The 57,381-nt window shown below is 73.0% G+C and carries 43 protein-coding genes (1 of these 43 cut by a window edge); 26 read left to right on the forward strand and 17 right to left on the reverse strand.

The annotated features are described in order from the left end of the window. Nucleotides 1-794: the 5' portion of a LysR family transcriptional regulator gene (locus ACZ5WG_RS28000; protein ID WP_468726722.1), read on the reverse strand. 163 nt of this gene lie to the left of the window's left edge; only the first 794 of its 957 coding nucleotides appear in the window; it begins with the start codon at nucleotides 792-794; its stop codon lies off the left edge, out of view. A 71-nt stretch (nucleotides 795-865) separates the two neighbouring features. Here ACZ5WG_RS28000 and ACZ5WG_RS28005 point away from each other — a divergent pair, with 71 nt between their 5' ends. The 3 genes from ACZ5WG_RS28005 (at nucleotide 866) to ACZ5WG_RS28015 (ending at nucleotide 3,968) form a co-directional block, all read left to right on the forward strand. After that, nucleotides 866-1,498 (forward strand): maleylpyruvate isomerase family mycothiol-dependent enzyme, encoded by a 633-nt coding sequence (locus ACZ5WG_RS28005; RefSeq protein ID WP_468726724.1) that lies wholly within the window; start codon nucleotides 866-868, stop codon nucleotides 1,496-1,498. Beyond that, complete coding sequence (gene miaB, locus ACZ5WG_RS28010) at nucleotides 1,495-3,021, forward strand: tRNA (N6-isopentenyl adenosine(37)-C2)-methylthiotransferase MiaB (protein WP_468726726.1); 1,527 nt, start codon at nucleotides 1,495-1,497, stop codon at nucleotides 3,019-3,021. The genes ACZ5WG_RS28005 and miaB overlap by 4 nt, the downstream gene beginning before the upstream one ends. A gap of 239 nt (nucleotides 3,022-3,260) precedes the next feature. After that, nucleotides 3,261-3,968, forward strand: coding sequence for a class III extradiol dioxygenase subunit B-like domain-containing protein (locus tag ACZ5WG_RS28015; protein ID WP_468726727.1), 708 nt, complete (start codon nucleotides 3,261-3,263; stop codon nucleotides 3,966-3,968). Nucleotides 3,969-4,031: 63 nt separating this feature from the next. Here ACZ5WG_RS28015 and ACZ5WG_RS28020 read toward each other — a convergent pair whose 3' ends face one another. Then, nucleotides 4,032-4,280: an antitoxin gene (locus tag ACZ5WG_RS28020; protein ID WP_468726729.1), complete on the reverse strand. Its 249-nt coding sequence runs from the start codon at nucleotides 4,278-4,280 to the stop codon at nucleotides 4,032-4,034. Nucleotides 4,281-4,303: 23 nt separating this feature from the next. After that, nucleotides 4,304-4,453 carry a gliding motility protein gene (locus ACZ5WG_RS28025; protein WP_323139547.1) on the reverse strand — a complete coding sequence of 50 codons (150 nt, stop codon included), beginning with the start codon at nucleotides 4,451-4,453 and terminating at the stop codon, nucleotides 4,304-4,306. Nucleotides 4,454-4,695: 242 nt separating this feature from the next. Between ACZ5WG_RS28025 and miaA the strand changes: the two genes are divergently transcribed. From miaA to hflX, 6 genes are all read left to right on the forward strand, one after another. Continuing rightward, a complete protein-coding gene (gene miaA / locus ACZ5WG_RS28030) occupies nucleotides 4,696-5,634 on the forward strand; it encodes a tRNA (adenosine(37)-N6)-dimethylallyltransferase MiaA (RefSeq protein ID WP_468726731.1) in 939 nt (312 codons plus the stop codon). A gap of 131 nt (nucleotides 5,635-5,765) precedes the next feature. Continuing rightward, complete coding sequence (locus ACZ5WG_RS28035; protein ID WP_468726733.1) at nucleotides 5,766-6,299, forward strand: hypothetical protein; 534 nt, start codon at nucleotides 5,766-5,768, stop codon at nucleotides 6,297-6,299. 69 nt (nucleotides 6,300-6,368) lie between these two features. Next, nucleotides 6,369-7,244 (forward strand): diaminopimelate epimerase, encoded by an 876-nt coding sequence (gene dapF, locus ACZ5WG_RS28040; RefSeq protein ID WP_468726735.1) that lies wholly within the window; start codon nucleotides 6,369-6,371, stop codon nucleotides 7,242-7,244. A gap of 140 nt (nucleotides 7,245-7,384) precedes the next feature. Beyond that, complete coding sequence (locus ACZ5WG_RS28045; RefSeq protein ID WP_468726737.1) at nucleotides 7,385-9,508, forward strand: RelA/SpoT family protein; 2,124 nt, start codon at nucleotides 7,385-7,387, stop codon at nucleotides 9,506-9,508. Between the two features lie 142 nt (nucleotides 9,509-9,650). After that, nucleotides 9,651-11,096, forward strand: a complete 1,446-nt coding sequence (locus tag ACZ5WG_RS28050; protein ID WP_468726739.1) for a M1 family metallopeptidase — start codon at nucleotides 9,651-9,653, stop codon at nucleotides 11,094-11,096. Between the two features lie 142 nt (nucleotides 11,097-11,238). After that, nucleotides 11,239-12,744, forward strand: a complete 1,506-nt coding sequence (hflX, locus tag ACZ5WG_RS28055; protein ID WP_468726740.1) for a GTPase HflX — start codon at nucleotides 11,239-11,241, stop codon at nucleotides 12,742-12,744. A gap of 72 nt (nucleotides 12,745-12,816) precedes the next feature. Here the strand turns inward: hflX and ACZ5WG_RS28060 are convergent, their stop codons facing one another. Further along, entirely contained in the window at nucleotides 12,817-13,992 is a 1,176-nt protein-coding gene (locus tag ACZ5WG_RS28060) for a trypsin-like serine peptidase (RefSeq protein WP_468726741.1), read from the reverse strand. 251 nt (nucleotides 13,993-14,243) lie between these two features. Between ACZ5WG_RS28060 and ACZ5WG_RS28065 the strand changes: the two genes are divergently transcribed. The 5 genes from ACZ5WG_RS28065 (at nucleotide 14,244) to ACZ5WG_RS28085 (ending at nucleotide 24,754) form a co-directional block, all read left to right on the forward strand. Continuing rightward, nucleotides 14,244-15,797: a diaminobutyrate--2-oxoglutarate transaminase family protein gene (locus tag ACZ5WG_RS28065; protein ID WP_468726743.1), complete on the forward strand. Its 1,554-nt coding sequence runs from the start codon at nucleotides 14,244-14,246 to the stop codon at nucleotides 15,795-15,797. A 2,119-nt stretch (nucleotides 15,798-17,916) separates the two neighbouring features. Next, nucleotides 17,917-19,950: an IucA/IucC family protein gene (locus ACZ5WG_RS28070; protein ID WP_468726906.1), complete on the forward strand. Its 2,034-nt coding sequence runs from the start codon at nucleotides 17,917-17,919 to the stop codon at nucleotides 19,948-19,950. A 6-nt stretch (nucleotides 19,951-19,956) separates the two neighbouring features. Next, nucleotides 19,957-20,670, forward strand: a complete 714-nt coding sequence (locus ACZ5WG_RS28075; RefSeq protein ID WP_468726745.1) for a GNAT family N-acetyltransferase — start codon at nucleotides 19,957-19,959, stop codon at nucleotides 20,668-20,670. Nucleotides 20,671-20,856: 186 nt separating this feature from the next. Continuing rightward, the gene (locus ACZ5WG_RS28080) at nucleotides 20,857-22,731 is read left to right on the forward strand and encodes an IucA/IucC family protein (protein WP_468726746.1); all 1,875 of its coding nucleotides are present in this window, start codon (nucleotides 20,857-20,859) and stop codon (nucleotides 22,729-22,731) included. A gap of 52 nt (nucleotides 22,732-22,783) precedes the next feature. Further along, nucleotides 22,784-24,754 (forward strand): ATP-dependent DNA helicase, encoded by a 1,971-nt coding sequence (locus tag ACZ5WG_RS28085; RefSeq protein ID WP_468726748.1) that lies wholly within the window; start codon nucleotides 22,784-22,786, stop codon nucleotides 24,752-24,754. Between the two features lie 71 nt (nucleotides 24,755-24,825). Here the strand turns inward: ACZ5WG_RS28085 and lexA are convergent, their stop codons facing one another. Continuing rightward, the gene (lexA, locus tag ACZ5WG_RS28090; RefSeq protein WP_030301390.1) at nucleotides 24,826-25,617 is read right to left on the reverse strand and encodes a transcriptional repressor LexA; all 792 of its coding nucleotides are present in this window, start codon (nucleotides 25,615-25,617) and stop codon (nucleotides 24,826-24,828) included. A 470-nt stretch (nucleotides 25,618-26,087) separates the two neighbouring features. Here lexA and nrdR point away from each other — a divergent pair, with 470 nt between their 5' ends. Both nrdR and ACZ5WG_RS28100 read left to right on the forward strand, forming a co-directional pair. Beyond that, nucleotides 26,088-26,600 (forward strand): transcriptional regulator NrdR, encoded by a 513-nt coding sequence (nrdR, locus tag ACZ5WG_RS28095; RefSeq protein ID WP_468726749.1) that lies wholly within the window; start codon nucleotides 26,088-26,090, stop codon nucleotides 26,598-26,600. Nucleotides 26,601-26,729: 129 nt separating this feature from the next. Continuing rightward, the gene (locus tag ACZ5WG_RS28100; RefSeq protein WP_468726750.1) at nucleotides 26,730-29,618 is read left to right on the forward strand and encodes a vitamin B12-dependent ribonucleotide reductase; all 2,889 of its coding nucleotides are present in this window, start codon (nucleotides 26,730-26,732) and stop codon (nucleotides 29,616-29,618) included. On the opposite strand, the gene ACZ5WG_RS28105 is transcribed toward ACZ5WG_RS28100, so the two are convergent. After that, nucleotides 29,576-29,785 carry a hypothetical protein gene (locus ACZ5WG_RS28105; protein WP_468726752.1) on the reverse strand — a complete coding sequence of 70 codons (210 nt, stop codon included), beginning with the start codon at nucleotides 29,783-29,785 and terminating at the stop codon, nucleotides 29,576-29,578. The two genes, ACZ5WG_RS28100 and ACZ5WG_RS28105, sit on opposite strands and share 43 nt — an antisense overlap. 65 nt (nucleotides 29,786-29,850) lie before the next feature. Between ACZ5WG_RS28105 and ACZ5WG_RS28110 the strand changes: the two genes are divergently transcribed. The 5 genes from ACZ5WG_RS28110 (at nucleotide 29,851) to ACZ5WG_RS28130 (ending at nucleotide 35,312) form a co-directional block, all read left to right on the forward strand. Beyond that, nucleotides 29,851-30,690, forward strand: a complete 840-nt coding sequence (locus ACZ5WG_RS28110; protein WP_468726753.1) for an arylamine N-acetyltransferase family protein — start codon at nucleotides 29,851-29,853, stop codon at nucleotides 30,688-30,690. Between the two features lie 32 nt (nucleotides 30,691-30,722). After that, nucleotides 30,723-31,328, forward strand: a complete 606-nt coding sequence (locus ACZ5WG_RS28115; protein WP_363179254.1) for a YdbC family protein — start codon at nucleotides 30,723-30,725, stop codon at nucleotides 31,326-31,328. 74 nt (nucleotides 31,329-31,402) lie between these two features. After that, entirely contained in the window at nucleotides 31,403-32,062 is a 660-nt protein-coding gene (locus ACZ5WG_RS28120) for a histidine phosphatase family protein (RefSeq protein WP_468726755.1), read from the forward strand. An 11-nt stretch (nucleotides 32,063-32,073) separates the two neighbouring features. After that, a complete protein-coding gene (locus ACZ5WG_RS28125) occupies nucleotides 32,074-32,991 on the forward strand; it encodes an ADP-ribosylglycohydrolase family protein (protein ID WP_468726757.1) in 918 nt (305 codons plus the stop codon). A gap of 437 nt (nucleotides 32,992-33,428) precedes the next feature. Continuing rightward, nucleotides 33,429-35,312, forward strand: coding sequence for a DUF4153 domain-containing protein (locus ACZ5WG_RS28130; protein WP_468726908.1), 1,884 nt, complete (start codon nucleotides 33,429-33,431; stop codon nucleotides 35,310-35,312). 78 nt (nucleotides 35,313-35,390) lie between these two features. On the opposite strand, the gene ACZ5WG_RS28135 is transcribed toward ACZ5WG_RS28130, so the two are convergent. Next, complete coding sequence (locus ACZ5WG_RS28135) at nucleotides 35,391-36,944, reverse strand: MFS transporter (protein ID WP_468726758.1); 1,554 nt, start codon at nucleotides 36,942-36,944, stop codon at nucleotides 35,391-35,393. Nucleotides 36,945-37,085: 141 nt separating this feature from the next. Here ACZ5WG_RS28135 and ACZ5WG_RS28140 point away from each other — a divergent pair, with 141 nt between their 5' ends. From ACZ5WG_RS28140 to ACZ5WG_RS28150, 3 genes are all read left to right on the forward strand, one after another. Next, entirely contained in the window at nucleotides 37,086-37,688 is a 603-nt protein-coding gene (locus ACZ5WG_RS28140; protein WP_468726909.1) for a TetR/AcrR family transcriptional regulator, read from the forward strand. 69 nt (nucleotides 37,689-37,757) lie between these two features. Then, nucleotides 37,758-38,468: a ribonuclease HII gene (locus tag ACZ5WG_RS28145; protein ID WP_468726759.1), complete on the forward strand. Its 711-nt coding sequence runs from the start codon at nucleotides 37,758-37,760 to the stop codon at nucleotides 38,466-38,468. A 59-nt stretch (nucleotides 38,469-38,527) separates the two neighbouring features. Continuing rightward, nucleotides 38,528-39,187: a hypothetical protein gene (locus ACZ5WG_RS28150; RefSeq protein ID WP_468726760.1), complete on the forward strand. Its 660-nt coding sequence runs from the start codon at nucleotides 38,528-38,530 to the stop codon at nucleotides 39,185-39,187. 159 nt (nucleotides 39,188-39,346) lie between these two features. Here ACZ5WG_RS28150 and ACZ5WG_RS28155 read toward each other — a convergent pair whose 3' ends face one another. Beyond that, nucleotides 39,347-39,976, reverse strand: a complete 630-nt coding sequence (locus ACZ5WG_RS28155) for a hypothetical protein (protein ID WP_468726762.1) — start codon at nucleotides 39,974-39,976, stop codon at nucleotides 39,347-39,349. Nucleotides 39,977-40,393: 417 nt separating this feature from the next. Between ACZ5WG_RS28155 and ACZ5WG_RS28160 the strand changes: the two genes are divergently transcribed. Further along, nucleotides 40,394-42,553, forward strand: coding sequence for a RecQ family ATP-dependent DNA helicase (locus ACZ5WG_RS28160; RefSeq protein WP_468726763.1), 2,160 nt, complete (start codon nucleotides 40,394-40,396; stop codon nucleotides 42,551-42,553). An 11-nt stretch (nucleotides 42,554-42,564) separates the two neighbouring features. Here ACZ5WG_RS28160 and ACZ5WG_RS28165 read toward each other — a convergent pair whose 3' ends face one another. The 9 genes from ACZ5WG_RS28165 to ACZ5WG_RS28205 all read right to left on the reverse strand — a co-directional run bounded on the left by ACZ5WG_RS28165 (nucleotide 42,565) and on the right by ACZ5WG_RS28205 (nucleotide 56,084). Then, complete coding sequence (locus tag ACZ5WG_RS28165) at nucleotides 42,565-47,670, reverse strand: hypothetical protein (protein WP_468726764.1); 5,106 nt, start codon at nucleotides 47,668-47,670, stop codon at nucleotides 42,565-42,567. Between the two features lie 15 nt (nucleotides 47,671-47,685). Next, complete coding sequence (locus ACZ5WG_RS28170; RefSeq protein ID WP_468726766.1) at nucleotides 47,686-49,065, reverse strand: NADase-type glycan-binding domain-containing protein; 1,380 nt, start codon at nucleotides 49,063-49,065, stop codon at nucleotides 47,686-47,688. Next, nucleotides 49,062-49,625, reverse strand: coding sequence for a phage tail protein (locus tag ACZ5WG_RS28175; protein ID WP_468726767.1), 564 nt, complete (start codon nucleotides 49,623-49,625; stop codon nucleotides 49,062-49,064). The genes ACZ5WG_RS28170 and ACZ5WG_RS28175 overlap by 4 nt, the downstream gene beginning before the upstream one ends. Then, on the reverse strand, nucleotides 49,622-51,580 hold the full coding sequence (locus ACZ5WG_RS28180; RefSeq protein WP_468726768.1) for a putative baseplate assembly protein: 1,959 nt from the start codon (nucleotides 51,578-51,580) through the stop codon (nucleotides 49,622-49,624). Before ACZ5WG_RS28180 ends, ACZ5WG_RS28175 begins: the two co-directional genes overlap by 4 nt. Continuing rightward, nucleotides 51,580-52,074: a GPW/gp25 family protein gene (locus ACZ5WG_RS28185; protein ID WP_468726769.1), complete on the reverse strand. Its 495-nt coding sequence runs from the start codon at nucleotides 52,072-52,074 to the stop codon at nucleotides 51,580-51,582. The genes ACZ5WG_RS28180 and ACZ5WG_RS28185 overlap by 1 nt, the downstream gene beginning before the upstream one ends. Before the next feature lie 91 nt (nucleotides 52,075-52,165). Then, the gene (locus ACZ5WG_RS28190; protein WP_468726771.1) at nucleotides 52,166-54,070 is read right to left on the reverse strand and encodes a VgrG-related protein; all 1,905 of its coding nucleotides are present in this window, start codon (nucleotides 54,068-54,070) and stop codon (nucleotides 52,166-52,168) included. Further along, the gene (locus ACZ5WG_RS28195) at nucleotides 54,070-54,801 is read right to left on the reverse strand and encodes a CIS tube protein (RefSeq protein WP_468726772.1); all 732 of its coding nucleotides are present in this window, start codon (nucleotides 54,799-54,801) and stop codon (nucleotides 54,070-54,072) included. The genes ACZ5WG_RS28190 and ACZ5WG_RS28195 overlap by 1 nt, the downstream gene beginning before the upstream one ends. Before the next feature lie 16 nt (nucleotides 54,802-54,817). After that, nucleotides 54,818-55,243, reverse strand: coding sequence for a phage tail protein (locus ACZ5WG_RS28200; protein ID WP_385584931.1), 426 nt, complete (start codon nucleotides 55,241-55,243; stop codon nucleotides 54,818-54,820). A 58-nt stretch (nucleotides 55,244-55,301) separates the two neighbouring features. Continuing rightward, nucleotides 55,302-56,084: a hypothetical protein gene (locus tag ACZ5WG_RS28205; RefSeq protein WP_468726773.1), complete on the reverse strand. Its 783-nt coding sequence runs from the start codon at nucleotides 56,082-56,084 to the stop codon at nucleotides 55,302-55,304. 361 nt (nucleotides 56,085-56,445) lie between these two features. On the opposite strand from ACZ5WG_RS28205, the gene ACZ5WG_RS28210 reads away from it, so the two are divergent. After that, nucleotides 56,446-56,808 carry a hypothetical protein gene (locus ACZ5WG_RS28210; RefSeq protein WP_468726774.1) on the forward strand — a complete coding sequence of 121 codons (363 nt, stop codon included), beginning with the start codon at nucleotides 56,446-56,448 and terminating at the stop codon, nucleotides 56,806-56,808. The last annotated feature ends 573 nt before the right edge of the window (nucleotides 56,809-57,381 follow it).

A 57,381-nucleotide genomic window follows, 5' to 3' on the forward strand; every position in this document is an offset into this window, starting at 1 on the left:
CGCAGCGCGACCAGCCCCTGCGCGACCCCCGACTCCGCCCCGGCGGGCACCACCGCCACCCCCAGCCCCCGCGCGGCGAGCCGCACCAGCACCCCGGGAGCCGCCGCCTCGAAGTCCACACGCGGCGCGAACCCGGCCTCCGCACAGGCCCGCTCCAGCACCCCGCGCAGCCCGGTCCCGCGCGGCAGGCTGATCAGTGCCCGCCCGCGCAGCGCCGCCAACGCGATCCCGCCGTCCGTGCTGTCCCGTACGAGCGGGTCGTCGGACCGCACCGCGGCCACCAGCGGTTCGTCGATCACCACCTGTACGGAGATCCCGGGAGGCGGCTCCCCGCCCAGCCCGACCACCGCCAGGTCCAGCCCGCCCTGCCGGAGCGCGGCCAGCATCCGCTCCGAGGTGTCCTCGGCCAGCGCGATCTCCACCTGCGGGTGTGCGTCGTGGAAGTCACCGAGCACCCCGACCACGTCGGAGCCGCCCACCACGGCTCCGGCCGCCCCCGGGATCAGCCCGATCGCCACCCGCCCCCGCAGCAGGCCACGGACCTCGTCCGCCGTCCGCCGGATGCCCTCCACCGCCGCCAGCGCGGCCCGCGCGTACGAGAGCACCGCCTCGCCCGCCTCCGTAGGGGTCACCCGCCGCCCCGACCGGTCCAGCAGCCGCAGCCCCAGCTCCCGCTCCAGCTGCCCGACCTGCGCGCTCACGCCCGGCTGCGACACGTGCAGGCGTGCCCCGGCCCGGGTGAACCCGCCCTCCTCGACCACCGCCACGAAATACCGCAGCTGACCCAGTTCCATAACCACGGATTCTAGATCCGAGAAGAACCCGCTCTTGGACTTATGGCCACCGGCCCGCCCACGCTGAACCCATGACCGACATCGCCGCGGCCACCGCCGCCGAACGCCGCGAACTGGCCGACGTACTCGACACCCTCACCCCCGATCAGTGGGACGCCCCCAGCCTCTGCGCGGGCTGGCGGGTGCGCGAGGTCGCCGCGCACATGTCGATGGGCTTCCGCTACTCGGTGCCCCGGTTCGCCGCCGAGTTCGCCAAGGCCCGCGGCAGCCTGCACCGCATGACCGACCGCACCGCCCGCCGCGACGCCGCCGCCTTCACCCCGCACGAACTGGCTGCCCTGCTGCGCGAGAACGCCGGCCACCCGTGGAAGCCCCCGGCGGGCGGGCCCACCGCCGCTCTCGCCCACGACGTGGTCCACGGCCTCGACATCACCGTCGCCCTCGGCCACCCGCGCCGCGTCCCCGAGGACCGGCTGCGCCCCCTGCTCAGCGCGATCACTCCGCGCGGCCTGAGGTTCTTCGGAGCCGACCTGACCGGCATCATGCTGCGCGCCGACGACCTCGACTGGTCCCACGGCACCGGAACCCCCGTGCACGGTGGCGCCCAGGACCTGCTGCTCGTCCTCTTCGGACGCCGCCTGCCCGCGGGCCGGCTGCACGGGGGGCCGGAGGGCTTCCGGGTACCGCCTACCCTTGTTGCATGACCAGCAGCAGCGACCGGAGCACGGCAGTGGACGTCAAGGGAACATACGAGGTGCGCACCTACGGGTGCCAGATGAACGTGCACGACTCCGAGCGACTGTCCGGTCTGCTGGAGGGCGCGGGCTACACGCGCGCGCCCGAGGGCTCCGACGGCGACGCCGACGTCGTGGTCTTCAACACCTGCGCCGTCCGCGAGAACGCCGACAACAAGCTGTACGGCAACCTCGGCCGGCTCGCCCCGATGAAGACCAAGCGCCCCGGCATGCAGATCGCCGTCGGCGGCTGCCTCGCGCAGAAGGACCGCGACACGATCGTCAAGCGGGCCCCCTGGGTCGACGTGGTCTTCGGTACGCACAACATCGGCAAGCTGCCCGTCCTGCTGGAGCGCGCGCGCATCCAGGAGGAGGCGCAGGTCGAGATCGCCGAGTCGCTGGAGGCGTTCCCCTCCACGCTGCCGACCCGCCGCGAGTCCGCGTACGCCGCCTGGGTCTCGATCTCCGTCGGCTGCAACAACACCTGCACCTTCTGCATCGTCCCGGCGCTGCGCGGCAAGGAAGAGGACCGCCGGCCCGGCGACATCCTCGCCGAGGTGGAGGCCCTGGTGGCCGAGGGCGTCTCCGAGATCACCCTGCTCGGCCAGAACGTCAACGCCTACGGATCGGACCTCGGCGACCGCGAGGCGTTCTCGAAGCTGCTGCGCGCCTGCGGGCAGATCGAGGGCCTGGAGCGGGTCCGGTTCACCTCGCCGCACCCGCGGGACTTCACGGACGACGTGATCGCGGCGATGGCCGAGACCCCGAACGTGATGCCGCAGCTGCACATGCCGCTGCAGTCCGGCTCGGACACCATCCTGCGCGCGATGCGCCGCTCGTACCGCCAGGAGCGCTTCCTCGGCATCATCGAGAAGGTCCGCGCCGCCATCCCGCACGCCGCGATCTCCACCGACATCATCGTGGGCTTCCCCGGTGAGACGGAGGAGGACTTCCAGCAGACGATGCACACGGTGCGCGAGGCCCGCTTCGCGAACGCGTTCACCTTCCAGTACTCCAAGCGCCCCGGGACCCCGGCGGCCGACATGGAGGGGCAGATCCCGAAGGAGGTCGTCCAGGAGCGCTACATGCGGCTGGTCGCCCTGCAGGAGGAGATCTCCTGGGAGGAGAACAAGAAGCAGGTCGGCCGCACGCTGGAGGTCATGGTCGCGGAGGGCGAGGGCCGCAAGGACGGCGCAACGCACCGCCTGTCCGGGCGGGCCCCCGACAACCGCCTGGTGCACTTCACGAAGCCGCAGGCGGAGGTCCGTCCCGGTGACGTGGTGACCGTCGACATCACGTATGCGGCTCCGCACCACCTCCTGGCGGAGGGCCCGACGGAGTCGGTGCGCCGGACGCGGGCGGGGGATGCCTGGGAGAAGCGCAATGCGGCGCCGGCGCAGCCCCAGGGCGTCATGCTCGGCATCCCCACCCTGGGCGTTCCGGCCCCCCTCCCGGTGGCCACCTCGGGCTGCGCCCTGCCGGCTTCTTCCTGACCGCGTCCCTCCCGCGCCCGGGGTGCACCCCGGGTCTCTCGGGTCCGGGGCGGAGCCCCGGGGAACGGGCGAAGGGCGGGTAGGGGGCCGGCCCCGCAGGGCCCGGCGCCCCGGCCCGGCACGTCCCGTCCCCGCTGAGCCGCCACGGGTGTCCACCCCGCTTCCCCGGGCCGGGCCCCGGGACGCGGAGTGGCCCGGCGGGGCCACAATGCGGGCCGTGCGGGGCTAGGCTGCGGATCATGCTCGTTGCCGCCGCCGTCTGCCCCGCCCCGCCGCTCCTCGTGCCCGAGGTCGCCGCGGGGGCCGCCGCCGAACTCGGCGACGCCCGTACCGCCTGCTCCGACGCTCTCGCAGTGCTCGCCGCCTCCCGCCCCGACCTGCTGGTCGTCGTCGGAGCCGCCGGCCAGGACCACCGCGGCCCCTACCCGCAGGGCGCCCGCGGCAGCTTCCGCGGATTCGGGGTCGAGGCCGACGTACGGCTCGGGGAGGGGGAGGAGGGGCCGCGTCTGCTGCCTGCGTCCCTCGCCGTCGGCGCCTGGCTGCTCGGCCGCGCCGGCTGGGGCTCCGCGCCCGTGGAGGGCCTCGGGGTCGGGGAACCGCTCGAGACCGCCCTGTGCCTGGAGGCCGGCCGGGGCCTCGCCGCGCGCGAAGAGCGCGTCGCGCTCCTCGTCATGGGCGACGGCAGCGCCTGCCGCACCCTGAAGGCCCCCGGTTACCTCGACGACCGCGCCGCCGCCTTCGACGCCGCCGCGGCCCGCGCCCTCGCCGCCGCCGACGTGGCCGCGCTCGCCGCCCTCGACGCCGAGCTCGCGTACGAGCTCAAGGCCGCCGGCCGGGCTCCCTGGCAGGTGCTGGCCGGCGCCGCGGAGGGCGCGGGCCTCGACGGGCGGCTGCTGTACGAGGACGCCCCGTACGGGGTCGGCTACTTCGTCGCCGCCTGGTCCTGACCGGCAGAAACGAGGAAGGGCGCAGGTTCCGCCGAACCCGCGCCCCGTCCTTGCGGGACCGCGTCAGGAAGCCGCCGCCGGCGGCGTCGGCCCGCCGGGGGCGTCCTTGTGCGCGATCTTGCCCAGGGCGTCCTTCGCCTTGCTCGTGCCGGTCTCGATCTTGCCGTGGTACTTGCCCTTGGTCTTGGAGTCCACGGCCCGCGCCATCTTGTCGAGGTTCTGGCCGATCCTGCCCTCGTGCTGCTGTGCGAGGTCGCCGACCTTGTCCTTCGCCGGAGCGAGCTTGGCCTTCAGAGTGTCCAGCAGGCCCATGGGTCACCTTCCAGTGGCGGTGTCTACGTACGGGCGCTCTCGCCGGCCTCGCTGTCCGCGGCGGCCTCCGCCGACTGCTGCTTCGGGATCTCCACGGCTTCGGCCGCAGGAGCCTCCGTCGCGGCCGGCTCGGCCTCGGTCTCGCCGACCGCAGCCTCGGACTCCGTCGTCACGTCCCCGGACGCGACCTCTGTGGTCGCATCTTGACCCTTACGATGAAAAAGCCGATCAAAAACGCCCATGTCTACTCCTATAACGGTACTCGTGCGGGTGAAGTTCCGCTTCGTGCGGCCCGGCCTCCGCCGGGCGTACGCCCGGCGGAACCTCGCCAGGGCAACGACTCCGCCGACAGCCCGTCACGTAACTCGATCGGGTACATGCCGGTGTCTTGACCGGGGGCTGCGAGACTGGGGCGGTGAGGAATGCAGCCCCCGCCCCGCGGGTCATCGCCGTCGTCGGTCCCACCGCGGCCGGAAAGTCCGATCTGGGCGTAGCCCTGGCCCGCCATTTCGACGGCGAAGTCGTCAACGCCGACTCCATGCAGCTGTACCGGGGGATGGACATCGGCACCGCCAAGCTGACGACACAGGAGCGCGGCGGCGTCCCGCACCACCTCCTCGACATCTGGGACGTCACCGAGACCGCGAGCGTCGCCGAGTACCAGCGCCTGGCCCGCGCCGAGATCGACAAGCTGCTCGCCCAGGGCCGTACGCCGGTCCTCGTCGGCGGATCGGGCCTGTACGTCCGCGGAGCCCTCGACGCCATGGAGTTCCCCGGCACCGACCCGGAGGTCCGGGCCCGGCTGGAGGCGGAGGCCGTGCTGCGCGGCCCCGGCGCCCTGCACGCCCGCCTCGCCGCCGCCGACCCGGCCGCCGCCCAGGCGATCCTGCCCAGCAACGGGCGCCGCATCGTCCGCGCCCTGGAGGTCATCGAGATCACCGGGAAGCCGTTCACCGCCAACCTGCCCGGCCACGAGTCGGTCTACGACACCGTGCAGATCGGCGTCGACGTGGCCCGGCCGGAGCTCGATGAGCGGATCGCCCTGCGCGTGGACCGGATGTGGGAGGCCGGGCTCGTGGACGAGGTGCGCACGCTGGAGGCCCGGGGCCTGCGCGACGGAGTCACCGCTTCCAGGGCGCTCGGCTACCAGCAGGTGCTGGCCGCACTCGCCGGCGAGTGCACCGAGGACGAGGCCCGGGCCGAGACCGTCCGCGCCACCAAGCGGTTCGCCCGGCGGCAGGACTCCTGGTTCCGCCGGGACCCCCGCGTGCACTGGCTCAGCGGCGCCGTCGCCGACCGGGGGGAACTCGTCGGACTCGCGCAGTCGTTGGTCGAACGAGCGGTTACAGCCTGATCACGTGATGGCATCGGGACGCCCCGCGCGCCCGTTCGGGGCCCTGAGCCGTGCCATCATCAAATTCCGCAGGTGCGGTCACCGGCGGTGAACGACGGCGTACGAAGTCCGAGTGGGGAGGGCGCGTGGCAATGGAGGCCGGCCCTCGCGACACCGGGCAGGACGGGACGAGACGGGAAGCGGACCCGACGCTTCTCGGGCACCTCCCAGCAGCGGCTGGGGAGTCTCCCGAGCCCGACGGCCTCGGGCTGCCCGCAGACCCGGCACGGCTGACCCCCGACGGCCCGGACGCACCGGACACCGCCGAGGCGGAGGCCGCCGCAGGTCCCGAGTTCGAGGTCGAGCTGCGCCCGCAGCGCCGACTGCGCATCTGGCAGATCGCCCCCATCGTGATGCTGGCCGCCGCCGGCTCCCTGATGTTCGCCTTCCCGCTCGCCTTCGAGTTCGGCGACGGCGGAGCCGTGGTCGCCATGCTCGGCTTCCTCATCAGCTCCTGCGCCGGAGGCTGGGGCATGATGGCCGCGCGCCGCGTCGGCTACACCTGGCCCGGGCTCCCGCCCCGGGGCAGCGGCCGCCGCCCCGACTGGCGCATGGCCGGGCTGTACGCCCTGGTCGCGCTGGCACTCGTGGCGCTGGCCGTGTACCGGGTCGCGCGGCTCCGGTAGCGGCTGTCCGGAAGGCGGGCCCAGGACGCCGCCGACCTGCCCGAAGGCGCCGCTCGCTACCATGGGCGGGTGACGCAGACGAGCCTCTCCTTCCTCAAGGGCCACGGCACCGAGAACGATTTCGTGATCGTCCCGGACCCGGACAACACCGTCGAGCTGCCCGCGACCGCCGTCGCGAAGCTGTGCGACCGGCGTGCCGGGATCGGCGCGGACGGCGTGCTGCACGTCGTCCGGTCCGCCGCGCACCCCGAGGCGGCGCACCTGGCCGACGAGGCCGAGTGGTTCATGGACTACCGCAACAGCGACGGCTCCGTCGCCGAGATGTGCGGAAACGGCGTCCGCGTCTTCGCCCGCTACCTCCAGTACGCCGGCCACGTCGAGCCCGGCGACCTCGCCGTCGCCACCCGCGGCGGCGTCAAGCGGGTGCACCTCGACAAGAGCGGCGACGTGACGGTCTCCATGGGCCGTGCCGTCCTCCCCGAGGAGCAGGTCACCGTGACGGTCGGCGAGCGCGCCTGGCCCGCCCGCAACGTCAACATGGGCAACCCGCACGCCGTCGCGTTCGTCGAGAGCCTGGACCACGCCGGAAAGCTGCTCGACCCGCCCCCGTTCAGCCCCGCCGAGGTCTACCCGACGGGTGTCAACGTGGAGTTCGTCGTCGACCGCGGCCCCCGGCACGTCGCCATGCGCGTCCACGAGCGCGGCTCCGGCGAGACCCGCTCCTGCGGCACCGGCGCCTGCGCCGTCGCCGTGGCCGCCATCCGCCGCGACGGCGCCGACCCGGCCGTCACCGGCCAGCCGGTCACGTACACCGTCGACCTCCCCGGCGGCACCCTCGTCATCACCGAACACCCCGACGGGCAGGTCGACATGACCGGACCGGCCGTGATCGTGGCCGCGGGCGAGTTCGACGCGGCCTGGCTCACCGAAACGGCTTTCGGCTGAAGCTTCCCTCTAATGGGTGATCCGTTTCACGCTGAGCGAGAGGCGGACTGCGCCACGTGGTGGGGTCGGTAGCATCAGGCACCGGCCCTGAGGGCTCACCCCATGCCCGCCACCGCCGGTCGAAGCCGCCGGAGGTGCCCATGAGTGCAGAGGCCACGAACCCCGAAGCACGACCCGAAGCGCGCCCCGAACTCCGCAGACGGGGCCGGACCCGCCTTGACCTGCGACGACTCGGGCGCGCTGCCCTTCTCGGGCCCACATCCCGAGACCGGCTCCCCGATGCCATCGGCCACGTCGCCGAGGCGCACCGCGCCCACCACCCGGACGCGGACCTGTCCATCCTGCGCCGCGCGTACGTGCTCGCGGAGTCCTCGCACCGCGGCCAGATGCGCAAAAGCGGTGAGCCGTACATCACACACCCGCTCGCCGTCACCCTGATCCTCGCCGAACTCGGCGCCGAGACCACCACCTTGACGGCCTCTCTGCTCCACGACACCGTCGAGGACACCGAGGTGACCCTCGATCAGGTCCGCGCCGAGTTCGGCGACGAGGTCTGCTTCATCGTCGACGGCGTCACCAAGGTGGAGAAGATCGACTACGGGGCCGCCGCCGAACCCGAGACCTTCCGCAAGATGCTCGTCGCCACCGGCAACGACGTCCGCGTCATGTCGATCAAACTCGCCGACCGGCTGCACAACATGCGCACCCTCGGCGTGATGCGCCCCGAGAAACAGGCGCGCATCGCCAAGGTCACCCGCGACGTCCTCATCCCGCTCGCCGAACGGCTCGGCGTCCAGGCCCTCAAGACCGAGCTGGAAGACCTCGTCTTCGCGATCCTGCACCCCGAGGAGTACGAGCACACGCGCGCACTCATCGCGGCCCATGCGGGGGAGCGGGACCCGCTGCCCGCCATCGCCGACTCCGTCAAGGCCGTCCTGCGCGACGCCGGCATCGCCGCCGAGGTACAGGTCCGGCCCCGGCACTTCGTCTCCGTACACCGGATCGCCCTCAAACGCGGCGAGCTGCGCGGCTCCGACTTCGGCCGCATCCTCGTGCTCGTCGGCGAGAACGCCGACTGCTACGCCGTGCTGGGCGAGCTGCACACCTGCTTCACCCCGGTCGTCTCGGAGTTCAAGGACTTCGTCGCCGCCCCGAAGTTCAACCTCTACCAGTCGCTGCACACCGCCGTCGCCACGCCCGAGGGGTACGTCGCCGAAGTCATCGTCCGTACCCGCCAGATGCACCGGGTCGCCGAGGCAGGCGTGGTCGCCCTCGGCAATCCCTACGCCCACACCGCGGCGGAGACCGCCCCACCCGCGGAGGCCGGCTCTGCGGCCGACGCCGCCGACTGCGACGAGGAGCGGGTCGACCCGACCCGGCCCGGCTGGCTGTCGCGCCTCCTCGACTGGCAGCAGTCCGCGCCCGACCCCGACACCTTCTGGAGCGTGCTGCGCGCCGAGCTGGCACAGGACCGGGAGATCACCGTGTTCCGCGCCGACGGCGGTGCCCCCGGCACGATCAGCCTGCCCGCCGGGGCCAGCTGTATCGACGCCGCCTACGCGCAGTACGGCGAGGCGGCCCACGGCTGTATCGGCGCCCGGGTCAACGGGCGCCTCACCTCCCTGGCCTCCCGGCTGTCCGACGGGGACACCGTCCAGCTGCTGCTCGCCCAGGACGCCTCCTCGGGGCCCGCCGCCGACTGGCTGGAGCACGCCAGGACCCCGGCCGCCCGGATCGCCATCAGCAGCTGGCTCCAGGCGCATCCCGACTCGGTGAAACCCACCACCGCGCCCGCCCGGGCACCGCTGTCCGTGGTCGGCGCCCGCGGCGGCGGCGGCAACGCGGTCGCCGACCTGCCGGACGCCACCGTACGGCTGGCCGGCTGCTGCACGCCGGTGCCGCCGGACACCGTCGCCGGGTTCGTCGTACGGGGCGGGGCCGTCACCGTCCACCGCATCCACTGCGCGGCGGTGGCCCAGATGCGCGCACTGGGGCGGACCTCCGTCGCCGTGCACTGGCGGGCCACGGCGGACTGCCGGGTCACGCTGCTCGCCGAATCGTTCGGCCGCCCGCATCTGCTGGCCGACCTGACCGAGGCCATCGCCCGCCAGGGGGTCGAGGTGGTCTCCGCGACCGTGGAACCGCCCGTGGAGCAGCGCGTCCGGCACACGTACACGCTGCAGCTGCCCGATGCGACAGGCCTGCCGGCCCTGATGCGGGCGATGCGCGACGTACCGGGTGTCTACGACGTGCGCCGGGCATAGGCCGGACCGGGGCCGAGCGAGGCCCGGACCCCGGCCGGACCCCGGCCGGGCCTAGGCCGCGTCGTCGCCGGAAGGTCCCGTTCGGGTGGAACCGTCGCGCGTCGTACCCGGGCGGGCAGCGGGCGCTGGTAAGCGGTGGGGGATGCAGCTCTCCTCCCCGCGCATGCGCGCCGCCCTGCTCGCCGCGGCCTCCCTCACCCTCGTCGCCGCCGTGCTGCCCCCGCCGAAACCGCTGGGCATCGGCGACACGCTGTTCCCGCAGCTCGGGAACCCCGGGTACGACGTCCTCTCGTACGACCTGTCCTTCACGTACAAGGACAACAAGAGCCCGCTCGACGCGGTCACCGTAATCGACGCCCGTGCGCTGGAGCCGCTGGAGCGGATCAACCTGGACTTCACCCACGGAACGGTGGCGTCCGCCGAGGTCAACGGCGAGCCGGCGCACTTCGAGAGCGCCGGGGAGGACCTCGTGCTCACCCCGGCGAGCCCCGTCGCGGCCAACGTGCCGCTGCACATCGCGATCCGGCACACCAGCGATCCGCGCGGCATCGCCGACGGGGGCTGGGTGCCCACCGACGACGGCCTGGCCATGGCCAACCAGGCCGACGCCGCCCACCGGGTCTTCCCCTGCAACGACCACCCGGCGGACAAGGCGTACTTCACCTTCCGGATCACCGCCCCCGCCGGTCTCACCGCCGTCGCCAACGGGCTGCCGGGCGCCCTCCCGGCCCCCCGGGCCGCAGGCTCGACCACCTGGACGTACCGGACCCTGCACCCGATGGCCACCGAACTCGCGCAGGTCTCGATCGGCGACTCCGCGGTGGTGGAGGGGGCCGGTCCGCACGGGCTGCCGCTGCGCCACGTGGTCCCCGCCGCGGACCGGCAGCGGCTGGACCCCTGGCTGAAGAAGACCGCCGGGCACGTCCAGTGGATGGAGCAGCGCGTCGGCCGCTACCCCTTCGAGAACTACGGCGTGCTGATCGCGCGGGCGAAGACCGGATTCGAGCTGGAGACGCAGACCCTCTCGCTCTTCGAGAACGGCCTGTTCTCGGGAGAGGGCTACCCCGAGTGGTACGTGGAGGCCGTCATGGTCCACGAGCTCGCCCACCAGTGGTTCGGCAACAGCGTCACCCCGCGGACCTGGTCCGACCTGTGGCTCAACGAGGGACACGCCACCTGGTACGAGGCCCTGTACGCGGACGGCCTCGGCAAGTACTCCATGGAGCGGCGCATGCGCGAGGCGTACCAGCGCTCCGACCAGTGGCGGGCGGCCGGCGGGCCCCCGGCCGCGCCCAAGCCCGCCGCCCCCGGAGAGAAGATCGGGCTCTTCCGGCCGGTGGTCTACGACGGGGCCGCGCTGGTGCTGTACGCGCTGCAGCAGGAGATCGGCGCGAAGGCCTTCGACCGTCTGGAGCGCCGCTGGGTGGCGGAGCACCAGGACGGGATCGCCGGCACCGACGACTTCGTACGCCTGGCCTCGGACGTGGCCGGACGGGATCTGGAGGCCTTCCTGAAGCCGTGGCTGTACGGGAAGACGACCCCGGCGATGCCCGGGCACCCGGAGTGGGGCGGCCCGAAAAGGGTGTGACCGGCGGGGAACGGGCATGTCACCATCGACGGGGCCGCACGCCGGGGGGAATCTCCCGGCGATGTGACACGTTGGACGTGACAGTGTGAGAGTTACTGTCAGGCGTGGCCACGGCCCCATTCGATATCGACGTAAGGATCCAATGACCTCCTCTTCTTCCCCTTCCCAGGACGCGCGGGACGCACAGGACGTGCCGGACTCGCAGAGCTTCACCGAGAGCCTTCGGGCCGACGCCCTGATGGAAGAGGACGTCGCCTGGAGCCACGGGGTCGACGGAGACCGGGACGGCGAGCAGTTCGAGCGCTCCGAGCGCGCTGCGCTGCGCCGTGTGGCCGGCCTCTCCACCGAGCTCGAAGACGTCACCGAGGTCGAGTACCGGCAGCTGCGCCTGGAGCGCGTCGTGCTGGTGGGCGTTTGGACCTCCGGCACGGTGCAGGACGCCGAGAACTCCCTCGCGGAGCTCGCCGCCCTCGCCGAGACGGCGGGCGCCCTCGTCCTCGACGGCGTGATCCAGCGCCGTGACAAGCCGGACCCGGCCACCTTCATCGGCTCGGGCAAGGCCCGCGAGCTGCGCGACATCGTGCTCGAGAGCGGAGCCGACACCGTCGTCTGCGACGGTGAGCTCAGCCCCGGCCAGCTCATCGCCCTCGAGGACGTCGTCAAGGTCAAGGTCGTCGACCGGACCGCCCTGATCCTCGACATCTTCGCCCAGCACGCCAAGTCCCGAGAGGGCAAGGCTCAGGTCGCACTCGCGCAGATGCAGTACATGCTGCCGCGCCTGCGCGGCTGGGGTGCGTCGCTGTCCCGGCAGATGGGTGGCGGCGGCGGTGGCGGCATGGCCACCCGAGGCCCCGGTGAGACCAAGATCGAGACCGACCGGCGTCGGATCCGCGAGAAGATGGCGAAGATGCGCCGGGAGATCGCGGACATGAAGACCGGCCGCGACATCAAGCGGCAGGAACGGCGCCGCAACAAGGTGCCCTCGGTCGCCATCGCCGGGTACACCAACGCCGGCAAGTCCTCGCTGCTCAACCGCCTCACGGGCGCGGGCGTACTGGTGGAGAACGCGCTGTTCGCCACCCTCGACCCGACCGTGCGCCGGGCCGAGACGCCCAGCGGCCGGATCTACACCCTGGCCGACACCGTCGGCTTCGTCCGGCACCTGCCCCACCACCTGGTCGAGGCGTTCCGCTCCACGATGGAGGAGGTCGGCGACTCCGACCTCATCCTGCACATCGTGGACGGCTCGCACCCGGCGCCGGAGGAGCAGCTGGCGGCGGTGCGCGAGGTCATCCGCGAGGTCGGCGCGGTCAACGTGCCCGAGATCGTGGTGATCAACAAGGCCGACGCCGCGGATCCGCTCGTACTGCAGCGGCTGCTGCGGATCGAGCGGCACTCCATCGCCGTCTCGGCGCGCACGGGGCAGGGCATCGAGGAGCTCCTCGGGCTCATCGACTCCGAACTGCCCCGGCCCGAGGTCGAGGTGGAGGCCCTGGTGCCGTACACCCGCGGCTCGCTGGTCGCCCGGGCGCACGCCGAGGGAGAGGTGATCTCCGAGGAGCACACCCCGGAGGGCACCCTGCTCAAGGTGCGGGTCCACCAGGAACTGGCGGCGGACCTGGCGCCGTACGTGCCGGCGAAGCGGTAACAGGCAACCGGAAGCAGAACGGAGGGCCCCCTGCGCAGCAGGGGGCCCTCCGTTTCGCGTACCAGGACGGGACTACTTGAACTTGGCGCTCACGGCGTCGAAGATCCCCTTGGCCTCCGGGCCCAGCCGGGGTCCGGCCAGCCAGCCCGCCTTGGCGGGGCCGATCGACGTGTTCGACACCAGCGCCGGCTTGCCGTCACTGCCTGCGGCCACCCAGCCGCCGCCGGAGGAACCGCCGGTCATCGTGCAGCCGATGCGGTACATCACCGGGGCGCTCGCGGCCAGCGACAGCCGGCCCGGCTTGTCCGTGCACTGGAAGGCCTTCTGGCCGTCGAACGGCGCCGCCGCCGGGTAGCCCGTCGCCGTGATGCTCGCGACCTTCGGCACCGCCGGGGCGTTGAACTCCACCGGGAGGGCCGAACCGACCGTCTCCTCCAGGGACTTCCCGGTGCTCTTCTCCGGGGTCACGTGCAGCACCGCGAAGTCGTACGGGGCACCCGCGCCACCGGTCGGTCCGCCGTTCGCGATCCACTGGTCCGAGGTCTGCGCCCAGTCGCTCCACCACACGCCGTACGGGGCCACCTGCTCGCGCGGGGCGCCCTTGAGCTGCGCCGCCGGCTTGCCCGCGTTGTTGTACGACGGGACGAATGCGATGTTGCGGTACCAGCCGCCGGACTTGCCCGCGTGCACGCAGTGGCCGGCCGTCCAGACCATGTTGGACTTGCCGGGGTGGGCCGGGTCCTTGACCACGGTCGCCGAGCAGACCATGGAGCCCTCGGGGCCGTCGAAGAAGACCTTGCCGGAGACCGGAACGCTCGTGTGGTACGGCGCGTTGGCGGCCTTGGCCTGCACCGGAGCCGGGGTCGGGTCGGTGACGCCCTGGTCCTTGCCGGCGTCCGGGTCGACGGCCGGGGGCTGCGGGGTCTTGTCGGCCTCGCGCATCCGGTCCGGGTCCCAGAGGTCCTCGATGATCGGGTTGATGTAGTCGCCCGCCTCGCGGAGCCAGTCGTCCTGCTTCCAGTTCTTCCACTCACCCCCCTTCCACTTCTCCAGGTCGATGCCGTGTTGCTTGAGCTTGTCCTTGAGCTGGTCCGGGATCTTGATCCCGTCGACTCCGGACGGGAGGCTCGCCGCCACGGTCGGCTTGGCGTCGCCGCCGGCCTCCCCGTCGCCGGGTCCGCAGGCCGCGGCGGTCATGGCGAGTGCCGCCGCGCACAGGATCGCGGTGACCGGTCGGTTCGGTCGCATGTCGTGAATCCCCCTGGTGAATTCTGGGCGTGAGACGCGGTGCAGTTGAGGTGCGTGGGGCACGCGAGGTGCGCGCCGCCGAGTGCAGCACCCCACTATGCCGCTGCCGTTGGGGACGGCACAGCCCGGGGCTGCGGTTCCGGTCCTGGAAGGACACCCCGAAGTCCGAGCAGGACAAGGATCTTGGGCCCACCCGTGATCCGCCGCCGCCATCGTCGTTGGTACGTACGGGGGATGGGGGAGCAGCGTTCATGTTCGAGGCGCAATCCGGTGGAGCAGTCAGTTCGGGAGGTCCGACACTCGTGGCTTTGACCGAGCAGGGCGCGGCCGCCGCGCAGGTACCGCAGGCGTCTTCGGTGTCTCAGGTGCCTTTGGAGGTTCCGCAGGTTCCGCAGCTGCCTTCGCCGGTTCCGCCGGTTCCGCAGGTGCCTCTGCCGGTTCCGCCTGTTCCGCAGGTGCCGCCGCAGGGGAGCCGGGCAGCGGGGCCGGCGGGGCCCGGCGGGCCGGCCGCGGCGGAGGGCATCCTGCGCCGGCAGGCGCTGCGGGAGTCCGCCGCCCGGACGTACGCGCGCTCGCTGCCCATCGTCCCGGTGCGCGCCCGGGGGCTGACGATCGAGGGCGCGGACGGGCGGCGCTACCTGGACTGCCTCTCCGGCGCGGGCACCCTCGCGCTGGGCCACAACCACCCGGTGGTGCTCGAAGCCGTCCGGGGCGTCCTCGACTCCGGGGCGCCGCTGCACGTCCTGGACCTCGCGACGCCGGTCAAGGACGCCTTCACCACCGAACTGTTCGCCTGCCTCCCGCCGGCTCTGGCCGCCGACGCCCGCATCCAGTTCTGCGGGCCCGCCGGTACGGACGCCGTGGAGGCCGCGCTCAAGCTGGTCCGCACCGCCACCGGGCGTTCGGGGCTGCTCGCCTTCACCGGGGCCTACCACGGGATGACCGCCGGGGCCCTGGGAGCCTCCGGCGGAGCCCCGGACGTACGGGTGACCCGGCTGCCGTTCCCGCAGGACTTCCGCTGCCCGTTCGGGGTCGGCGGCCCCGAGGGCGCCCGGCTCGGGGCCCGTTGGACCGAGAGCCTGCTGGACGATCCCAAGGGCGGGGTGCCGACGCCCGCGGCGATGATCGTGGAACCGGTGCAGGGCGAGGGCGGGGTCTTCCCGGCCCCGGACGTGTGGCTGCGCCGGATGCGCGAGATCACCGAGGCCTGGGGGATCCCGCTGATCGCCGACGAGGTGCAGACAGGGGTCGGCCGGACCGGCGCCTTCTGGGGCGTCGACCATGCCGGGGTCGTGCCGGACGTGATGGTCCTGTCCAAGGCGATCGGCGGCAGCCTCCCGCTGGCGGTGATCGTGTACCGGTCGGGCCTGGACGTGTGGGCCCCCGGAGCGCATGCGGGCACGTTCCGCGGCAACCAGCTGGCCATGGCGGCCGGGGCCGCGACCCTGGCGTACGTACGGAAGAACCGTCTCGCCGAGCGCGCCGGGGCCCTGGGCGAGCGGATGCTGACGGCCCTGCGCGGGCTGGCCTCCGACCATCCCTGCATCGGGGACGTGCGGGGCCGCGGCCTGATGATCGGCGTCGAACTCGTCGACCCCGAGACCGGGACCGCAGCCCAGGCCCTCGCCGCGGCCGTCCGGCAGGAGTGCCTGAACCGCGGCCTGATCGTCGAACTCGGCGGCCGCCACTCCAGCGTCGTCCGCCTCCTGCCCCCGCTGACGCTCACCGACGAACAGGCCTCCGCCGTCCTCGACCGCTTGGCCGACGCCATCCCTGCCGCCGCCGCAGCCTGCCGGCTCCACTGACCCGCAAGGACCCGCGATGCCCGACTCGCAGCACCCCGCCACCGCCACCCCGACACCCATCCCAGCAGCCCTGGGCAGCCCCGGCGCCTCTGCGGCCCGGGGCGGGCCTGGCGCCTGTGCGGCCCCGGGCGGGCCTGGCACCGCTGCAGCCCTGGGCGGGCCCGGCGGTTCTGCGGCCCCCGGCAGGCCCGGCGTCTGGGTGGCCCCAGGCAAGCCTGACGCCTGTACACCCCTGGGCGGGCCTGACGCCTGTGTGCCTCTGGGCGGGCCTGGCACCGCTGCCGCCCCCGGCGGGCTTGACGCCGCTGCGGCCCCCGTCGGAACGTTCCCGGCCGGCCGTGGTTGCCCGGCGGCGGAGCCGGAGTCGTCGGGCTCCGCCCAGGCCACCCTGCACCGGCCCCCCGTCACCGACGCCCCGAGCAGCAATCAGCCCGACTCCACCCCGGAGCCGGAGCCGGGCTCCGCCCCGCCCCCGCAACCCACCCGCCGGCTGCCCTCCGGAGCCGCAGCTCCGGACGTGCCCGCCCCGGTCGGCGACCCGACACCGGCCCGGCAACTGCCGGGTTCGGCCGTGCAGGCCTTCCGCTGGCTGTCACCCGGGACCGCAGCCTTGGATGGGTCCGCCCTGGTCGGTGACTCCGCACCGGACCACGAGCCTGGGGGCTCGGCCCTGCAGGCCTCCCACGCGCTGCCCCCTGGGACTGGCGCCCCGGGAGGTCCCGCTCGGGTCGGCGCCTCGGCACCGGACCAGCAGCCGACGGGCCCGGCCCTGCAGCTCACCGTGTGGCCGGCCCCCGGTAGCGCCGAGCCCGCGCCGCAGCCGTCAGGCTCGGCGTCCCCGGCCAACCCGTGGTCGCCGCCCGGGCCTGGTGTCCATGCCGGGACCGGAGCCCTGGTTGGGACCGACCCGGTCGGCCGCTCCGGCGTCCCAGGTGAGTCCGCGTCGGAGCGGGAGGCGCCGGGTACGACCCGGTCCCCGGAGCCCCATCGGGTGCCGCCCCCGGGGTCTTGTGGCATTGCCGGGACCGGTGCCCCGGAGCGCCCGGGCGATGCCACCCACCTCGGCGGGGCCACCCCGGAGCCGGAGCCGGAGTCGGCGGGCCTCGCCCCGGCCCGGCAGCTTCGGCTGGGTTCGGCTTCCGAGGCCACCCTGCGGCCGTTTCCCGAAACCGGCGGCCTCCGCGTTTCCGGTGGTCCGGCGGGAACCAGTGGGAACTTGCTCCCGAGCGCGGCCGAGGGAACCGCAGGGATCGGCGGTCCCCGTGCGCCCGGGTGCCCAAGCCTGAGCCGTGCTGGCGGGAAGCAGGGCTCGGACTTCGAGGGCACCCCGTGGCAGGCCTCGGGGAGCGCAGGCCTCGAGGTGCACGCCGACGGCACGGGCGGCGGGGCCGCCGGGATGCGGGGTCTCGGTATCCCCGGCGGCCCTCAGGGGATCGGCGGCGCCAGCGGCCACGGAGGGTCGGACTCAGATCCCGAGCCGGAGGGCACAGCTCCGGCCCCGCAGACCTCGCGCTCCCATCCCACCCCATGGCAGGCCCCCGAGAGCGGCAGCCCCGGTGCCTCCGGTGACCCGAGCGGGAGCTGGGCCGACGGGACTACGGGGACGGGCAGTCCCGGTGCCTCCGGCGCCCCCGAGAACATCGGCGGCTCCACAACCCGGGGCGGTCCCGCGCCGGAGCCGGCGCAGTCGGGCACCGCCCCGGCCCCGCAGTCCCCGTCGGGCTCGGGCTTGCAGGCCCCCCGGTGGCCGACCCCGGGGACCGGAGGTCCCGGTGAAACCCATGGCCTCTGCGCCCCGGGCGGGTCGGGCGCCCACAGTGGGAGCTGGGCCAGCGGGGTCTCAGGGACGGGCGGTCCCGCTGTCCCTGGTGGCACCCGGGGGAACAGCAGCCCCAGCGGCGTTGACGGGTCCACCCAGCAGCCCTTGCCGGAGGGCACCGCTTCGGCCCCGCAACGCATGCCGTGGCCGCCCCCCGAGGCCAACGGCGCGGGCGGAACGGGCAGCCTCAGTGCCCCCGGTGCCCCCGGTGGCATCCGGAGCAGCGGCGACGGCGTCGACGGCCGCGGCGGGTTCGCCGCGGAGTCCGTGCCGGAGGGAACTGCCTCGGCACCGCAGGCCATGCCGTGGCCGGCCCCGGGGCCCGCTGGCCCGGGCGGAACGGGCAGCCCCGGTGCCCCCAGTGGCGTCCGAGGCAGCGGCGATGCCGACGGTCGCGGCGGGTTCGCCGCGGAGTCCGTGCCGGAGGGTACTGCCTCGGCACCGCAGGCCCCCCAGGGGGCGGCTTCGCAGGCCAGCCCGGGGAGCGGCGGCCTTGGTGCCCTCGGGGGTGCGGGTACCGTGCCGCGGCAGAAGGACGGGACGCTTCGGTCACGGGCCGGCTCTGCCGGTCCGATGGGGCCCGAACCCGCGATGCTGCCCGACCTGTTGGACCACCCCGACCCGGCCGTCGCCGCCGAGGCCGCGGCGGTGGAGAACCTGCTGCGGTGCTGGGTCCGCGAAAACGGCATCGGCCGTCCCGACGGGCCCGTCGGAACCCTGCTCCGCATCCCCCTCCCCGCATCCGGCACCGCCCTGCTCGTCGCCGTCCGCTACTGGTCCCCGGCCGGCTGGCACCGCTTCGCCCCCGCCCGGCTCGACGGCGCGCCCGCCCACGCCCCGGCCGTGGACGCCGTCACCCTCGCCTCACTGCTCGCCCGCGAGGGCGACAGCCGCGGCCGCGGCGGCGCCGACCTCGTCGGCCGGGTCGCCGACTCGGTGCGCCGCACCGCCGAGTTCATCGCCGACCGGCGCGAACGCCCCACCCCGCCCGAACCCGTCGCCGGCGACCTCTTCCTCACCGCCGAACAATCCCTCCTCCTCGGCCACCCCCTCCAGCCGGACCCGAAGAGCCGCGAAGGACTCTCCGAGGCCGAAGCACGCCGCTACTCACCCGAACTCCACGGCTCCTTCCCCCTGCACTGGCTCGCCGTCGAACCTTCCGCGCTCGCCACCGACTCCGCCTGGACCGAACGCGGCCGCCCCGTCTCCGCTGCCCGGCTCCTCGGCCGGCTCGCCCCCGGGCTCCCACTGCCCGACGGCACGACCCCCCTTCCCCTGCACCCCTGGCAGGCCGGCGACCTGCTCCAGCGCCCCGCCGTCGCCGCCCTCCGCGACGGCGGGCTCCTGCACGACCTGGGCCCGTACGGCGAGCCCTGGTACCCCACCTCCTCCGTCCGCACCGTCCACCGCCCCGGCACCCCCGCGATGCTCAAGCTCTCCCTGGGCCTGCGCATCACCAACTCCCGCCGCGAGAACCTCCGCAAGGAACTCCACCGCGGTGTCGAGGTGCACCGGCTGCTCCGCACCGGCCTCGCGGAACAGTGGCAGGCGGCCCACCCCGGCTTCGACATCGTGCGCGACCCCGCCTGGATCGCCGTCGACGCCCCGGACGGCACCCCCGTCCCCGGACTCGACGCCGTGCTGCGTCACAACCCCTTCCGCTCCCACGACGACGCCGTCTGCATCGCCGCGCTCACCGCGCCCCGCCCGTGGCCGGGCCGGACCACCATGCGCTCCCGGCTCGCCGAGGTCGTCTCCCGCCTCGCCGCCACCACCGGACGCCCGGCCTCCGCCGTCGCCGCCGAGTGGTTCCTGCGCTACCTCGAGCACGTCGTTCTGCCGGTCCTCGCCTTCGACGCGCTCGCCGGGATCGCCCTCGAAGCGCACCAGCAGAACACCCTGGTCCTCCTCGACCCGGCCGGCTGGCCGGTCGGCGGCCGCTACCGCGACAACCAGGGCTACTACTTCCGCGCATCCCACCGTGCGGAACTCGAGCGCCGGCTCCCCGGTATCGGCAGCGCCAGCGACACCTTCGTCTCCGACGCCGTCACCGACGAACGCTTCGCCTACTACCTCGGCATCAACAACGTGCTCGGCCTCATCGGCGCCTTCGGATCCCAGCGGCTCGCCGACGAACGCGTCCTGCTCGCCGCCTTCCGCCGGTTCCTCGGCAAGGCCTCCGGACTCGGACCGCTTCCTGCGCGGCTGCTCGACTCACCCACCCTGCGCTGCAAGGCGAATCTGCTCACCCGCCTGGGCGGCCTCGACGAGCTGGTCGGTCCAGTCGACTCCCAGTCCGTCTACGTCACCTTCACCAACCCCCTCCACGATTGAGTGCCGATGCCCTCCACCGACACCTCCACCACTGCCTTCGCCCCCGTCGCCGCCGCCCCCACGGCAACCGGCACCGCCACCGCCACCATCGGCATCCGTATCCCCGGACGGCGGCTCACCCCCCGGCTGCTGCCCCTGCTCGCCGAGGCCGAACTCCTCGACTCCCCGGCCGGATGGGGCGCCGCCGCCACCCCGGCCGGAGCCTTCCTCCTGGAACCGGTACGGCTCGGCCGCCACCTGGAGCTGCTCGCCGGCTGGATGAACGACCCCGAGGTGGCCGCCTACTGGGAACTCGCCGGTCCCGCCGCCGTCACCGCCGCCCACGTGCGGGCCCAGCTCGACGGGAACGGCCACAGCATCCCCTGCCTCGGCCTCCTCGACGGCACGCCGATGAGCTACTGGGAGATCTACCGGGCCGACCTCGACCCGCTCTCCCGCCACTACCCGGCGCGCCCCCACGACACGGGTATCCACCTGCTCATCGGAGACGGTACGAACCGCGGCCGCGGTCTGGGCACCGTCCTGCTGCGCGCCGTCGCCAACCTGGTGCTCGACAACCGTCCCCGCTGCACGCGCGTCATCGCCGAACCGGACATCCGCAACACCCCCTCCGTATCAGCCTTTCTCAACTCCGGATTCCGCTGTGCCACGGAGATCGACCTCCCCGAGAAGCGCGCCGCCTTGATGATCCGGGAGCGGGCGCTGCGCAATCTCATCTGAATTGCCGCCCCACGTCCCGCGATCCCGCCGCTCCACGCCTTCCCGTTCACTCCCCCGCTCCACGCCCCCGGTTCGCGCCGTCCAGTGCTCCCCGTTCAGCGCTCTCCGTCCAGCGCTCCCCGTTCACGCCTCACCCTTCGAAAACTCTGCGTCGCGCAGCAAAGTTCCCGATCTCCGAGGAGTCCCGTGCCGAATTTCCCCGCCACCCCCGACTCCACCGGCCCCCACTTCTCGGAATCTGCCGTTCCGTCGTCCCCCCAGCACCCCTGCACGCCGCCCGAACTCAACAGCGCGACCTGGGAGTCCGCCGGCCGCCGGATGCTCGCCAAGATGCTGGGCGAGTTCGCGTACGAGGAGATCGTCAGGCCCGTCCCGGCCCCGGGCGCCACCTCCGGCGACGCCTGGCACCTGACCCTCGACGACGGCAGCAGCCTCGGCTTTCGGGCCCGCCGCCGCGCGTACGGCAGCTGGCACGTCGCCCCCGACACCATCACGCTCACCCCGCCGTCCCCGTCGCCGGAGCCCCCGACCGCCTTCGCGGACCCGTACGCCTTCCTGATCCGCACCCGCAGCCTCCTCTGCCTCGACGGCGCCACCCTCGGCCACCTGGTCCGCGAGCTCAGCGCCACCCTCGCCGCCGACGCCCGCATCGAGCACACCGCGCTCACCGCCGACGTCCTCGCCGATCTCGACCACGCCGAGCTCGAAGGCCACCAGACCGGTCACCCCTGGCTCGTCGTCAACAAAGGCCGCATAGGACTGTCCGCCGCCGACACCGCCGCCTGGGCCCCCGAGGCCCGCACCCGCCAGCGGCTGCCCTGGCTCGCGGCCCACACCTCCCTCGCGGCCTACCGCGGCGCGGCCGGCCTGGAAGACCCGGCCCGCCTCTACGCCCAGGAGCTCGACCCCGTCACCCGGGCCGCCTTCGACCGGACCCTGCGCGCCCGCGGCCTCGATCCGCTCGGCTACCTCTACCTCCCGGTCCACCCCTGGCAGTGGGACGAGATCGTGCTCCCCCTCTTCGCCCCGGCCCTGGCCTCGGGCGCCCTGGTCCCGCTCCCCGCCGACCCCGACATACGCATCCCGCAGCAGTCGGTCCGCACGTTCCTCAACCTCAGCCGCCCCGACCGGCACAGCGTCAAACTGCCGCTCTCCGTCTTCAACACCTTGGTCTGGCGCGGCCTGCCCTCCGAGCACTGCGCCGCCGCCCCCGCCGTCACCGCCTGGATCCGGTCCCTCCACGAGGCCGACCCCTTCCTCCGCGACGAATGCCGAGTGGTCCTCCTCGGCGAGGTCGCCTCGGTCACCGTGCGCCACCCCGTCTACGACGCGCTCCCCGAGGCCCCGTACCAGTACAAGGAGCTCCTCGGGGCGATCTGGCGCGAGCCCCTGGACGGCCGGCTCACCCCCGGTGAGCGGGCCCGCACGCTCGCCTCCCTCCTCCACGTCGACCCGCGCGGCCGGTCCTTCACCGCCGAGCTCGTCGCCCGGTCCGGGCTCACGCCTGCCGACTGGCTCCGGCGGCTCTTCGGCGCCCTGCTGCCCCCGCTGCTCCACTTCCTCTACCGCTACGGCACCGTCTTCTCCCCGCACGGCGAGAACACCACCGTGATCTTCGACGAGCACGACGTCCCGGTCCGGATCGCCCTCAAGGACTTCGTGGACGAGGTCAGCATCTGCCGCGAGCCGCTGCCCGAGCTCGCCACCGTGCCCGCCGAGGTGCGCGCCGCGCTGCGCGACCAGCCCGCGGACTTCCTGCCCCAGTACATCCACTCCGGCCTCTTCGTCGGAGTCTTCCGCTACCTCTCCGCCCTGTGCGAGGACCGCCTGGGCGTCCCGGAGGAGGAGTTCTGGTCGCTCGTACGGGCGGAGATCCTGCGCCACCAGTCCCGCTTCCCCGGGCTCAAGGAACGCTACGAGCTTTTCGACCTGCTCGGCGAGCGCATCGGGCGGCTCTGCCTGAACCGGAACCGGCTGTACGCGGACGGCTACCGCGACCGCCCCGACCGCCCGCGCGCGGTGGAGTACGGCACCGTGCCCAACCCCTTGTACCGGCCATGAATCATCGTCGTGGCGGTCACTGTCGGTGGCGCCCCGTAGGGTTGTCATTGCTATGACGAAGTCCTCCCTCCCCGACCTGCTGCACGCCGCCGTCTCCGCCGTCGGCGGCACGGAGCGGCCCGGCCAGGTGGCCATGGCCGAAGCCGTCGCCGAAGCGATCGACGACAACACGCACCGGCTCATCCAGGCCGGCACCGGCACCGGCAAGTCCCTCGGCTACCTGGTGCCGGCCCTCGCGCACGGCGAGCGCGTGGTCGTGGCAACCGCCACGCTCGCCCTCCAGCGGCAGCTGGTCGAGCGCGACCTGCCCCGGACGGTCGACGCGCTGCATCCGCAGCTCCGCCGCCGCCCGCAGTTCGCCATGCTCAAGGGCCGGTCCAACTACCTGTGCCTGCACCGGCTCCACGAGGGCGCGCCGCAGGACGAGGAGGAGGGCCTCTTCGACCAGTTCGAGGCGGCCACCCCCACCAGCAAGCTCGGCAAGGACCTGCTGCGCCTGCGCGACTGGGCCGACGAGACCGAGACCGGCGACCGGGACGACCTGACCCCGGGTGTCTCCGACAAGGCCTGGTCGCAGATCTCCGTCTCCTCCCGGGAGTGTCTGGGCGCGACGAAGTGCGCCTACGGCGCCGAGTGCTTCGCCGAGGCCGCCCGCGAGCGGGCCAAGCTCGCCGACGTGGTCGTCACCAACCACGCGCTGCTGGCCATCGACGCCATCGAGGGCGCCCCGGTGCTGCCGCAGCACGAGGTGCTGATCGTGGACGAGGCGCACGAGCTGGTCTCCCGGGTGACCGGCGTCGCCACCGGCGAGCTCACTCCGGGCCAGGTCAACCGCGCCGTGAAGCGTGCGGCCAAGCTGGTCGACGAGAAGACCGCGGATTCGCTGCAGACCGCCTCGGAGTCCTTCGAGCGGGTCATGGAGCTGGCCCTCCCGGGTCGGCTGGAGGAGGTCCCCGAGGACCTCGGCTACGCACTGGCGGCCCTGCGGGACGCGGCGCGCAATGTCATCTCGGCGATCGGAGCGACGCGCGACAAGTCCGTCCACGACGAGGACGCCGTCCGCAAGCAGGCCCTGGCCGCGGTGGAGAGCGTCCATGGGGTGGCCGAGCGGATTCTCCTCCGCTCCGAGTACGACGTCCTCTGGTACGAGCGGCACGACCGCTTCGGCGCCACCCTCCGGGTCGCCCCGCTGTCGGTGTCCGGGCTGCTGCGCGAGAAGCTGTTCGAGGACCGCTCGGTGGTCCTGACCTCGGCGACCCTCAAACTGGGCGGCGATTTCAACGGGGTCGCGGCCTCGCTGGGCCTGTCTCCCGAAGGGGTCGAGGGGGACGACGCACCGGTCTGGAAGGGGCTGGACGTCGGCTCGCCGTTCGACTACCCCAAGCAGGGCATCCTGTACGTCGCGAAGCACCTGGCCACGCCGGGCCGGGAGGGCACCCGCGGCGACATGATGGACGAGCTCGCCGAGCTGATCGAGGCGGCCGGCGGCCGCACCCTCGGCCTGTTCTCCTCCATGCGGGGCGCCAAGGCGGCCGCCGAGGAGCTGCGCGGTCGGCTGGACAACCCGATCCTGCTCCAGGGCGAGGAGACGCTGGGCGAGCTGATCAAGGCGTTCGCGGCGGACCCGAAGACCTGCCTGTTCGGGACGCTCTCGCTCTGGCAGGGCGTGGACGTGCCCGGTCCCAGCTGCCAGCTCGTGATCATGGACCGGATCCCGTTCCCGCGTCCCGACGACCCGCTGATGAGCGCCCGGCAGAAGTCGGTCGAGGAGCACGGTGGCAACGGCTTCATGGCCGTCGCGGCCACGCACGCGGCGCTCCTGATGGCCCAGGGTGCGGGCCGGCTCGTACGGGCGGGCGACGACCGGGGTGTCGTCGCGGTCCTGGACCCCCGGCTGGCCACGGCGCGCTACGGGAGTTTCCTGCGGGCCACGCTGCCGGACTTCTGGTACACCACGGACCGCAACCAGGCCCGCCGCTCCCTCGCCGCAATCGACGCCGCCGCGCAAAGCGAAGGCAAGTAGCTCAGCCACCAAACAAAACAGCAGCTCCGGGACCGGCGCAGTGGGTCCCGGAGCCGGATGGGGGCGCGGGGTCAGACCCGGCGCAGTACCGCGACGACCTTGCCGAGGATGGTCGCCTCGTCGCCGGGGATCGGCTGGTAGGCGGCGTTGTGCGGGAGCAGCCAGACGTGGCCGTCCTCGCGCTTGAAGCGCTTGACGGTGGCCTCACCGTCAAGCATCGCAGCCACGATGTCGCCGTTCTCCGCGACCGGCTGGCGACGGACCGTGACCCAGTCGCCGTCGCAGATGGCGGCCTCGATCATCGAGTCGCCGACGACCTTGAGGACGAAGAGCTCTCCGTCGCCGACCAGCTGGCGGGGGAGCGGGAACACGTCCTCCACCGACTCCTCGGCGAGGATCGGGCCGCCGGCGGCGATCCGGCCGACCAGGGGGACGTACGAGGCGGCAGGCTTGCCGGTGGTGTCCGTGGGCTGCGAGCTGGGCTGGTCGGAGCCGCGGACCTCGTACGCCCGGGGGCGGTGCGGGTCCCGGCGCAGGAAGCCCTTGCGCTCGAGGGCCATCAGCTGGTGTGCGACCGACGACGTGCTGGACAGGCCGACGGCCTGGCCGATCTCCCGCATCGACGGCGGGTAGCCGCGCCGCTGCACCGAATCGCGAATCACCTCGATGACCCTCCGCTGCCGGTCCGTGAGCCCGGAACTGTCGGCGCGGATGCCTGGAGGTCGACCTGGCAGCGATCGTGCGGGGCGTACGGGCTCCGCCTCCGGGTTCAGGCTTGCGTCATTCATGGGATGCACCGGCTCGAGTCGGCTCTGGGAGCGGTTCTGGGCAGTGATGGTGGCACTGTCTGCGGTGGTGGTCACGTCGGCCCCTCTCGAAATGTTCTCCCTAGCTGGACAACGGTAGTAGCTTTCGAAAGGTTGCGCCAAACACACGTTCGAGTGAAAAATCGCAGATCGTCCCGCGTGGCCAGAGTGGGGGGTGTATGGACGGTCGGTCAGCCGAACGCGGGTTCGGTCCCGCCTCCGCTGTTTACGGTACCCTTCCCGGTCGGATCGCCGCCTTCCGGTCCCGCGCCCAGTCTGGCACCGGGAATGCCCCGGTCCGGTTCACTGGACTCGGCGACACGCGGAACGAAAGAAATCCACCGCAACCCAAGATCTAGTGGTTGGATGTGCGCTGCCGCCCAGAAGTTGTGGTCCTCGGTCCGTCGAGGCCCTCGGCATCGCATATGCTGGTGGCTGCTTCACGAGCCCCCGGCAGGGACCCGTCCCCGTCGTTCAGGGGCCTCGTGAGGTGATTCAGTCGTGCCAAGAGGGAGGGTGAGGGAACCATGCACTGCCCCTTCTGCAGGCACCCCGACAGCCGTGTCGTCGACAGCCGCACCACGGACGACGGCACGTCGATCCGTCGGCGCCGTCAGTGCCCCGACTGCTCCCGTCGTTTCACGACGGTGGAGACGGCCTCGCTGATGGTGATCAAGCGCAGCGGGGTGACCGAACCCTTCAGCCGTACCAAGGTCATCTCCGGCGTGCGCAAGGCGTGCCAGGGGCGGCCGGTCACCGAGGACGCCCTCGCCAAGCTCGGCCAGCGGGTCGAGGAGGCGGTGCGCGCCACCGGGAGTGCCGAGCTGACCACCCATGACGTGGGTCTGGCCATACTCGGCCCGTTGCAGGAGCTCGACCTGGTCGCGTACCTCCGGTTCGCGTCCGTTTACAAGGCGTTCGACACACTCGAAGACTTCGAGACCGCCATCGCGGAACTCCGCGTGCCACGGCCTCACCCCCAAGAGTGCGAGCCCGGTGGGACCGCTCAGGTCCCCGTGCCCGCCTCCGCCGCCGACTGACCGGCCGGCCGCAGCCCAGCGCGGCCGCCCGGAAAGCTCAGGCGAAGAAACGTAGATACAAGACAGGCCGTGCCGCGGAATAACGCTGGCACTTTAGGGCGTTTTTGCCCGCATATGGGAGGAAGCGGCATGACAGAGACGGCGAGCGGCTCGGCACGAGGTTCCCGCGCCAAGGGGACCAAGACTGCCAAGAGCGGCCTTCGGATCGAGCGCATCCACACCACCCCCGGCGTGCACCCGTACGACGAGGTGAGCTGGGAGCGCCGTGACGTCGTCATGACCAACTGGCGCGACGGCTCGGTGAACTTCGAGCAGCGTGGCGTCGAGTTCCCCGACTTCTGGTCGGTGAACGCGGTCAACATCGTCACCAGCAAGTACTTCCGTGGCGCGGTCGGCACCCCGCAGCGCGAGACCGGTCTGAAGCAGCTCATCGACCGCATCGTGAAGACGTACACGAAGGCCGGTGAGGACTACGACTACTTCGCGTCCCCCGCCGACGCGGAGATCTTCGAGCACGAGCTGACCTACGCCCTCCTGCACCAGATCTTCAGCTTCAACTCGCCGGTGTGGTTCAACGTCGGCACGCCCCAGCCGCAGCAGGTCTCCGCCTGCTTCATCCTTGCCGTCGACGACTCCATGGAGTCGATCCTCGACTGGTACAAGGAAGAGGGCATGATCTTCAAGGGCGGCTCCGGCGCCGGCCTGAACCTCTCCCGCATCCGCTCCTCCAAGGAGCTCCTCTCCTCCGGCGGCAACGCCTCCGGCCCGGTCTCCTTCATGCGCGGCGCCGACGCGTCCGCAGGAACGATCAAGTCGGGCGGCGCCACCCGCCGCGCGGCCAAGATGGTCGTCCTGGACGTGGACCACCCGGACGTCGAGGACTTCATCGCCACCAAGGTGAAGGAAGAGGAGAAGATCCGCGCCCTGCGCGACGCGGGCTTCGACATGGACCTGGGCGGCGACGACATCACGTCCGTCCAGTACCAGAACGCCAACAACTCCGTCCGCGTGAACGACGAGTTCATGACGGCCGTCGAGAACGGCACCGAGTTCGGCCTGCGTGCCCGCATGACCGGCGAGGTCATCGAGAAGGTCGACGCCAAGGCGCTCTTCCGCAAGCTGGCCGAGGCCGCGTGGGCCTGCGCCGACCCGGGCATCCAGTACGACGGTGTGATCAACAACTGGCACACCTGCCCCGAGTCCGGCCGCATCACCGCGTCCAACCCGTGCAGCGAGTACATGCACCTGGACAACACGTCCTGCAACCTCGCCTCGCTGAACCTGATGAAGTTCCTGAACGACGACGGCAAGGGCAACCAGTCCTTCGACGCCGAGCGCTTCGCCAAGGTCGTCGAGCTCGTCATCACCGCGATGGACATCTCGATCTGCTTCGCGGACTTCCCGACGCAGAAGATCGGCGAGAACACCCGCGCCTTCCGCCAGCTGGGCATCGGCTACGCCAACCTCGGCGCCCTGCTGATGGCGACCGGCCACGCGTACGACTCGGACGGCGGCCGCACCCTCGCCGCGTCGATCACCTCGCTGATGACCGGCACCGCGTACAAGCGCTCCGCCGAACTGGCCGCCATCGTCGGCCCGTACGACGGCTACGCCCGCAACGCCGAGGCGCACAAGCGCGTCATGAAGCAGCACGCCGACGCCAACGGTGTCGCGCCGCGCACCGACGACCTGGACAACTCGATCTGGGCCGCGGCCACCGAGGCCTGGCAGGACGTCCTGCGCCTCGGCGAGAAGAACGGCTTCCGCAACTCCCAGGCCTCCGTCCTCGCGCCGACCGGCACCATCGGTCTCGCGATGTCCTGCGACACCACCGGTGTCGAGCCGGACCTGGCCCTGGTCAAGTTCAAGAAGCTCGTCGGCGGCGGCTCGATGCAGATCGTCAACGGCACCGTCCCGCAGGCCCTGCGCCGCCTGGGCTACCAGGAGGAGCAGATCGAGGCGATCGTCGCCCACATCGCCGAGCACGGCGTGGTCGTCGACGCCCCCGGTCTGAAGACCGAGCACTACTCGATCTTCGACTGCGCGATGGGCGAGCGCTCCATCTCCCCGATGGGCCACGTCCGGATGATGGCCGCGATCCAGCCCTGGATCTCCGGCGCGATCTCGAAGACGGTCAACATGCCGGAGTCGGCGACCGTCGAGGAGATCGAGGAGATCTACTTCGAGGCGTGGAAGATGGGCGTCAAGGCGCTCGCGATCTACCGCGACAACTGCAAGGTCGGCCAGCCCCTCTCCGCGAAGAAGAAGGAAGAGGAGAAGGAGGAGGTCACCGCCAAGGCGGAGGACACCATCCGCGCGGCGGTCGAGAAGGTCATCGAGTACCGCCCGGTCCGCAAGCGGCTCCCCAAGGGCCGCCCGGGCATCACCACCTCCTTCACGGTCGGTGGCGCCGAGGGCTACATGACCGCGAACTCCTACCCGGACGACGGCTTGGGCGAGGTCTTCCTGAAGATGTCCAAGCAGGGTTCGACCCTCGCGGGCATGATGGACGCCTTCTCGATCGCCGTCTCGGTCGGTCTGCAGTACGGCGTCCCGCTGGAGACGTACGTCTCGAAGTTCACGAACATGCGCTTCGAGCCGGCCGGCATGACGGACGACCCGGACGTGCGGATGGCGCAGTCGATCGTCGACTACATCTTCCGCCGCTTGGCGCTGGACTTCCTGCCCTTCGAGACCCGCTCGGCGCTCGGCATCCACACCGCCGAGGAGCGTCAGCGCCACCTGGACACCGGCTCGTACGAGCCGCTCGAGGACGACCTCGACACGGAGTCCCTGGCCCAGTCGGCGCCGCTGGCCGCCGTTCCGGCAGCCCCGAAGCCGGTCGTGGCCGTCGAGGTCCAGGCCCCGAAGACGGCGCACTCCAACGCCGAACTGGTCGAGATGCAGCTCGGCGTCTCCGCCGACGCCCCGCTCTGCTTCTCGTGCGGCACGAAGATGCAGCGGGCAGGCTCCTGCTACATCTGCGAGGGCTGCGGCTCGACCAGCGGCTGCAGCTGACCGTCTGACTCCGGGCACAGCCCGCGCAGGTAGCTGACCTGCAACTGACGAAGGGGACCGGCCCAAGGCCGGTCCCCTTCGTCAGTGCGGGATGCGGCGGGGCCGGCCAGTGCGCGCTCGGCGGCGGCGAGCCGGGCGAAGAGCGGGTTGGTGTGCAGGGCCGTCATGGTGATCATTGTGCGCAGAGGGGCGAGCGGCTGCCCGCAGTTTCACGAGCGCGAGCGGGGGAGACATGTGGAGCGGTGACCAGCTGGATCTCGATGCCTATCTGGCGCGGATCGGTTACGACGGGCCCGTCGGGGACGACGGGGAACTCCGGCCGGATCTCCGGACGTTGTACGCAGTGCACCGGGCTCACACCGGCGCCATCACCTTCGAGAACCTGGACGTGCTGCTCGGCCGCCCCGTCGAGCTGTCCGTCAAGGCCCTGGAGGACAAGCTCGTGCACGGCCGCCGCGGCGGCTACTGCTACGAGCAGAACTCGCTGCTGGCCGCTGCCCTGGAGCGGATCGGCTTCGAGGTGTCCGGGCGCGGTGCCCGCAACCGCACCCGGGGGGACACCCTGCTCGCGGTGACGCATGCCGTCCTCGTCGCCACGGTCGAGGGGGAACCCTGGCTGTGCGACGCCGGGTTCGGCCACCAGGGCCCGCGCGAGCCCGTCCCGCTGGCGCGGCCCGGAGCCGAAGTGGTGCAGGGAGAGTGGACGTACGCCGTCCGTGAGGAGGGCGACGGGATCCTCGTGCTGTGCATGCTCCGCGAGGGGACCTGGCGGGACCTGTACGCGTTCTCCCCGCAGCGCTACTACCCCGTCGACTACGTCCTGCTCAACCACTACAGCTCCTCCCACGCCCGCTCCGCCTTCGTCGGGCAGGTGATCGTCCAGCACCCGGGCGGTCCCGTCCGCCGGGCGCTCGTGGGGCGGGAGCTCAGCTGCCTGTATCCCGAAGGGCGGATCGAGCGGCAGTCCGTGGCCCCCGGCGAGCTGCTCCCGCTGCTCGACCGGGAGTTCGGGCTTCGGCTGTCCGGGCGGGATGCGGAGGAACTGGCGCGGATCAACCGCCGTAGGGACTGACCGGGGCCGCGCCGGGCCCGTACGATGGCGCGGTGCTGGTCAAGTGGATTCGCTGCACGGTGACGGACCGACGCGGGTTCGAGCGCGGGCAGCGTAAATGGGCGGGGCTGCCTGGCGAGCCGGGATTCCGGGGACAGGGCGGCGGCTGGAGCCGGGGGAGGCAGGGGGTCGCGCATGTCTTTGCGTTCTGGGAGAGCCGTTCCTTCTACGACTCCTTCATGGCGCGGTCGTACGACCGGCTGGCCGCGGCCCAGACCGGCACGTACACCAATGCGCGGGTCACGCTCTTCGACCACCGCTTCGACGTGAAGACCGGCTTCGAGCCGAGGTTCACCGACGCGGACGTCGTGCGCGTGGCCCACACCCGGGTGCGGGAGGGCCGCGTGGACCACTTCGCCCTCATGCAGGAGAAGGTGTGGAATCCCGCCATGGCCGGCTCACCCGGAATGATCCGGGGCCTCTTCGGGGAGGCGCCGGGGCGGGAGTTCCTCGTGCTGTCGATGTGGCATGCCGCCGCCGAACACGGCAAGTACCGTCAGGAACGGGTCGAGCGGCTCTCGCTGCGCGCCCAGACCGAGGCCGACGTGGAAGCCCTCACCGGTGACGTCGTCGACCTCGAACCGTCCTGGACGGTATGACCGTACGACGATCGGCGGGCCCGACCGGCGTGCCCGGGGTGCCCGGCCCGCCGGTGGCCGAATAGGGTCGGGGAATGGCACGACCACGGCGCATCGTCCTTGTCCGGCACGGGGAATCGGAGGGCAATGCCGATGACACGGTGTACGAGCGGGAGCCCGACCACGCCCTGCGCCTGACCCGCCGGGGGCACGAAGAGGCCGCGGAGGCCGGCGTACGGCTGCGCGAGCTGTTCGGCGACGAAGCCGTCAGCGCGTACGTGTCCCCCTACCGCCGGACCCTGCAGACCTTCCGGGAGCTGCGGCTGGACCCGGCGCGGGTCCGGATGCGCGAGGAGCCCAGGCTTCGCGAGCAGGACTGGGGGAACTGGCAGGACCGGGACGACGTACGGCTGCAGAAGGCGTACCGCGACGCGTACGGGCACTTCTTCTACCGGTTCGCGCAAGGCGAGTCGGGCGCGGACGTGTACGACCGCGTCGGGTCCTTTCTGGAGAGCCTCTACCGCAGCTTCGAGGCCCCGGACCATCCGCAGAACGTGCTGCTCGTGACGCACGGCCTGACCATGCGGCTGTTCTGCATGCGCTGGTTCCACTGGTCGGTGGCCGAGTTCGAGGCCCTCTCCAACCCCGGCAACGGCGAATACCGGGTGCTTCTGCTGGGTCCGGACGGCCGATACCGGATGGACCGCCCATTTGAGCGGTGGACCACACCGGAGCCTTATGACCTGGACGGCTAAAGTGACGCGGGATGACCGCTGACTCCTCTTCCGAAAGGCGCTACGCACGCGCCATGGCCAGCCTGCGCGGGCTGGCCCTGGGTGACGCCCTGGGTTCCCAGTACTTCGTCCCCGTGAACTACCCCCTCCTCAAGCGCCGCGAGCTGCCCGCCGGCACCGAGACCTGGCAGTGGACCGACGACACCGAGATGGCCTGCTCGGTGGTCGCCGTCCTCGCCGCACACGGACGCATCGACCAGGACGCCCTGGCGCGCTCCTTCGCCCACCACCACGACTTCGACCGCGGCTACGGGCCCGCCGTGAACCGGATGCTGCGGCTCGTCCGGGAGGGCGAGGACTGGCGCACGCTGGCCGCCGAGCTGTTCAACGGGCAGGGCTCGTGGGGCAACGGCGCTGCGATGCGCATCGCGCCGCTGGGCGCCTGGTACGCCGACGACCCCGAGCAGGCCACGCACCAGGCGGAGATCTCCGCCTACACCACCCACCAGCACCGCGAAGCGGTCTGCGGGGCGATGGCCGTCGCCGCGGCGGCCGCACTGGCGGCGGCTCCGGCCGGTCCGCCGAAGGCCGCCGACCTGCTGGACGGGGTGATCGCGCTGGTGCCGCGCAGCGCCGTGGGAGCAGGGCTGCGGCGGGCACGGGACATGCTGGACTACGGCGACGCGACCACGGTCGCGGCGGTGCTGGGCTGTGGGCGGCGCACGAGCGCCCACGACACCGTGCCGTTCGCCCTGTGGTCGGCGGCGCGGTCGCTGGACGACTACGAGCGGGCGTTCTGGACCACCGCGCAGGTGGGCGGCGACGTCGACACGACCTGCGCGATCGTCGGCGGGGTGCTGGGGGCGCGCGGGGACGAGGTGCTGCCCGCCGCGTGGCTGGCACGTACGGAGGCCCTGCCGGCCTGGCTGCCGGAGACCGCGGCGCGTTAGCCGACGGCGCGGTGGCCGGGTGCTTGCGGCCTGGTGGCCGGGCCGGGGGAGCGGGCGTCCGCAGTGGGGCTATACGGCCCGTTCCGAATTGTCACGGTCCTGCCACAGGGACCGTCCGGTACGGCTGAAGCCGCACGTCACAGGCCTACCCTGTCCGCGCGCTGCCGCCTTCGTCGTGACGACGGGGGCGGCCGACAGGGGAGGGGAACCCGATGTCAGAGAACACCGACGGGGTGGCTGCGGCCGGGGACGCGGTTGGGGGCTCGGCTGCCGATCCGGACCAGCCGGCTCCGGCAACGGCCGGGCCGGGCGCAGCCGCCGGACCGCCCGCAGACTCGGCCGCGGTGGCCGGCGCAGCAGCCGCCCCGGGGCCGCCCCCGGCACAACCCGTGGCGCTGCCCCCGGCACAACCCGTGGCGCCGTCGGCGGCAGAGCCTGTGGCGCCATCCCCGGCACAGCCTGTGGCGCCGTCGGCGGCAGAGCCTGCCGCCGGATCCGCCGCCAAGTCCACCGCCGGGCCTGCCGCCGGGTCCACCGCCAAGTCCACCGCCGGGCCTGCCGCCGGATCCGCCGCCGGGCCTGCCGCCGGATCCGCCGCCGGGCCTGCCGCCGGATCCGCCGCCGGGCCTGCCGCCGGGTCCGCGTCGGCCGATGCGCCGTCGGCCGGGGTGTCGGTGGCGGGGTCCGTCGCCGGGCCTCCTGCCGGTGGGCCGGGTCATGGGCCGGCCGCCGGCCCGGCGGCCGGCGTTGTGCCGACCGGCTGGGATCCCAAGGCGTGGCGGGCCTATCAAGTGCGGCAGCAGCGGACCGAGTCCGGGGCGTGGTCCATCGCGCCGCTCGCCTGGGCCGAAGCCGCGCGGCCGGGGCAGGCCGGGCCCGTGCCCACCGCCGTGCTGGTCTGCGCCGTCGTCGCCGGCATCGCCTCGGCCCTCTTCCTCGGCGACGGCCTGGGCCCCGGCCTGCTGCTCGCCGTCGTGCCCGCCATCGTCGCCGCTTACGTCGCCGCCCGCGCGGCCCGGCGTACCGCCCGCCCCTGGACCCTGGTCTGGGCGATCGGCTGCATCGCGCTCCTCGCCGTACCCGCGCTCCGCGACGCCGGCTGGCCGTCCACCCTGGCGTTGCTCGCCGCCGTCCTGCTCGGCGCACTGGCCCTGCACGGCAGCCGCACCTGGCCCGGCGTCCTGCTCAGCCCGATCGGCTTCGTCGACGCCGCCGTGCTCGGGATCCGCTGGGCCTGGACCGGGATCCGCTCGCGCGGCAGCGGGGTCGACCGGAGCCGCTGGCTGCCCGTGGCCAAGGCAGCGCTGGTGGCCGTGGTCCTGCTGGTGCTCTTCGGCGCCCTCTTCGCCTCCGCCGACGCCGCCTTCGCGGACCTGCTCAGCGGGCTGACCCCCGACGTTTCCATCGGCGACAGCCCGGTGCGCTTCCTGCTGTTCCTGCTCGGAGCCCTCCTGGCACTCGCCGCCGCCCGCGCCGCCGCGGCGCCCTCGCGCTGGGACCGGATCCGGGTGGCGCCCGGAAAGCCGCGATCCCGCGTCGAATGGGCGCTTCCGCTCGTCGTGCTCAACCTGCTGTTCGCCGGCTTCAACGCCGTCCAGCTGGCCGTCCTGTTCGGCGGCTACGACAAGGTCCTGGACAGCACCGGGCTCACCTACGCCGAGTACGCCCGCCAGGGCTTCTGGCAGCTGCTCTGGGCCACCCTGCTCACTCTCGCCGTGATCGCCCTCGCCCTGCGCTGGGCCCCGCGCGCCGGAGCGGGCGACCGACGGTTCGTCCGCGTCGTCCTGGGCACGCTGTGTGCGCTGACCCTGGTCGTGGTCGCCTCCGCGCTGCGCCGGATGGACCTGTACGTGGACGCGTACGGACTGACCCGGCTGCGCGTGTCGGTGGCCGCGATGGAGCTATGGCTCGGGCTGGTCATCGTACTGATCATGGCTGCCGGGGTGTTCGGCGCCCGCCGGCTGCCGCGCGCGGTCGCGGGCAGCGCGGCCGTCGCCGTCCTGGCGTTCGGGCTGCTGTCCCCGGACGGGATGGTCGCCGAGAGGAACGTGGCCCGCTTCCAGCAGGACGGCAAGATCGACCTGGCCTACTTCCAGTCCCTCTCGGCGGATGCGGTGCCCGCCTTGGACCGGCTGCCCGAACCCCGCCGCTCCTGCGCCCTGCGCGGCATCAACAACGAGCTGTCGAGGGGCGGTCGGGTGCCTTGGTACGCGATGAGCCTCGGCGAGTACCGGGCCCGCCAGATCCTTCGCGAGCGCCCGGTGAAGGCCTCGTACGAGGTCTGCTCGAGCCTGGGCAGCTTCCACAGCCGCACCGGGTAGCCGCCCGGCAGCGGATCCGTACGAGGGCCCGGGCGCGGGATCTGCCCCGCACCCGGGCCCTCGTACGCCGGACCGCGCTCAGGCGGCCGGACCGGCCTCCGCGGCGGCGCCGTTGAGGGCCTCCAGGTCGCTCTTGCGCACCCGGATCACCAGCAGTGCGGTGGCCAGGGCGAGCCCGGCCATGGCGACGGCCGCGGTGAACGCGGTGGAGATGCCCTGGGTGAGGACGAGGTCCCCCCAGGGGTCGGGCAGCCGCTTCGTCTCGTTGAAGGCCGCCACCTGCCCGGGATCGGCGTGGGCCATGAAGTCCGGCATCTGCTTCTCGCCCTCGCTCCGGCTGGCCGTGCCGAAGACGGTGACCAGGATCGACAGGCCGAGCGAGCCGCCGACCTGCTGGCTGGCGTTGAGCAGCCCGGACGCTGCGCCCGCCTCCCGCTGGGCGACCCCGGAGACGGCGGTGAGGGTGAGCGTCACGAAGTTCAGGCCCATGCCGAAGCCGAAGAGCAGCATCGGCCCGAGGACCCCGGAGACGTACGAGCTGTCGGTGCGGATGAGGGTCAGCCAGGCCAGTCCGATGCCGGTGAGGCCGGATCCGGCGACCATGAACGGCTTGGGGCCGAAGCGCGGCAGGAAGCGCTGCGAGAGGCCGGCGGCGGTGACGATCGCGACGGTCACGGGCAGGAAGCCGAGCCCCGACCGGATCGGGGAGAAGCCCAGCACGTTCTGGACGAACTGGACGATGAAGAAGAACATGCCGAACATCGCGGCGGCGAGGCCGAGCATGATCAGGTACGTGCCCGCGCGGTTGCGGTCGGCGAACATCCGCAGCGGGATGATCGGCTCGTGGGCCCGCGACTCGATGGCCACGAAGAGCGCGAGCAGGACGACGGCCGCGGCGAAGGAGGCGAGGGTGAGCCCGTCGCGCCACCCGTCCTCGGAGGCGCGGATGAACCCGTAGACGAGCGTGGCCATGCCACCGGTGGAGGTGAGCGCCCCCGCGATGTCGAACCGGCCCGGGTGGCGCTCGGACTCGGTGATGTAGAGCGGGGTGAGCACGGCGATCAGCACGCCGATCGGCACGTTGACGAAGAGAACCCAGCGCCAGTCGAGCCACTCGGTCAGCATCCCGCCGGCCAGCAGGCCGATCGCGCCGCCGCCCGCGGAGACGGCGGCGAACACCCCGAACGCCCGGTTGCGCTCTGGGCCTTCGGCGAACGTGGTGGTGATCAGGGCCAGCGAGGTCGGCGAGGCGATCGCGCCGCCGACCCCCTGCAGGGCGCGGGCGGCGAGCAGTTGCCAGGGCTCCTGCGCGAAGCCGCCGAGCAGGGAGGCCAGGGTGAACAGCAGGATTCCGGTAAGGAACACGCGGCGCCGGCCGAGGATGTCGCCGGCCCGGCCGCCGAGGAGCAGGAGGCCTCCGAAAGCCAGCGTGTACGCGCTGATCACCCAGGACAGGTCGGTGGTGGAGAAGGAGAGGGCGGTCTGGATGTGCGGTAGTGCGATGTTCACGATCGTCGCGTCGAGGACGACCATCAGCTGGCACGCGGCGATGACCGTGAGGGCCACGCCGGGGCGGCCTTCCCGGCGGGCCGCGCCCGGTATCCGGGGCGTGGCGAGTTGAGAGCCTTTCACCGTGGAACCCCCCATAGTGAAATAGTGAACGCATCCGTTCACTGCGGGTCCACGGTAGGAGGCCCTTGATAGTGAACGCAACCGTTCACTAGGGCTGAAAACGCGTGCGAGGGGCGCGTGGGTCGGCCGGAGGCAGAGGTGATGGTGGGTTCGCGCTGGTCAGCGACATCGCCGGGGCGCAGGCGGGGTCCGGAACTCGAACGGGCGATTCTCGACGCGGCCTTGGAGCAACTGAGCACCGTCGGCTGGAACGCGCTCACGATGGAGGGCGTCGCTGCCGGTGCACACACCGGCAAGGCGGCGGTGTACCGGCGCTGGCCCTCGAAGGCGGACCTGGTGGCCGACGTGCTGCGGACCGGGCTGCCGCCGATCGGGGCGATCGACGACCACGGATCGATCCGGGGCGACCTCATCCGGTTGTGTGTGCGGATGCGGGACGTGATGGATTCGCGGGCCGGCCAAGCGCTGCGTGCTGTCCTTCACGAATGCGATCACGCTCATGCGGGGCGGTTCCACGACGTCATCAGGGCGGGGCTGCACGAGCCCGCCCACCGGTTGATCAGGGAGCTTGTCCAGCGGGGGATCGAGCGGGGAGACGTGCGACCGGATGCGACCGGCCCGTTCGTCGCCGACGTCATTCCGGCGATGATGATGTACGGCGCGAAGGTGTGCGGGAGCGAATGGGCGGATCCGGACATCGCGGAAATGATCGATCAGGTGATGGTGCCGCTGCTCAGGGCGTGAGACGCCGCGCCGACTGCACCCGGGCCGGGGTGTGCAGGCGGCTCGGGGCGGCGTAACCTTGCTGGCGCCATGCCGTACGAAGCACCCACCCACACCGTCGAACGCTCCCTCCGTGCAACCACCGGCGCCAAGATCATCGCCGGGGTCGACGAAGTCGGACGAGGGGCCTGGGCCGGTCCGGTCACCGTGTGCGCGGCGATCACCGGTCTGCGCCGGCCGCCCGCAGGGCTCACCGACTCCAAACTGCTCACCCAGAAACGACGCGACGCGCTCCTCGACGTCCTCGAGACCTGGGTCACCGCGTACGCCCTGGGGCACGCCTCCCCGGAGGAGATCGACGAGCTCGGGATGACCGCCGCCCTGCGGCTCGCCGCGGAGCGCGCCCTGGAGGCGCTGCCCGTGCGGCCCGACGCGGTGATCCTCGACGGCAAGCACGACTATCTCGGCCCGCCCTGGCGGGTTCGTACGGTGATCAAGGGCGACCAGTCCTGCGTCGCCGTCGCGGCGGCCTCGGTGATCGCCAAGGTCAGGCGCGACCGCATGATGGCCGAACTCGGTCAACAGGGCGGCGGCATCGAGGACTTCGCCTTCGGTGACAATGCCGGATATCCCTCGCCCGTGCACCGGGCCGCGCTCGAGGAACTGGGGCCGACCCCGTACCACCGGCTCTCGTGGTCGTACCTCGACGGGCTGCCCCGGTGGCGCCACCTCAAGAAGGTGCGCCGCAGCGAGGAGTCGGTGGAGCTGGAAAACGGAGGCCAACTCGGCTTCGATTTCTGATCGCACCCACGTGCCACCCGCCGGTACGTTTCGTACCGGTGTTTGATAGACATCAACTCATGCCTCTCACCCCCGAGGAGCCTCAGATTCACGAGAGTGCCCAGGGTCCCCGCGTCACGCCGGCTGCGAGCCGCACCGCGCAGACCCCCCGCCCCGTACCTGGTCCGCGTCCCGCCGCTGTGCCGCGGCCCGGACGCCCCGGTCCCTCCCCCGCGGCGGCGAGCCGCGCGGGAGGTTCCCCCAGGCCCGCCGCGCCCGCGCAGCGCGCGCCGCAGGCCACCCCCGGACCCGTTCCCGCCACCACCACCGCACCGTCCGTCTCCGCGGCGGTGCCGCAGATCCAGCTGATCCCGGCCTCCGCCGAGGGTGCGCTGGACGCGGCCGAAGAGGCCGTCGACCTGCTGCTCGACACCGGGCGCGCGCCCGGCGACATCCTGGTGCTCACCACCGGCGACCCGCACCCGTGGGCCGCTCACGAGCTGTCCTTCGGCGAGGCCGCGTACTGGGCCCTGCACGATGCCGGGGACGACGTCTTCTACGCGGACGCGGCGCAGGTCAAGCGCGCTGCGGGCCGTCCCGTCGTGGTCTTCGCGGCCAACGGCGGACCGGCCGGGGCGGCCGCTGCCGCCCTGCCGACCGCGCTGACGCGGGCCGGTGCGCTGCTCATCGTGTGCGGCGACCCGCAGCAGATCAACTCCGTGCTGGGCACGGGCGTCTGACGCCCCGTACCCCGGCGCGCGCGAGGGGCGGGGCTGGGGGGTGTCCGGCAGAGCCGGCCCCGCCGAAGCCCGAAGCCCGACCTGCCGTACCCCCGCTCCGGGGTTGTAGCGGCGGTGAGGGCTGCCCGTGGGCGGGCCGGCGTACGGGTGCGGCGGGGCTCAGCGCGCGGCGGTACGGCGCAGGACCTCGGTCGCGCCGCCGCCGGTGCGCAGGGTCACCGCGGGGAACTCGGCCACGGTGTCGCCGAGGCGCTCGGGCTGCGAGTCGGAGCTGGGCCGCCGGCCGCCCCGGCCTTCGCCCAGCACCTGCCAGCCCCCGCGGGTCAGCGTGATGTACGCGCCGCAGCGCAGCCCGTGCAGGGTGCAGGCGTCCCGCAGACCCCACATCCAGGCGCCGTCCTCCTCGGTCCACCGCTCGTCTCCCTCGCGGCAGTACAGCAGGACCGCCGTCCGCACCGGGGTCCGGCGCCGCAGGTCGTGCGGGATGACCCGGCGCAGCGCGGCGAGCAGGGAGTTGCGGTACTCCCAGCCGTCGGCCGAGGCCGATCGCTGGACGAAGGAGGCGCTCGCGACGAGCTGCTCCTCGGGGCCGAGGACGGCGATCACCGCCGTCGAGGGCGCCGGATCGTGCCGGGAGTGCAGCCCGCTGACCACCTCGCGCGGGTTGCGCAGCAGGGGGATGCCCGCCGATGTCCACTCGGCGGGTTCCAGCAGTCGGCCGTGCCGGCTGGCGCCGCCGGCTGCCTGTGTCAGAGACGTGGTCGAGGGCGGGGCGAATCCGAAGGTCACGGTCCTCCCTTCGGGTACACGCCCGCGGACGGGCACAGCTGAAGTGCGGGCACGCCGCGGCGCGGCCCAGGAGAGCGCCGTCGAGCCGAGCGGGAGCACCCCAATTCTCGCGTGGCCCGTGAGCATGCGGCAACGAGCAATTGGCGCCGCCGACCGGAATTCGCCGGTATGCCGTTCATATCCTTGCCCCGTCACACCGAAGATGACTCATTCGACTACGTCTGCAGCGCCAGTACCAGCGGGAACACTCGCTACGGGCCAGACTCGTCGGCGGCGCCGGGGTCCCGGTCCAGGCCTGGTGGAGGCATTTTCCTTCGGCGTGGCCGCTCGCGAGGTACGACGCGTAGGCCATCCGTGACGTTTTGGTCACGTTGGGTGAATTGGCCGATTGTCCGTGCCATCCGGTTGCATGGGGGCATGGACAACCTGGAGCTCCGCACCGAAGCAGATGCCGTCCTCGCAGAGCTCGTGGGCGCCCCGGAAGGTTCGGCGCGGCTGCGGGAGGACCAGTGGCAGGCGGTGGCGGCCCTGGTGGAGGAGCGTCGGCGAGCCCTGGTGGTGCAGCGCACCGGCTGGGGCAAGTCGGCGGTGTACTTCGTCGCCACCGCCCTGCTGCGACGTCGCGGGTCCGGCCCCACGGTGATCATTTCGCCGCTGCTGGCGCTGATGCGCAACCAGGTCGAGGCGGCGGCGCGGGCCGGTATCCAGGCGCGCACCATCAACTCGGCCAACCCGGAGGAGTGGGACACCATCTACGAGGAGGTCGAGCGCGGCGAGACCGACGTCCTCCTCGTCAGTCCGGAACGCCTCAATTCCGTGGACTTCCGCGAGCAGGTGCTTCCCAAGCTCGCGGCCACCACCGGTCTGCTGGTGGTCGACGAGGCCCACTGCATCTCCGACTGGGGCCACGACTTCCGCCCCGACTACCGCCGGCTGCGGGCCATGCTCGGTGACCTCGCCCCCGGTGTGCCCGTCCTGGCCACCACCGCGACCGCCAACGCCCGGGTCACCGCGGATGTGGCGGAGCAGCTGGGAACGGGCGCCGGTGAGGCCCTGGTGCTGCGCGGCCCGCTGGACCGCGAAAGCCTGCGCCTGGGCGTGGTGCAGCTGCCGGACGCCGCGCACCGCCTGGCCTGGCTCGCCGAGCACCTGGACGAGCTGCCCGGTTCGGGGATCATCTACACGCTGACGGTGGCCGCGGCAGAGGAGGCCGCCGCCTTCCTGCGGCAGCGCGGCTTCCCGGTGGCCTCGTACACGGGGAAGACGGAGAACGCCGACCGGCTGCAGGCCGAGGCCGACCTGATGGAGAACCGGGTCAAGGCGCTGGTCGCGACGTCGGCGCTGGGCATGGGCTTCGACAAGCCCGACCTGGGCTTCGTGATCCACCTCGGCTCGCCGTCCTCGCCGATCGCCTACTACCAGCAGGTCGGCCGAGCCGGGCGCGGTGTGGAACACGCCGAGGTACTGCTGCTGCCCGGCAAGGAGGACGAGGCCATCTGGCGCTACTTCGCCGACACCGCCTTCCCGCCCGAGGCCCAGGTACGGCAGACCCTGTCGGCCCTCGCCGATGCGGGACGGCCACTGTCCGTACCGGCCCTGGAAGCTGCGGTGGAACTCCGGCGCACCCGGCTGGAGACCATGCTCAAGGTCCTCGACGTCGACGGAGCGGTCAAGCGGGTGAAGGGCGGCTGGACCTCCACCGGCCGGGAGTGGACCTACGACTCCGAGCGGTACGCGTGGGTCGCTCGCCAGCGGGCCGCCGAGCAGCAGGCCATGCGCGACTACGTGAGCTCGTCCGGGTGCCGGATGGAGTTCCTGCGCCGGCAGCTGGACGACGAGGGGGCGGCCCCGTGCGGCCGGTGCGACAACTGCGCGGGCGCCTGGGCCGATTCCTCCGTGTCGGCGGAGACGCTGAGCGGGGCGGCGAAGGAACTGGACCGCCCGGGGGTGGAGGTGGAGCCGCGCCGGATGTGGCCGACGGGCATGCCCGCGCTGGGCATCAGCCTCAAGGGACGCATCCCGGCCGGCGAGCAGTGCTCCACCGGGCGCGCCCTGGGCCGGCTCTCGGACATCGGCTGGGGCAACCGCCTGCGCCCCCTGCTGGCCGAGAACGCCCCCGACGGACCGGTTCCCGACGACGTCCTGCACGCCGCAGTGGCGGTCCTCGCCGACTGGGCGCGCTCTGCGGGCGGCTGGGCACCCGATGTCCCGGACGCATCCGCCCGGCCCGTGGGCGTCGTCGCCGTACCGTCCCTCGCCCGCCCGCAGCTCGTCGGCTCCCTCGCTGAGGGAATCGCGGCCATCGGCCGCCTCCCGTACCTGGGCACCCTGACCTACACCGGTCCGGGCGGCGCGCATGCGGCACGCCGCAGCAACTCCGCCCAGCGCCTCAGGGCGCTGGCCGGCACCTTCGCCGTCTCCGGGGAACTGGCCGGCGCGCTGGCGCAGTCGCCCGGGCCCGTCCTCCTCGTCGACGACTACTCCGACTCCGGCTGGACCCTGGCGGTCGCCGCGCGCCTGCTCCGCCAGGCGGGCAGCGGGCCGGTCCTTCCGCTGATCCTCGCGACGGCGGGCTGACCGGGCAGGGTCTAGGTGGCGGCGGGTGGGGGTGCGGCCGGGGTCAGGTGGTTGCCGGGGTCCTGCAGGCGGTCGCCCTGGGCGGCCAGCATGCGGCGGACCGCGGGCTCCGGCAGGCGGATCACCACCGGCTGTGACAGGGTCGCCTCCCGTACCGCCGTGGCCGGGGCGCCCAGCTTCCCGGTGAGCCTGTTGGTCACGGTGGCCACCACTCTGACGTCCACCGTGAACTGGACGAGGACCGCCTTCGTCTTCGGCTTGTGCAGCGGCAGCGAGCCGGAGGAGTTCGCCGCCGCGTCGGTCACGCCCCCCGAGCCGCCCCCGTTGGCCAGCAGCTGGTTGAGCCGGAACTCGTTGGCGTTGAGCAGCCCCGCGCCGAGCAGCGGGCGGGCGGCCCTGCTGTCGTCGGAGGAGCTCTGGCCGTCCCTCTGGCCGGGGCGGGGCGCCTGCGGATGGCTCTGGCCCACCGTCTCGAAGGTCATCTTGTCGCCGAGGCCCAGCACCTGCCCGTCGCGCAGCCGCGTGTGCACGGAGGCCCGCAGGTCCTGGCCCTCCGGGCCGGAGGCGTGGACCGGCGGCAGGTCGGCGCCGGAAGCGGTGAGCAACGGCAGTGCGGCGATCATCCACTCGGTGGACACCGCCTCGTCCAGGGCGTACGCGGCGGCCTGCCCCGGGGTACGGAACCGATGGCCGCCGCCCGCCTCCTTGACGGCGGCATTCACCAGCTTCCTGACGTCACGGGCCCCTGCGAAGCCGTTGACCTGCGCCTCCAGCGGGAGCTTCACACCCGCATCCCGCCAGGCGTCGAGCCGGACCGTGCCGCCGCCGGACGGCGCGACGAGGGGCGCCGCCGGGACCGGCTGCACGCGGGAGAGGGCCTCCAGGTCCTTGCGCAGGATGCGATGGGTCAGCATCAGGCTGTTCATCTGGGCGAGCGCCAACCGGGTGTGGCCCTTGTACAGTTCGAGCCTCGCCCGGACCGGCAGGTTCATCTTCGCCGACTTCGCGGAGCTGTCCGCGACGGATTTCATGCCGAGCTGGCCGCGGCTCACGGCCCCGCTGCGCCGCGAGTTGCCGGTCGCGTAGCCGAGGCCGCCCGCACTGCCCAGGCTCCTCAGCTGCCCGGAGCCGCCATCCGGTCTGGCCGATCCGCCGACGATGCCCTCGACCCCGGCGACGGAGGCCTTGTCGTGGGAGGTGGCCTGCTGTGAGACGGCCGAGGTGATGTACTCCATGTCGCGGCCGTCGTCCGCGTCCTGCGCGTACGTGCCGTCGCCCGTGCGTTCGATCCTGAACACCGCCCAGTACGGGGTGTTGCGGCCGTCGAACAGTTCGACGGTGACGCCGCCGTCCATGGCGCTGGACAGGAGTCCGGCGGAACCGTCCCGGTCCAGGACGCGCAGCAGCCGCTGCACGTTGTCGTTGCGGTCCTTGAGCTGCCGCCGGGGCAGCAGGCGGTGGACGAGGTCCGGGTGCGTGCCCCCGGCGAGGCTCGTGCGCAGCTTCTCGAGCAGCGGGACGAAGTCCGGCAGGTCCTCGATCATCCCGAAGCCGAGGGCGCGGTCCTTGTCGAGGACGGGGGGCGGAGCGCTGGCGGTGGCGGCTGCCGGGACGGTCGCGGTCGCCGTCGCGGTCGCCGACGCGGACGAACCGTCGGCCCGCTCGGCGGCCGTCCGGGAGCTCTCCGGCTGGTTCCCGCCCTGTGCGCCGGCGGAGGTCGTGGCGGCCGGTACCGGTTTCCGCTTGCGCACCTGTTCCCGTATCTGCGGCGGCAGCTGTGCCTCGGTCAGCCAGACTCCCGCCGCGCCCGGCAACGTCGTGGCGGCCTTCGCCGTGCACGAGCCGCGGGCGGTGACGCCCACCTCCGCGACCATGTTGACCAGCACGTCGCACTGGACCAGGTACAGGGGTGCCTTCTTCGGGGTGTGGGCGTTGCGCTCGATCGTGCCGGACACGGTGAAGGCCTCGGCGTTGCCCTCGCTCCTGGTGCCGGACACCGCCAGGCCCTGGGCGGCCCGCCACCCGGGGCCGGTCTCCGAGCCGGTGACGCCGAACTGCGCCGTGTCGGTGGTGACCTTGCCCCGCTGCCCGCCGGACTGGTGGCCGCCGAGCACGAAGGTCTCGGTGCCCGGGCCCGCGCCCGTGTGCAGCAGCCTCGGGTTGGCCAGTACCAGCCGGGTGCCGACGGCGCCGTTCAGGCCTGCGAGGCGCCGCGGATAGCGAAGGTTCTTCACCACCCAGCCGGAAAACGCGGCCTGCCGCAGGGCGCCCTGGATCGCCCGCTCGCCGAACCGCTCCTCGATCGCCAGCCGCGGCGCGAGCCCCTCCGTCGCCAGCGCCGGGTCCTCGCGCTCGCCCTTGTTGCCGGCGGCCGCCCGGGACAGCAGCCGGAAGGCGAGGGCCCGGATCGGCTCCCCGTCGAGGGTCTCGACCAGCTGCCAGTCCCGCAGCGGTTCCCCGACGGACGGCCGCAGGGTGAGCGTGGCCAGGTCGCCGATGCCCTCGGCCCTGACGGCATGCTCCGCGGCGCCGGGCTGGGCCCGGCGGACCGAGGCGATCGAGTCGATCCGGTCCTTCCCCGCCTGGTCCACCGTGAACTCGGCCGGCGTGAGCAGCCGTACGCCCTGCTCCCTGAGGTCCAAGGACGCCACCGACCTGGCCTCCGGTACGGACTGGCCCGGCGTGTCGGGCGTGAGGCTGCGGGCCAACTTGCGGGGCCGGGAGGTCATGGTGACGTCCACGTTCAGCTTCAGGGCCGCCTCGAAGGCGCTCGCCGTGTCGGAGCCGTTCGAGACGATGTCCGTGCGGCCCGTGGGTCCCGCCTGGTTGCGGCGGGTGCCGATGCTGTGCCGCTCGTAGCGGGCCGAACCCGACAGCGTGCCGGGGACGAGCCGGGCCTGGCCGAGGACCAGTCCGCCGACCGACCGTGAACTGCTGCGCCCGCTCTGCGCATTGCCGGCGACACCGGCGTGGCTGCGCACCGACCAGTCCTTGATGTCGCCGGCATAGGCGGTGTTGCCCAGCGCGCCCTTGACCCGCAGCTGTACGTCATGCGCGTGCATACCGGTCTTGCGGCGCAGCCGCACCAGGATGCCGGTGGACAGCAACTGGTCCTTGTTGATGCGCAGGCTGGTCTCCGAGAGCGTGGTCATCAGCTCGCGGTAGTTGCGCCGCTGGGCCTGGGACTCCTCGAGGCTGGTGTCCTCGGCGGGCGCAGTGGCGCCGAAGGCGGGGAGGTAGCCGGCCAGGCTGGGGTCGGTGGTGAACAGGTCGAGCACGGCCCGCAGCATGGGCCGGGTGTCGAGCCGGCTGAGCGCGACGTTGGACCCCTTGCCGCCGAAGGGGAGGTGGCGTTCGACGGCCACCTCGTTGCCGTCCGCGTCGGTCTCCGTCGGCTTCTCGACGAAGTCCCCGGCCGTCATTCCCGGCGGCAGCGGCAGCCCGAACTCCTTCGCCTCGTCGGCCCGCAGGCTGATCCACACGTTCATCGAGTGCCCGGCTTCGCGGGCTCCCGGGCGCCGGGCCGTCCCGGGCGGGAGCGGGCCCGTACCCACCGCGATGAACGACACCCGCCCGTAGTAGAGCGCCTTCTCGCCGCGGACCTCCGCGCCCTGCCGGCTGGAGACGGTCTGTTCGTTCACGGTGAAGCGCGCCTTGCGGACGGCCGCGACCGGCATGGCGGTGCCCCGGACGACGGCGGCGGCGGGCGTCGCCCCGAACCCGACCGCCGGGCCCAGTCCGGCCTGCAGGGCCCGTCCCTTGCCCGCGCCCTCGGTGACCGAGGTCTGGGCCTGCTGGTGGGTGCGCAACTGGGTCTTGCCCGTCCCCCAGGCGGGCGCGAGGTCCGTGATCAGGGCGCGCAGGCGGTAGGCGGAGGCCGTTCTGCCGTCCTTGGCGTAGAGGTCCTCGCTGACCACACCGTCGCGCAGCAGCCGGGGCAGATCCTCCAGGACGGTTGCCGTGGACGTCGCCTCGAACAGCCGGCCGCGGCCGGGCGCGCCGGGCGCGGTGACCGAGGGGTGCAGGACGGAGGCGACCGCGTCGAAGAGCCCGCCGCCGCCCTCGTGTGGGGCGGAGTTGTCGCTGACGGCGACGGCGGCCAGGGAGTCCGAGTGGTGGACGCGGCGGACCGTGGTCGGGTTCAGGGCGGTGAGCGGATGGGGCACACGGCCGGTGCCCACCGGGACGAGGTGCTCGACCGGCACCCGCTGGGTGAGCGTGCCGAGGCGCTTGTCGGGCCGTCTGGCCCGGGCGTCGCCGTGCTTCTTGACCCGTACCTCGTACTGCACCGTGCGGGGCACCTCGACGGAGCCCTTGTCGCTGCGCAGCACGCGGGGTTCGGCCACGTTCCTCTGGTGGCGGGACTCGCGCGATGACTGCCAGGGCTGTGCGTTGGCGGTGGCGGCGGGGCCGAACCACACCCCCGGCGCGACCGGCCCGAGCCCGAAGGCCACACCTCCGATGCCCTTGCTCGCGTTGCCGCCGCCCGTGCTGCTCGCGGTGGTGGCGGTGTTGTGCTGGACGTCGACCTTGGTGTCCTTGCCCTCCGGGTGCTCCAGTTCGGCCTGCGGCTGCCCGCCGCCGGCCGGTAAGGCGGCCGCGGGGTTGCGCTTGAAGGTGGGCGGGCTGTCGCCGGCGGCCCGGCCGATGCAGACGGTGACGTCGTACCACTCGTCGCCCTTCTTGCCCTGGACGGCGAACGCGCGGCCCGCCCCGAAGAAGCTCTCCGGCCGTCCGGTCAGCTCGGCGTGGATGTCGGCCACCGCGCCGTCGCCGTGCCCGACGTGCGAGGCGATCGTGTTCCGTACGAAGACGTGGTCCGTCAGCCCGTACGCCGTGGAGAGCCCGCCCGCCTCCAGTGCCATCAGGTACGGGGGCAGCTCGAATTCGGGGTCGGCCGCCGCCCCGGCAGGGGGCTGCTGCCGGGGCGCGGGCCCGGCGCCCCCGTACCGCGCCTGGTGCATGGCCTGCGTGAAGGCCGCGTTCCCCGCGTGCTGCCGGAAGTGGGCCAGGGTGTCCGCATCGGGTACGGGGCGGCGGGTGGGCCGCGTCGGTCCGGGGGCAGGCTGCTGGACGTCGCCCGTCCGGTCCTTGCGGGTGTGTCGCGGAGTCCTCACGGGAACAACCCCTCGCTACTGGGATCGGCTGCTGTTCGACGGGCCGAAGAACTCGATCTCGGCTATGGCGACTTGCTTGTCGGGGGCGGCCGCGTAGGCCGAGCGCAGGACGAACCGCACGGCGGTGACGTTGCCGGCCCGGAACGTACGGCGCTGGCCGCCCGCGGCCTGGTCGAGGGTGAGGACGCGGGTGGCCGTCTTGCCGTCGGAGGTGGTGATCACGGCCTCGACGCGGCGCGGGAGGGCCGACTGGGAGAGCTTGTCGGCGCGGCTGGAGACGCCCGGGGTGATGATGACGTCGAGCAGCCGGGTGGGCTGGTCGAAGCGGGCCTCGACCCATTCCCCCGCGCCGGACTGGCTGACGCCCGGGCCCCACCAGGTGTTGTTCAGCTTGTCGAAGGCGAGTTGGGGATCGTTGCCCGGGTACGCGTGCGATGCCTCGACGGCGTCCGGTCCGACCGGCGTGCGCTTGGCGAAGTGATCGCGGACGGCGTTGACGGCGGTGTCCGCGTTGACGATCGCCGTGATCAGCAGGGTCAGCACCAGCGCCCAGAGCACCCAGGTCATGAGGTACCCGAAGCCGCGGCGCAGGCGCGGGCGGTCGCCGGCCCACGGGGTCTCCCGGTTGCGGAAGTCCAGCACCCGGCGCCACCAGGGACGGCGCCCGGGGACCGCCGGGCTGCCGGCCAGCGGCATGGCGCACACGCCGCAGAAGTGCCGGTCGGGCCGGTTGGGCGTGGCGCACCAGGGGCAGGGCGGTCCGCCCTCGGCCCCGGTCTCCCGGCCGGGGGTACGGACCTGTGGGCGGTCTGCGATCGAGCGGCCGGGCAGTACGGGCGCCACGGACGGCGCCGTGCCCTCCCGGGGCTCGGGATCGGCGACCGGCACGAGCAGGGACCTGGCCCGGGCGGCCGCATCGTCGGAAGCGGGGGCGACGGCCGCGGTGAGCATGGACGTGGTGGCGTTGGTCGCCTCCGCTTCGGCCGTGGCGGGCTCGGTCCCGGCCGGCGCGGGGGGTGTGGAACCGGCGGACCCGGATCCGGACGTGCCCGCGCCCTCGGACGCGCCGCGCGGCGCGGAGGCCTGCGGGGTGTCCGCGGCGGCTTCCGCCGCGGGGGACGAGGTCCGCGGCCCGGACCGCATCGCGCCCGCCTCGCCACCCGCCCTGGAAGCGGACTGCCCGGCTGTCCCGGCTCCCGCAGCGGACCGGTCGCCCGCCCCGCGGCCGAGGTCGCCGCCGGCCGCCTCGCCCATCGCGCCCGCGCGGTCGGCCCAGCCCAGCACCGCGCCGCAGGAGTCGCAGAACGACTGGTCGGGTTCCGCCCGGGTGCCGCACTCGGCGCAGTGCGAGGCCCTGTCTCCCCGCGCACCGGGGACGGGGGTCTGGCTGGTCATCTCTCGGGATTCCTTTCCGCGGCGGTCACCTTGACCGTGTAGGGCATGTGGGCGGGGCGGGCCGCCGCCACGAGACTGTCGAGCCGCTGCTCGTCCGCGGGGGCCGGATCGGGCAGTCGCAGCGTGACGTGCAGTCGCGGGCGGCGTTCCCCGGGGACCGGGCCGAGCGGCCGGGCGTTCCAGTCGGCGGCCCCGCTCTCGCTGATCTCCGGTTCCACCCCGAAGGCCAGCCGGATCGCCTCGGCCAGGCCGCGCCCGGTGCCTCGTACGCGGTGCAGGTACGCGGCGGCGGACACGGCCGCACGCAGCCGGTCCTCCGGTTCCGTCCCGTCGGTCTCTGCGCCGACCCAGCCGCCCAGCCAGCGGGTGAAGTCCACCGGGGCCAGCGACGGGGTGAAGTACGAGTCCAGGCAGTCCAGGACGTTCAGGATCGGGGCGAGGACCTCGTCCAGCCCGGCGACGAAGTGCTGCGCCAGCTCGTCCTCGGCGAAGACCGCGGGCAGCATCCCGCCGAGCGGCGCGGAGGACCTCAGCCCGTCGACGGACCCCCTCGTGCTCATGCGTCGTCCCCGATCACGCGCACCCGGTGGTCGAAGGAGAACACCAGGGCCGCCGGTTCGAGGTCGATCCGGTCCGTGGCCTCGCCGCGCTTGCCGGTCAGCGGGTCCGCCGGGTGCAGCAGCACCTCGTCGACCAGCTCCACGCCGGCCACGCGCTGCAGCACCGCGTAGATCTCGCCCGCCTGGACCCGGCGGCCGAACGGCCAGCCGGTTCCCTCGGCGCCGCCGCTCAGCGGGTCGAGGTGGCGGTAGACGGCGTCGTGCGCCTTGCGCCGCACCCGGTCGGTGTCCACGCCGCGGAAGGCGTGCACGGTGGCGACGACGGTGACGCCCTGGTAGAAGGGCGGGCCCACTGCCAGCCGCGTCCCGATGAGCCTGCGCTCGTCGAGGTGGCGGGTGATCCGCCGCAACAGGGCGTCACCGGGGACCAGTTGCTCGAAGCGCAGCCGGCCGCCCGGATCGGGCACCGCCTGCGGGACCACCAGCACCCGTACCGCGTACGCCCCGTGCTCGCTCTCCTCGCCCTCCAGGCAGGCGATCCGGGCGGTCTCGGGGGCGGCGCGGCGCGCCAGCTCCTCGTAGTCGCGCAGGGTCACCGCACGCTCCTGGGCCCGCAGTGTGATCGGCGCCCTGGTCTTCGCCTCCTCCACCGTCTCGCCGTCGACCCCGCCGCGCGCCGCCTCCCGGTTGACGACCTCGGAGACGTACGGGACGGAGTTGCGCAGTACCTGCACCGAGCCGCGGGCCACGTTCCCGGCCCGGCCGCCGCCGATGCGGTAGCGGCGGGCCCGCAGGACCGCGCCCTGCGGGGGCACCGCCCCGTACTGCCGCAGGGCGCCGTCCGGCTCCCGTACCGCCGGGCCGAAGGCGATCTCCCCGGTCGCGGCGTCGAGCGTGATGTGCCGCTCGCGCGGGCCGGAGGCCGCGAAGTGGGGGACGACCAACCAGTCGCGCCAGCCGTCGTCCTCGGCGCTCTGCAGCAGCACCGACGGGTCGCCGCCCACCACGGGCGCGTTGGCCAGCCGCAGCCGCTGGCCGGGCAGGCCGGAGGACTCGCCGAGGGGCTCGTCGTACACGGTCTCGGCGTGCACCACGCCGGTCGTGCCGCCGATGGTGAACGCCTCGGCGGACCGCACGGTCGGCGAGGTGGTGTAGAAGGGCTGCCCGGCCAGCGGCTCGGTGACCCGGCAGCGTAGCCAGCCGGCCTGCTGCCCGCCCGTACGGGACAGCGCGTGCCCGCCCGGGACGTGCAGCACGGCCTCGCCCGGCCGGTTGAGCCCGCCGGTGCCGTCCCGGTCGACCTCGCAGGCGGCCCAGCCGTCCTCGGTCCACGCCTCCCACACCAGCGGCGGCTGCCGCGGATCCACGCCGACACCGTCGACCCTGCTGTCCAGGGCCAGCGCCACCGCGCAGTGCGGTACGGCGGCACTCAGTCCGAGCAGCATGCAGTCGCCGGGCCGCGGGGCCTCGGCGAAGCACATCACGTCCTTGGCCCCGGTGAGGTCGGCGGTCATGTCGGTGACGGGCTCGCCCTGGCGCTGCACCATGAGGTGGCGCAACTCGCTCGGTACGACACTCAGTTCCCGCTCGGTGGCGAAGACGACCGCCTCCTCGCTCTCCGTGCGCTGGGTGGCGACCTCGGTGCCGGCGGGCAGCACCACCGGCTCCTCCTGCGGCGCGGAGAGCCAGAACGTGACGTCCGTCCGGGCGGCCGACGGCGGGAACAGCTGGATGCCGACCAGGTCGAGGAAGGCCAGGTGGTTCTTCTCCGGCACCCGGTTGAGCCGGTAGACGATCTGGTCGGCCATGTGCGCGACCGTCTCCACGAGGGTGACGCCGGGGTCGGAGACGTTGTGGTCCGTCCACTCCGGGGCGCGCTGCTGGATGTAGCGCTTGGCGTCGTCGACGAACTGCTGGAAGCGGCGGTCGTCGAGGTTCGGGGAAGGCAGTGCCATCAGCTGTCGCTTTCCAGAGAGGTGCCTGAGGTGCCTGAGGTGCCTGAGCTGCCTGCGGCGTACGAGGCGCCCGCGCCGGACGGGTCGCCCTCGCCGGGCTCGTCGTGGGACGGGATGACGTAGAACGGGAAGACGAGGCTGCGGGGGTTGTTGGTGCCGCGGATCGCATAGCGGACGTCGATGAAGAGCACCCCTTGGTCCGTGCCCGCGGTCACGTCGACGTCGGTCACCTCGATCCGGGGCTCCCAGCGGTCGAGGCTGACGTACACCTCGTGCTGGATGCGGCCCGCGGTGGCCTCGTTGACCGGCGCGAACACCAGGTCGTGGATGGCGCAGCCGAATTCGGGCCGCATCGGCCGCTCGCCCGGGGCGGTGGCCAGCACCAGCCGGATGGCCTCCTCGATCTCCCGCTCCCCGCTGACCAGGGCGATGCCCCCGGTCGGCCCGATGCGCAGGGGGAACGCCCAGCCGGATCCGACGAACTGCTCGGCCATCAGCAGACCACCTGCCTTCTCCTTCTCGTTGCGGACTTCAAGGACGTCTTGGTGCTTTGGGCCGTCGCGGTCGTCGCGGTCGTCGCGGTCGTCACGGGATCGGGTAAGGCTTGCTGTTGACCAGCACCGCGCCCTGCAGCATGAGCGAGGCGGCCCGAATGCCCACGTTCGCGGCGGCGCTGACCTGGATCGTCCCGGCCGCGTTGATCGTCGCCGCGCCCGCCGCGTTGAGGCTGAGGGCGCCCAGCGCGTTGACGTTGACCGCCCCGCCGAGCGACCTGAGGTTGACCAGTCCGCTGCCCTGGATGTTGAGCGGCCCCCCGCTCTTGATGGTCAGCATCCGGCGCGCGCTCAGCGTGAGGTCCGTGCCCGCCTCCACCGACACCGACGTGCCGCCCGAGATGGTGACGGACCCCTTGCTGTCCACCGTGATCTCGGTCCTGGTGCGGTCGAGGTTGATGGTGAGCCGGTCGTTGCCGGAGGCGATCCGCACGCCCTGCTTGCGGGCGCCGGTCGTCTGGCTGAGCAGGTCCACCCGGTTTCCGTCGCGGTCGGACAGCGTGTGCCGGATCGCCTTCTTCTTCAGCCCGTCGTGCAGCGGCACGTCCTTGACCGGGGTCGGCACGTCCCGGCCGTTGTAGAGACCGCCGATGACGAACGGGTGGTCCAGGGCCCCGCGGTCGAAGGCCACCAGCACCTCGTCGCCGACGTCCAGCGGGAAGATCCCGCCCCCGGACTTGCCGCCCAGCTGAACGGTACGGGTCCAGTCGCTGACGTACGTGTCGTCCAGCCACGGGAACCGCAGCTTGACCCGGCCCTGCTTCAACGGGTCCTGAACGTCGGTGACCAGGGCGTTGGCCACACTCGGCAGCCTCGGCGCGGCCGGTCCGCCACCGCTGGAGGCGAGTCCGTACAGGGAGCGCCACTGCCGGCCGCTGACGGTGATCCAGGTCTGATAGTGGCTGTCGTCGCCGAAGACGTGCCGTACGGAGGTGACCGTGTACTTGCCCTCGAACGGGGTGCCCACATCCCTGAGCGTGACCGGCACACCCGGGCGCAGCTTCGGGTTGCCGCGCACCGTGACCTCCAGCTCGGCGAAGGAGGACGTGATGTCCTCGGCGAGCGAGCCGGCGGCGAACCTGACCTCGGACTGGCGGTCGTACGGGGTCTCCGTCTCCACCAGCTTGCCGGGCTTGAACGCCGCGACCGCCTGCCCCGGGGTGGTGCCGATGGAGACGGCCGAGGTGCTGGTCGTCGGCGCCAGCGCGGTGAGCGGCCGCTTCGTGGTGACGTCCCAGCCGCGCGACTCGACCTTGCCGATCTGGTCCGCGGAGGTGACCGCGGCCCGGCAGCGCAGCACGTCCTGGCCGGCGTGCAGGACGAACGGGCTCTTCTCGCCGTCGGTGCTCGTCGGCGGCGCGCCGGCCGCCGGAACCGGCCGGACGAACTGGAACTTGCCCTTCGAGTCCAGCGACATCACCATCCCGTTCTCGTCGGCGAGACGGGAGAGGAAGTCCCAGTCGGTGACGTTCGACTGGCTGACGAACTCGTACACGGTCTTGGTGGCCTGGACCTTGCCCATCGGGATGCCGCTCTGCCCGGCCAGCTTGCGGGCGATGTCGGCGGCCGTCTGGTTGCGGTACGCCGCGACCCGGCGCTGCCGCATCAGCCGGTGGCCCAGGTCGTAGCCGCGGATCACGGTGAACGTGCCGGTGCCGTCGTAGTCGGTCTCCATGCCGGTCACCTCGCCGGTGAGCAGCGGAGAGGCCGCGCCCTTGCCGGCCGCGACGGGCGCGATGACCACCTTCGTACCGAACTTGACCTTCAGCTCGCCGAGCAGCAGCCCGTGCGGGTCGCGGAAGGTGAGCCGGAACGCGCCGGGCACCCCGGCCCCGAGGTCGACCCAGGCACCGACGAGATCGTCGGCGACGCGGTCGGGGAGCTTGGCCCCGCCCACCGAGACGTGGACGACGTTGGAGAAGGACGCCTGGACCATCAGTGACCACCCACTTCCTCGGCCGCCGGAAGCACCATTTCCGTTCCGGTCCGCAGCCTCGAGGGGTCGTCGATGCCGTTCGCCTCGGCGATCGCCCGCCAGACGTTCGCGTCGCCGTACTCCCGCCAGGCGAGCGACTGCAGCGTGTCGCCCGCGATGACGCGGTGCACGCGCTGTGCGGTGAGCGCGCCGGAGGTCGGGTTCTGGCCCTTGGTCTTGCTGGGGATCTCGTGCAGGCGCACCTGACAGGTGGCCCGGACCGGCACACCCGTCGTGCTGAACAGCGAGTAGGCGGCGTCCACGGAGGAGACGTAGGCGGTGAAGCGCGCGGTCGAGAAGGAGCCCCACTGGAAGACCACCCAGGGGGTGGAGGGCTGCTTGGCGGCGATGCTCTTCGCGGTCACCTCACAGCAGGAGAACAGGGCCTCCACCTTCTTCAGCACGGAGTTGGCGCCCGGCTGGGCCGAGGAGTCCAGGAAGATCTCCACCGTCATCTCCCGGGGCTCGGGCCCCATGAACTCCGGGACGGCGCCGTCGCGCACCGCGGCGGTCGGGGTGGCCTTCCACTGCGCGCGTCGGCTGAGCGCGAGCTGGGACGGGTTGAACGCGAACGTGAAGTTCTTGATGAGCGCGCCCGGCGTGGTGCTCTGGCCGATCGGCGGCTCGTGAATGGCGAGCGAGGCGCGCACGAGGCTCTTGCCCGCGCCGCCCTTTCCTCCCTTGGCTGCCATGTGGTGTCGTCCCCCTTCAGTCCGTGAACCCGTGGTGCGTGATCTCCAGAACCTCCGTGGCCACGGCCGGGCTGTTCGGGTCGAGGGACGGGCCCTGCCAGCTGACCGGCAGTACGTCGATCAGCCCCCAGCGGGCCACCTCGGAGCCGTCGGCGCGCAGCGCGGCGATCTGGGCGGTGGGCCGGGTGACGCCGGTGGTCACGGAGGAGATCCAGGCGGCGACCTTGGCGGTGTCGGGGGTCAGGGGCCGGGTCAGCCGGATGTTGGAGAAGGTCACCCGGGAAGGGAGCTGCCAGACGAACCCGTTGTTGCCGCCCTCGTGGCGCTGTTCGATCTCCACCGTGGAGGAGAGTCCCTCGCACCCGTTGAAGTAGCCGAGGCTCTCGCCGTCGATGGTGAGGGTGAAGAAGATCGTGGAGCCCGGGTCGAGATCGCGGGGCATCGGGTGGGCCTTTCTGGGGTGCTGCCGGGTAGTGGGATTGCGCCGGGGCCGGGGTGGGTCAGTGGCGCGGGTCGCGGAGCTTTCCGATGCGCTCCCGGTCGAGCCGGAACTCGGTACGGAGCTGCCGGGTGATCCGGCTGATGAGCCGGTGCGTGAGCTCGTCGAGCTGGAACTCGGTCAGGGAGCGGGGGTTGAAGACGGCGTCGGGGACGGGGGTGTGCGCATCTGCTGTGTGCGTGGGGTGCACTGTGTGGGGCGGGTGGGGTGGGTGGGGCGTGGGCGTCTTGTGGGTCCCGAGGTCGGTGGCGCGCTGGACGGGGCGGGGAGCAGGGGCCGGGAGCGGTGGCGGTGGCGGTGGTGGCGGGGGTGTATGGGGCACGGGTGCCACGAGCGGGGTCGCCGGGAACCGCTGCACCGGCATGGCGGCCGAGGCGGGCTGCCCCTTCGGTGCGGCGATGGGCAGCGCGGAGCGCTGTACGGGGGCGGTCGCCCTGGTGCGCGGCGGCACGGGCGGGTGCGTGGCCGTTCCCGTAGCGGCCGAGGGCGTACGGGGGTTGGGGTCGGCGAGACGCTGCACCGCGGCGGTGGCCGTGGCCGTCCGCCGGACGACGGGAGCGGTGGGGGCAGCGGTACCGCGGTGCAGTGGTACGGCCGTCTTCGCCTGCGGACGGGGGGAGCGGTTGGGCTGAGCCGCGGACGGCAAGGAGGACGTCAGCGCCCGCGCGGGAGCGAGCGCCCGTACGGGAAGGGCCTCGGGCCCGTTCGGAGCGCGCCGGGCGGCAGGAGGTACGACGGCACGCTGGACGGGACCGGCGAGGGGACCGGCATCCGTGGGCGTCACCGGCAGCGGCGCGCCCGGCAACGGCCGCCGGGGCGACCGGTCCGCGGGCGTGCTCCGCCGAATCGGTGCCGGTGCCGGTGCCGGTGCCGGTGCTGGTGCTGGTGCCGGGCCGGCGGACACGGGCATGGCGGGAGCCGGCCGCGGCGCCCTGCCCGGGGTGCGCCGCTGGATCGGGGTCGCCGCCTGGCCGGCTGACGGTGCGTTCCGGTCCACGGTGATGTCTGCAGACCGGGCGAGGGGCGACAGGGGAGCCGTGGGCGTGGTCGGGGCGGCGGACACCGGGGCGCCGAGCCCCGCTCGCCGTGCCGGGTCGGGCGTGACCCGCTGGACGGGGACCGCCTGATTTTGGTGATTTTGGTACGTGAAGGCCCTGCCGGTCGGCGTCGGGCTCGGCCGGGTCGCCGCCGGGGCCGACTTCCCTGCCGGATCCGGGGTGCGCCGCTGGACGGGGGCCGCGCTACCGGCCGGGGGCGATACGGGGGCTGCGGGCACGGACGGGACCGGGCCGGCGGATATGGGTGTGCCGAGTCCGGTGCGCCGTACCGTGGCGGGGGTCCTCCGCTGGACGGGGGTCGCCGGACCGGCTGCGGCCGTAGTGGTTTCCGCCCGCTGGACCGGGGTGTTCCGGGGCATGGACGGGTCGGCAGAGCGGGTCGGCGCCCGGCCGGTGGACACGGGCATGCCCGCTCCCGACTGCAGCGGCCTGTCGGCAGCACTGCGCTGAACCGGAGTTGCCTGAGCGGCCGATGGCGTGCTCGGGGAGACGGCGGAGACCGGAGCCGGTCGGTCGCTCCGCTGAATCGGGGTGGTCCGCTTCACGGACCCCCCAGCGGAACGGGCCGGAGCCACAGCGGGTGAAACGGGCCTGCCCGCCACCGGCTGCGACGCCCTGTCGGCAGCGCTCCGCTGAACCGGCTTCGCCGGAGGGGCCGATGGTGTACCCGGAGACGGGAACACACCGGCAGCCGGTGCCGGGCGCGAGCCGGGGGAGGGTACGCGGCTCGCGCCGGAGGCCGGTCCCGTTCGCGCTGCTGCGTCGGCAGCGCTTCGCCGGGCCGGGGTGCTCCGAGGCACGGGCCCGTCGGCGGAACGGGCCGGAGGCGATGCGGGAGCCACAGCCGGTGCCGGGCCGCTGGACACGGGCATGCCCAGTCCCGCCCGCCGCGACGTGTCGGCGGTGCTCCGCTGAACGGGCATCGCCTGAGCGGCCGATGGCGTGTCCGGGGACGGTGACACGCCAGTAGCCGGCGTCGGGCGCGGGCCGTCGGACGCGGACGCTGCGGGAGTCTGCCGCTGG

This window comes from Streptomyces sp. NPDC032745 (genome assembly GCF_055579465.1).

Bases quoted from the DNA above. Each gene is read 5' to 3' on its own strand.
- ACZ5WG_RS28050 (WP_468726739.1), top strand. From the start codon at position 9,651: ATGCAGCTCTCCTCCCCGCGCATGCGCGCCGCCCTGCTCGCCGCGGCC.
- ACZ5WG_RS28160 (WP_468726763.1), top strand. From the start codon at position 40,394: ATGGACAACCTGGAGCTCCGCACCGAAGCAGATGCCGTCCTCGCAGAG.
- ACZ5WG_RS28035 (WP_468726733.1), top strand. From the start codon at position 5,766: ATGGAGGCCGGCCCTCGCGACACCGGGCAGGACGGGACGAGACGGGAA.
- ACZ5WG_RS28070 (WP_468726906.1), top strand. From the start codon at position 17,917: ATGCCGTGGCCGGCCCCGGGGCCCGCTGGCCCGGGCGGAACGGGCAGC.
- miaB (WP_468726726.1), top strand. From the start codon at position 1,495: ATGACCAGCAGCAGCGACCGGAGCACGGCAGTGGACGTCAAGGGAACA.
- hflX (WP_468726740.1), top strand. From the start codon at position 11,239: ATGACCTCCTCTTCTTCCCCTTCCCAGGACGCGCGGGACGCACAGGAC.
- ACZ5WG_RS28150 (WP_468726760.1), top strand. From the start codon at position 38,528: ATGCCTCTCACCCCCGAGGAGCCTCAGATTCACGAGAGTGCCCAGGGT.
- ACZ5WG_RS28140 (WP_468726909.1), top strand. From the start codon at position 37,086: ATGGTGGGTTCGCGCTGGTCAGCGACATCGCCGGGGCGCAGGCGGGGT.
- ACZ5WG_RS28195 (WP_468726772.1), bottom strand. From the start codon at position 54,801: ATGGCAGCCAAGGGAGGAAAGGGCGGCGCGGGCAAGAGCCTCGTGCGC.
- ACZ5WG_RS28190 (WP_468726771.1), bottom strand. From the start codon at position 54,070: ATGGTCCAGGCGTCCTTCTCCAACGTCGTCCACGTCTCGGTGGGCGGG.
- ACZ5WG_RS28105 (WP_468726752.1), bottom strand. From the start codon at position 29,785: ATGACGGCCCTGCACACCAACCCGCTCTTCGCCCGGCTCGCCGCCGCC.
- nrdR (WP_468726749.1), top strand. From the start codon at position 26,088: ATGCACTGCCCCTTCTGCAGGCACCCCGACAGCCGTGTCGTCGACAGC.
- ACZ5WG_RS28060 (WP_468726741.1), bottom strand. From the start codon at position 13,992: ATGCGACCGAACCGACCGGTCACCGCGATCCTGTGCGCGGCGGCACTC.
- ACZ5WG_RS28175 (WP_468726767.1), bottom strand. From the start codon at position 49,625: ATGAGCACGAGGGGGTCCGTCGACGGGCTGAGGTCCTCCGCGCCGCTC.
- ACZ5WG_RS28075 (WP_468726745.1), top strand. From the start codon at position 19,957: ATGCCCTCCACCGACACCTCCACCACTGCCTTCGCCCCCGTCGCCGCC.
- ACZ5WG_RS28170 (WP_468726766.1), bottom strand. From the start codon at position 49,065: ATGACCAGCCAGACCCCCGTCCCCGGTGCGCGGGGAGACAGGGCCTCG.
- ACZ5WG_RS28145 (WP_468726759.1), top strand. From the start codon at position 37,758: ATGCCGTACGAAGCACCCACCCACACCGTCGAACGCTCCCTCCGTGCA.
- ACZ5WG_RS28065 (WP_468726743.1), top strand. From the start codon at position 14,244: ATGTTCGAGGCGCAATCCGGTGGAGCAGTCAGTTCGGGAGGTCCGACA.
- ACZ5WG_RS28015 (WP_468726727.1), top strand. From the start codon at position 3,261: ATGCTCGTTGCCGCCGCCGTCTGCCCCGCCCCGCCGCTCCTCGTGCCC.
- ACZ5WG_RS28120 (WP_468726755.1), top strand. From the start codon at position 31,403: ATGGCACGACCACGGCGCATCGTCCTTGTCCGGCACGGGGAATCGGAG.
- ACZ5WG_RS28110 (WP_468726753.1), top strand. From the start codon at position 29,851: ATGTGGAGCGGTGACCAGCTGGATCTCGATGCCTATCTGGCGCGGATC.
- ACZ5WG_RS28045 (WP_468726737.1), top strand. From the start codon at position 7,385: ATGAGTGCAGAGGCCACGAACCCCGAAGCACGACCCGAAGCGCGCCCC.
- ACZ5WG_RS28125 (WP_468726757.1), top strand. From the start codon at position 32,074: ATGACCGCTGACTCCTCTTCCGAAAGGCGCTACGCACGCGCCATGGCC.
- ACZ5WG_RS28100 (WP_468726750.1), top strand. From the start codon at position 26,730: ATGACAGAGACGGCGAGCGGCTCGGCACGAGGTTCCCGCGCCAAGGGG.
- ACZ5WG_RS28180 (WP_468726768.1), bottom strand. From the start codon at position 51,580: ATGGCACTGCCTTCCCCGAACCTCGACGACCGCCGCTTCCAGCAGTTC.
- ACZ5WG_RS28005 (WP_468726724.1), top strand. From the start codon at position 866: ATGACCGACATCGCCGCGGCCACCGCCGCCGAACGCCGCGAACTGGCC.
- ACZ5WG_RS28020 (WP_468726729.1), bottom strand. From the start codon at position 4,280: ATGGGCCTGCTGGACACTCTGAAGGCCAAGCTCGCTCCGGCGAAGGAC.
- ACZ5WG_RS28200 (WP_385584931.1), bottom strand. From the start codon at position 55,243: ATGCCCCGCGATCTCGACCCGGGCTCCACGATCTTCTTCACCCTCACC.
- ACZ5WG_RS28185 (WP_468726769.1), bottom strand. From the start codon at position 52,074: ATGGCCGAGCAGTTCGTCGGATCCGGCTGGGCGTTCCCCCTGCGCATC.
- ACZ5WG_RS28085 (WP_468726748.1), top strand. From the start codon at position 22,784: ATGACGAAGTCCTCCCTCCCCGACCTGCTGCACGCCGCCGTCTCCGCC.